At 61.9% G+C, this 54,567-nt stretch carries 60 protein-coding genes and 2 tRNA genes; 32 read left to right on the top strand and 30 right to left on the bottom strand.

The genetic code is table 11. From position 1 onward, the window contains the following. Positions 1 to 126 precede the first annotated feature (126 nt). The 3 genes from JO965_RS23100 (at position 127) to JO965_RS23090 (ending at position 1,712) form a co-directional block, all read left to right on the top strand. A complete protein-coding gene (locus tag JO965_RS23100; protein ID WP_246776657.1) occupies positions 127 to 864 on the top strand; it encodes a response regulator transcription factor in 738 nt (245 codons plus the stop codon). A gap of 112 nt (positions 865 to 976) precedes the next feature. Further along, on the top strand, positions 977 to 1,114 hold the full coding sequence (locus tag JO965_RS23095) for a hypothetical protein (protein WP_203441289.1): 138 nt from the start codon (positions 977 to 979) through the stop codon (positions 1,112 to 1,114). Between the two features lie 256 nt (positions 1,115 to 1,370). After that, positions 1,371 to 1,712: a hypothetical protein gene (locus JO965_RS23090; protein ID WP_203441288.1), complete on the top strand. Its 342-nt coding sequence runs from the start codon at positions 1,371 to 1,373 to the stop codon at positions 1,710 to 1,712. 393 nt (positions 1,713 to 2,105) lie between these two features. Here the strand turns inward: JO965_RS23090 and JO965_RS23085 are convergent, their stop codons facing one another. Then, positions 2,106 to 2,345 carry a hypothetical protein gene (locus tag JO965_RS23085; RefSeq protein WP_203441287.1) on the bottom strand — a complete coding sequence of 80 codons (240 nt, stop codon included), beginning with the start codon at positions 2,343 to 2,345 and terminating at the stop codon, positions 2,106 to 2,108. 330 nt (positions 2,346 to 2,675) lie between these two features. Between JO965_RS23085 and JO965_RS23080 the strand changes: the two genes are divergently transcribed. The 3 genes from JO965_RS23080 to JO965_RS23070 all read left to right on the top strand — a co-directional run bounded on the left by JO965_RS23080 (position 2,676) and on the right by JO965_RS23070 (position 5,104). After that, on the top strand, positions 2,676 to 3,464 hold the full coding sequence (locus tag JO965_RS23080) for a DUF4239 domain-containing protein (RefSeq protein ID WP_203441286.1): 789 nt from the start codon (positions 2,676 to 2,678) through the stop codon (positions 3,462 to 3,464). 504 nt (positions 3,465 to 3,968) lie between these two features. Beyond that, the gene (locus JO965_RS23075) at positions 3,969 to 4,235 is read left to right on the top strand and encodes a hypothetical protein (protein WP_203441285.1); all 267 of its coding nucleotides are present in this window, start codon (positions 3,969 to 3,971) and stop codon (positions 4,233 to 4,235) included. Between the two features lie 32 nt (positions 4,236 to 4,267). Further along, positions 4,268 to 5,104, top strand: coding sequence for an LssY C-terminal domain-containing protein (locus JO965_RS23070; RefSeq protein WP_203441284.1), 837 nt, complete (start codon positions 4,268 to 4,270; stop codon positions 5,102 to 5,104). Between the two features lie 345 nt (positions 5,105 to 5,449). On the opposite strand, the gene JO965_RS23065 is transcribed toward JO965_RS23070, so the two are convergent. Together JO965_RS23065 and JO965_RS23060 are read right to left on the bottom strand one after the other, a co-directional pair. Continuing rightward, positions 5,450 to 6,199, bottom strand: coding sequence for a hypothetical protein (locus tag JO965_RS23065; protein WP_203441283.1), 750 nt, complete (start codon positions 6,197 to 6,199; stop codon positions 5,450 to 5,452). Positions 6,200 to 6,356: 157 nt separating this feature from the next. Next, entirely contained in the window at positions 6,357 to 6,731 is a 375-nt protein-coding gene (locus tag JO965_RS23060; protein ID WP_203441282.1) for an Ig-like domain-containing protein, read from the bottom strand. 274 nt (positions 6,732 to 7,005) lie between these two features. On the opposite strand from JO965_RS23060, the gene JO965_RS23055 reads away from it, so the two are divergent. Then, positions 7,006 to 7,404 carry a hypothetical protein gene (locus JO965_RS23055; protein WP_246776656.1) on the top strand — a complete coding sequence of 133 codons (399 nt, stop codon included), beginning with the start codon at positions 7,006 to 7,008 and terminating at the stop codon, positions 7,402 to 7,404. Beyond that, positions 7,394 to 7,972, top strand: a complete 579-nt coding sequence (locus tag JO965_RS23050; RefSeq protein ID WP_203441281.1) for a hypothetical protein — start codon at positions 7,394 to 7,396, stop codon at positions 7,970 to 7,972. Before JO965_RS23055 ends, JO965_RS23050 begins: the two co-directional genes overlap by 11 nt. A gap of 203 nt (positions 7,973 to 8,175) precedes the next feature. Here the strand turns inward: JO965_RS23050 and JO965_RS23045 are convergent, their stop codons facing one another. Both JO965_RS23045 and JO965_RS23040 read right to left on the bottom strand, forming a co-directional pair. Next, positions 8,176 to 10,110: an acyltransferase family protein gene (locus JO965_RS23045; protein WP_203441280.1), complete on the bottom strand. Its 1,935-nt coding sequence runs from the start codon at positions 10,108 to 10,110 to the stop codon at positions 8,176 to 8,178. 613 nt (positions 10,111 to 10,723) lie between these two features. Beyond that, a tRNA-Ser gene (locus JO965_RS23040) sits at positions 10,724 to 10,813 on the bottom strand. Positions 10,814 to 11,078: 265 nt separating this feature from the next. On the opposite strand from JO965_RS23040, the gene rplU reads away from it, so the two are divergent. From rplU to JO965_RS22975, 13 genes are all read left to right on the top strand, one after another. Then, positions 11,079 to 11,471 (top strand): 50S ribosomal protein L21, encoded by a 393-nt coding sequence (rplU, locus tag JO965_RS23035; RefSeq protein WP_203441279.1) that lies wholly within the window; start codon positions 11,079 to 11,081, stop codon positions 11,469 to 11,471. Positions 11,472 to 11,506: 35 nt separating this feature from the next. Then, positions 11,507 to 11,773, top strand: coding sequence for a 50S ribosomal protein L27 (rpmA, locus tag JO965_RS23030; RefSeq protein ID WP_203441278.1), 267 nt, complete (start codon positions 11,507 to 11,509; stop codon positions 11,771 to 11,773). Positions 11,774 to 11,952: 179 nt separating this feature from the next. Then, a complete protein-coding gene (locus tag JO965_RS23025) occupies positions 11,953 to 12,603 on the top strand; it encodes a GNAT family N-acetyltransferase (RefSeq protein WP_203444322.1) in 651 nt (216 codons plus the stop codon). Between the two features lie 147 nt (positions 12,604 to 12,750). Then, a complete protein-coding gene (gene obgE / locus JO965_RS23020; protein ID WP_203441277.1) occupies positions 12,751 to 13,785 on the top strand; it encodes a GTPase ObgE in 1,035 nt (344 codons plus the stop codon). Then, positions 13,782 to 14,930, top strand: a complete 1,149-nt coding sequence (proB, locus tag JO965_RS23015) for a glutamate 5-kinase (RefSeq protein WP_203441276.1) — start codon at positions 13,782 to 13,784, stop codon at positions 14,928 to 14,930. The genes obgE and proB overlap by 4 nt, the downstream gene beginning before the upstream one ends. A gap of 12 nt (positions 14,931 to 14,942) precedes the next feature. Continuing rightward, entirely contained in the window at positions 14,943 to 16,229 is a 1,287-nt protein-coding gene (locus JO965_RS23010) for a glutamate-5-semialdehyde dehydrogenase (RefSeq protein WP_203441275.1), read from the top strand. Next, on the top strand, positions 16,226 to 16,882 hold the full coding sequence (locus JO965_RS23005; protein ID WP_203441274.1) for a nicotinate-nucleotide adenylyltransferase: 657 nt from the start codon (positions 16,226 to 16,228) through the stop codon (positions 16,880 to 16,882). Before JO965_RS23010 ends, JO965_RS23005 begins: the two co-directional genes overlap by 4 nt. 149 nt (positions 16,883 to 17,031) lie before the next feature. Then, positions 17,032 to 17,361 (top strand): ribosome silencing factor, encoded by a 330-nt coding sequence (gene rsfS, locus JO965_RS23000; RefSeq protein ID WP_371826897.1) that lies wholly within the window; start codon positions 17,032 to 17,034, stop codon positions 17,359 to 17,361. A 14-nt stretch (positions 17,362 to 17,375) separates the two neighbouring features. Continuing rightward, positions 17,376 to 17,870: a 23S rRNA (pseudouridine(1915)-N(3))-methyltransferase RlmH gene (rlmH, locus tag JO965_RS22995; protein WP_203441272.1), complete on the top strand. Its 495-nt coding sequence runs from the start codon at positions 17,376 to 17,378 to the stop codon at positions 17,868 to 17,870. A gap of 3 nt (positions 17,871 to 17,873) precedes the next feature. Beyond that, positions 17,874 to 19,226 (top strand): murein hydrolase activator EnvC, encoded by a 1,353-nt coding sequence (locus JO965_RS22990; protein WP_203441271.1) that lies wholly within the window; start codon positions 17,874 to 17,876, stop codon positions 19,224 to 19,226. Further along, complete coding sequence (locus JO965_RS22985) at positions 19,226 to 20,542, top strand: S41 family peptidase (RefSeq protein WP_203441270.1); 1,317 nt, start codon at positions 19,226 to 19,228, stop codon at positions 20,540 to 20,542. The genes JO965_RS22990 and JO965_RS22985 overlap by 1 nt, the downstream gene beginning before the upstream one ends. A gap of 223 nt (positions 20,543 to 20,765) precedes the next feature. Continuing rightward, positions 20,766 to 21,314 carry an RNA pyrophosphohydrolase gene (locus JO965_RS22980; protein WP_203441269.1) on the top strand — a complete coding sequence of 183 codons (549 nt, stop codon included), beginning with the start codon at positions 20,766 to 20,768 and terminating at the stop codon, positions 21,312 to 21,314. 224 nt (positions 21,315 to 21,538) lie between these two features. Beyond that, positions 21,539 to 22,219, top strand: a complete 681-nt coding sequence (locus tag JO965_RS22975; RefSeq protein WP_203441268.1) for a DUF1236 domain-containing protein — start codon at positions 21,539 to 21,541, stop codon at positions 22,217 to 22,219. 174 nt (positions 22,220 to 22,393) lie between these two features. On the opposite strand, the gene JO965_RS22970 is transcribed toward JO965_RS22975, so the two are convergent. Then, positions 22,394 to 22,588 carry a hypothetical protein gene (locus tag JO965_RS22970; RefSeq protein WP_203441267.1) on the bottom strand — a complete coding sequence of 65 codons (195 nt, stop codon included), beginning with the start codon at positions 22,586 to 22,588 and terminating at the stop codon, positions 22,394 to 22,396. 394 nt (positions 22,589 to 22,982) lie between these two features. Between JO965_RS22970 and JO965_RS22965 the strand changes: the two genes are divergently transcribed. Together JO965_RS22965 and JO965_RS22960 are read left to right on the top strand one after the other, a co-directional pair. Then, positions 22,983 to 23,300 carry a hypothetical protein gene (locus JO965_RS22965; RefSeq protein ID WP_203441266.1) on the top strand — a complete coding sequence of 106 codons (318 nt, stop codon included), beginning with the start codon at positions 22,983 to 22,985 and terminating at the stop codon, positions 23,298 to 23,300. A gap of 727 nt (positions 23,301 to 24,027) precedes the next feature. Further along, complete coding sequence (locus JO965_RS22960) at positions 24,028 to 24,678, top strand: hypothetical protein (protein ID WP_203441265.1); 651 nt, start codon at positions 24,028 to 24,030, stop codon at positions 24,676 to 24,678. A 486-nt stretch (positions 24,679 to 25,164) separates the two neighbouring features. Here JO965_RS22960 and JO965_RS22955 read toward each other — a convergent pair. Further along, positions 25,165 to 25,249: transfer RNA gene (locus JO965_RS22955), tRNA-Leu, on the bottom strand. A gap of 160 nt (positions 25,250 to 25,409) precedes the next feature. Here JO965_RS22955 and JO965_RS22950 point away from each other — a divergent pair. The 3 genes from JO965_RS22950 to JO965_RS22940 all read left to right on the top strand — a co-directional run bounded on the left by JO965_RS22950 (position 25,410) and on the right by JO965_RS22940 (position 27,755). Next, positions 25,410 to 25,991: a YqaA family protein gene (locus JO965_RS22950; RefSeq protein WP_203441264.1), complete on the top strand. Its 582-nt coding sequence runs from the start codon at positions 25,410 to 25,412 to the stop codon at positions 25,989 to 25,991. A gap of 13 nt (positions 25,992 to 26,004) precedes the next feature. After that, positions 26,005 to 26,505 (top strand): disulfide bond formation protein B, encoded by a 501-nt coding sequence (locus JO965_RS22945; RefSeq protein WP_203441263.1) that lies wholly within the window; start codon positions 26,005 to 26,007, stop codon positions 26,503 to 26,505. 167 nt (positions 26,506 to 26,672) lie between these two features. Beyond that, positions 26,673 to 27,755: a D-TA family PLP-dependent enzyme gene (locus JO965_RS22940; RefSeq protein ID WP_203441262.1), complete on the top strand. Its 1,083-nt coding sequence runs from the start codon at positions 26,673 to 26,675 to the stop codon at positions 27,753 to 27,755. A 28-nt stretch (positions 27,756 to 27,783) separates the two neighbouring features. Here the strand turns inward: JO965_RS22940 and JO965_RS22935 are convergent, their stop codons facing one another. After that, entirely contained in the window at positions 27,784 to 28,353 is a 570-nt protein-coding gene (locus tag JO965_RS22935) for an HNH endonuclease (protein ID WP_162299152.1), read from the bottom strand. A 180-nt stretch (positions 28,354 to 28,533) separates the two neighbouring features. Here JO965_RS22935 and JO965_RS22930 point away from each other — a divergent pair, with 180 nt between their 5' ends. Continuing rightward, positions 28,534 to 29,031 (top strand): DedA family protein, encoded by a 498-nt coding sequence (locus JO965_RS22930; RefSeq protein WP_203444321.1) that lies wholly within the window; start codon positions 28,534 to 28,536, stop codon positions 29,029 to 29,031. Positions 29,032 to 29,046: 15 nt separating this feature from the next. Here JO965_RS22930 and JO965_RS22925 read toward each other — a convergent pair whose 3' ends face one another. The 8 genes from JO965_RS22925 to JO965_RS22890 form a co-directional block, all read right to left on the bottom strand. After that, positions 29,047 to 29,928: a 3-hydroxybutyryl-CoA dehydrogenase gene (locus JO965_RS22925; RefSeq protein ID WP_203441261.1), complete on the bottom strand. Its 882-nt coding sequence runs from the start codon at positions 29,926 to 29,928 to the stop codon at positions 29,047 to 29,049. Positions 29,929 to 30,003: 75 nt separating this feature from the next. Next, positions 30,004 to 30,948, bottom strand: coding sequence for an electron transfer flavoprotein subunit alpha/FixB family protein (locus JO965_RS22920; RefSeq protein WP_203441260.1), 945 nt, complete (start codon positions 30,946 to 30,948; stop codon positions 30,004 to 30,006). A gap of 14 nt (positions 30,949 to 30,962) precedes the next feature. Further along, on the bottom strand, positions 30,963 to 31,712 hold the full coding sequence (locus tag JO965_RS22915; protein WP_203441259.1) for an electron transfer flavoprotein subunit beta/FixA family protein: 750 nt from the start codon (positions 31,710 to 31,712) through the stop codon (positions 30,963 to 30,965). Between the two features lie 153 nt (positions 31,713 to 31,865). After that, positions 31,866 to 32,573 carry a rhomboid family intramembrane serine protease gene (locus JO965_RS22910; RefSeq protein ID WP_203441258.1) on the bottom strand — a complete coding sequence of 236 codons (708 nt, stop codon included), beginning with the start codon at positions 32,571 to 32,573 and terminating at the stop codon, positions 31,866 to 31,868. Between the two features lie 11 nt (positions 32,574 to 32,584). After that, entirely contained in the window at positions 32,585 to 33,160 is a 576-nt protein-coding gene (locus tag JO965_RS22905) for a cob(I)yrinic acid a,c-diamide adenosyltransferase (RefSeq protein WP_203441257.1), read from the bottom strand. Positions 33,161 to 33,184: 24 nt separating this feature from the next. Further along, positions 33,185 to 33,637 (bottom strand): acyloxyacyl hydrolase, encoded by a 453-nt coding sequence (locus JO965_RS22900; RefSeq protein WP_246776654.1) that lies wholly within the window; start codon positions 33,635 to 33,637, stop codon positions 33,185 to 33,187. Between the two features lie 298 nt (positions 33,638 to 33,935). Continuing rightward, positions 33,936 to 34,127 (bottom strand): twin transmembrane helix small protein, encoded by a 192-nt coding sequence (locus JO965_RS22895; protein WP_203441255.1) that lies wholly within the window; start codon positions 34,125 to 34,127, stop codon positions 33,936 to 33,938. Between the two features lie 74 nt (positions 34,128 to 34,201). Next, complete coding sequence (locus tag JO965_RS22890) at positions 34,202 to 36,799, bottom strand: TIGR02302 family protein (protein WP_203441254.1); 2,598 nt, start codon at positions 36,797 to 36,799, stop codon at positions 34,202 to 34,204. A 251-nt stretch (positions 36,800 to 37,050) separates the two neighbouring features. On the opposite strand from JO965_RS22890, the gene JO965_RS22885 reads away from it, so the two are divergent. After that, positions 37,051 to 39,318 carry a M10 family metallopeptidase C-terminal domain-containing protein gene (locus JO965_RS22885; protein WP_203441253.1) on the top strand — a complete coding sequence of 756 codons (2,268 nt, stop codon included), beginning with the start codon at positions 37,051 to 37,053 and terminating at the stop codon, positions 39,316 to 39,318. A 90-nt stretch (positions 39,319 to 39,408) separates the two neighbouring features. Here JO965_RS22885 and lysA read toward each other — a convergent pair whose 3' ends face one another. Beyond that, positions 39,409 to 40,677, bottom strand: a complete 1,269-nt coding sequence (gene lysA / locus JO965_RS22880; RefSeq protein WP_203441252.1) for a diaminopimelate decarboxylase — start codon at positions 40,675 to 40,677, stop codon at positions 39,409 to 39,411. A 9-nt stretch (positions 40,678 to 40,686) separates the two neighbouring features. Further along, positions 40,687 to 40,935 carry a lipoprotein gene (locus JO965_RS22875; RefSeq protein ID WP_203441251.1) on the bottom strand — a complete coding sequence of 83 codons (249 nt, stop codon included), beginning with the start codon at positions 40,933 to 40,935 and terminating at the stop codon, positions 40,687 to 40,689. A 169-nt stretch (positions 40,936 to 41,104) separates the two neighbouring features. Here JO965_RS22875 and JO965_RS49215 point away from each other — a divergent pair, with 169 nt between their 5' ends. Then, entirely contained in the window at positions 41,105 to 41,752 is a 648-nt protein-coding gene (locus JO965_RS49215; RefSeq protein ID WP_305846559.1) for a TlpA disulfide reductase family protein, read from the top strand. On the opposite strand, the gene JO965_RS22865 is transcribed toward JO965_RS49215, so the two are convergent. The 8 genes from JO965_RS22865 to purC all read right to left on the bottom strand — a co-directional run bounded on the left by JO965_RS22865 (position 41,749) and on the right by purC (position 47,968). Continuing rightward, positions 41,749 to 42,066 (bottom strand): hypothetical protein, encoded by a 318-nt coding sequence (locus JO965_RS22865; protein ID WP_203441250.1) that lies wholly within the window; start codon positions 42,064 to 42,066, stop codon positions 41,749 to 41,751. The genes JO965_RS49215 and JO965_RS22865 overlap by 4 nt on opposite strands. Before the next feature lie 186 nt (positions 42,067 to 42,252). Beyond that, complete coding sequence (gene grxD, locus JO965_RS22860; protein ID WP_009763309.1) at positions 42,253 to 42,588, bottom strand: Grx4 family monothiol glutaredoxin; 336 nt, start codon at positions 42,586 to 42,588, stop codon at positions 42,253 to 42,255. Positions 42,589 to 42,632: 44 nt separating this feature from the next. Further along, positions 42,633 to 42,869, bottom strand: a complete 237-nt coding sequence (locus JO965_RS22855) for a BolA family protein (protein WP_203441249.1) — start codon at positions 42,867 to 42,869, stop codon at positions 42,633 to 42,635. Positions 42,870 to 42,881: 12 nt separating this feature from the next. After that, entirely contained in the window at positions 42,882 to 45,092 is a 2,211-nt protein-coding gene (gene purL / locus JO965_RS22850; RefSeq protein ID WP_203441248.1) for a phosphoribosylformylglycinamidine synthase subunit PurL, read from the bottom strand. 264 nt (positions 45,093 to 45,356) lie between these two features. Continuing rightward, on the bottom strand, positions 45,357 to 46,055 hold the full coding sequence (gene purQ, locus JO965_RS22845) for a phosphoribosylformylglycinamidine synthase subunit PurQ (RefSeq protein ID WP_203441247.1): 699 nt from the start codon (positions 46,053 to 46,055) through the stop codon (positions 45,357 to 45,359). Positions 46,056 to 46,062: 7 nt separating this feature from the next. Further along, positions 46,063 to 46,302 (bottom strand): phosphoribosylformylglycinamidine synthase subunit PurS, encoded by a 240-nt coding sequence (gene purS / locus JO965_RS22840; protein ID WP_203441246.1) that lies wholly within the window; start codon positions 46,300 to 46,302, stop codon positions 46,063 to 46,065. 229 nt (positions 46,303 to 46,531) lie between these two features. After that, positions 46,532 to 47,071: a hypothetical protein gene (locus JO965_RS22835; RefSeq protein WP_203441245.1), complete on the bottom strand. Its 540-nt coding sequence runs from the start codon at positions 47,069 to 47,071 to the stop codon at positions 46,532 to 46,534. Positions 47,072 to 47,173: 102 nt separating this feature from the next. Further along, positions 47,174 to 47,968: a phosphoribosylaminoimidazolesuccinocarboxamide synthase gene (gene purC / locus JO965_RS22830; RefSeq protein WP_203441244.1), complete on the bottom strand. Its 795-nt coding sequence runs from the start codon at positions 47,966 to 47,968 to the stop codon at positions 47,174 to 47,176. A gap of 240 nt (positions 47,969 to 48,208) precedes the next feature. On the opposite strand from purC, the gene JO965_RS22825 reads away from it, so the two are divergent. After that, the gene (locus JO965_RS22825) at positions 48,209 to 48,532 is read left to right on the top strand and encodes a DUF1476 domain-containing protein (protein ID WP_203441243.1); all 324 of its coding nucleotides are present in this window, start codon (positions 48,209 to 48,211) and stop codon (positions 48,530 to 48,532) included. A 63-nt stretch (positions 48,533 to 48,595) separates the two neighbouring features. After that, positions 48,596 to 49,366, top strand: a complete 771-nt coding sequence (locus JO965_RS22820; RefSeq protein ID WP_203441242.1) for an HpcH/HpaI aldolase/citrate lyase family protein — start codon at positions 48,596 to 48,598, stop codon at positions 49,364 to 49,366. Here the strand turns inward: JO965_RS22820 and JO965_RS22815 are convergent. Then, positions 49,363 to 50,046, bottom strand: a complete 684-nt coding sequence (locus JO965_RS22815) for an alpha/beta hydrolase (RefSeq protein WP_203441241.1) — start codon at positions 50,044 to 50,046, stop codon at positions 49,363 to 49,365. The genes JO965_RS22820 and JO965_RS22815 overlap by 4 nt on opposite strands. Beyond that, on the bottom strand, positions 50,043 to 50,687 hold the full coding sequence (locus JO965_RS22810) for a DNA-3-methyladenine glycosylase (RefSeq protein WP_203441240.1): 645 nt from the start codon (positions 50,685 to 50,687) through the stop codon (positions 50,043 to 50,045). The genes JO965_RS22815 and JO965_RS22810 overlap by 4 nt, the downstream gene beginning before the upstream one ends. 35 nt (positions 50,688 to 50,722) lie before the next feature. Between JO965_RS22810 and gluQRS the strand changes: the two genes are divergently transcribed. Further along, positions 50,723 to 51,616, top strand: coding sequence for a tRNA glutamyl-Q(34) synthetase GluQRS (gluQRS, locus tag JO965_RS22805; RefSeq protein ID WP_203441239.1), 894 nt, complete (start codon positions 50,723 to 50,725; stop codon positions 51,614 to 51,616). Here the strand turns inward: gluQRS and JO965_RS22800 are convergent. Together JO965_RS22800 and JO965_RS22795 are read right to left on the bottom strand one after the other, a co-directional pair. Next, complete coding sequence (locus tag JO965_RS22800; protein ID WP_203441238.1) at positions 51,595 to 52,512, bottom strand: AEC family transporter; 918 nt, start codon at positions 52,510 to 52,512, stop codon at positions 51,595 to 51,597. The genes gluQRS and JO965_RS22800 overlap by 22 nt on opposite strands. Before the next feature lie 5 nt (positions 52,513 to 52,517). After that, positions 52,518 to 54,551: a M23 family metallopeptidase gene (locus JO965_RS22795; protein ID WP_203441237.1), complete on the bottom strand. Its 2,034-nt coding sequence runs from the start codon at positions 54,549 to 54,551 to the stop codon at positions 52,518 to 52,520. Between the last annotated feature and the right edge of the window lie 16 nt (positions 54,552 to 54,567).

Genomic DNA, 54,567 nt, shown 5'->3' with positions numbered 1-54,567 from the left:
TATGGATCGGGAACACGCGGGTGCCTCCCTTGTTGATGCCACGCTGGTCCAGAGGACAGGACCTCGTTTTAAGAAACGATGCCTTCAGCGAGGGCATTCCGCTGTTGAGCATCGCAGGGGCCAAGCATGGATCACGACATCGTCTACAAAGAGCAGTCGCTGCCTCGCACCTATGATCCGCTTGATCATGTGACCACCTATCTGATCTGCCGGAACACGCTCTTGCGCACCGGCATCAGTCAGATCCTGGCGGGATCGCGGTTCATTCTCGCGGAGGAGATCGTCAACGACCTTTCCGATCTCCCGGCCATCGCTGGGCTGGCGCCGGCACTCGTTCTTCTGAGCGAGAGTCTCGACCGTAATACCTGCATGGCGACTCTCGAGAAGCTGAGGATCGCATGCCCATCCGTCCGTCTTGTCATGATGGCCGATGATCTGCCGATTCAGGAGGTCGTTCAGCTCTGCCAGGTCGGCCTCGGCGGCATCTGCCCGACCACCATGCCGCGGTCTTCGTTGCTCAAGGTATTGGAACTCGTGATGCTCGGTGGAACCTTCCTGCCCGGCTCCGTGAGCGTCAAGTTGCTCCAGCAGGTATCAGGTCGGCGCGTCCACGAGGGCAGCCCTGCTCCAGCAACCGGAGAAACCGGCAGGCTTACCGCGCGTGAGACCCAGATCCTGCGCTGTTTGACCCAAGGGGCCTCCAACAAGATCATCGCCCGCGAGCTTGATCTTTCCGAAGCGACGGTCAAGGTTCACATCAAGGCGATCCTGCGCAAGGTCAGAGCGGAAAACCGCACCCAGGCCGCCATATGGGCACAGGAACATATGGCCTTTGCACCCAGCACCGATGCTGCTGTCGCATAGAGATCTTGCCATCCCGGCACGTTCAGCACCTCTTCAAGGGCTCGTGAGCTGGACCCCACAAGCTCGCCAAACGGTAGCATCTCATAGTTGAATTGTTATGTTGGACAGATTGATGAATGCACACGATTCCGAAATTCATACGAAAATCAGAGATGTTGAAAATGAAATCGATCGCCTCGAAAGGATGGTGACGGCTGCTATTTTCGTGACAGCGCCGATCGCCTTGGCTACCTATGCAGCCGTTCTTTGAACGCGTTCCTGGCCCTATGCTGCCCCCAGGACGGGGTATAGCTCATTCGCGTGCTTGTCGTGGTCACGCAAGGAATTGATCGATTGCGGTCCCATTCTGTAAGAGCCTCGTGGGACAGATCTAAAATTCCCCCAAGCATCAACCAGAATTCGCCACAAAGCATCACGAACAATTGCTGCAACTGACGCCTGAGTTGCCGCATACGCATCTCGACCAAAGGGGCCTCGGCCTCTCCATGACCCCGTTGAGGGCAAGCATGCGCTTCTATTTCCATCTTGTCGGACCATCCGGTGCAATTCCAGATGACACGGGCTTCGAAGCTCGCAGCCTCGAAGCGGCTGAAGCGGAATCGCGGCAAGCCATTCAGGCAATCCGGGATGACGGTATGTTCGCGGGTGATGATCGGGAAGGCTGGCAATTGGAGATCACCGACGCGTCGCACCAAGTTCTCCTCACGATCCCTCTTGGTCAAAGCCAAGAGGACCATGGAATGAAGAGGTCGTGGCTTGCCGCGAGCAAGCGCGCCACATGGATCAACACCGTGCTTCTCGCGATGGGGTGCGGTATCGACTGGCAGAGCCCGTTCGCAATGCTCTAACCTCATGAAACGACAAGCCCTGTTGCTGTGGGCCACCGATCATGGATGCATCTCATGAGAATGCTGCTTGTACCACCTCGCAAGTAGATTGAGATTCGGCGCTGAGACCAAAGCCTCGCCTGACTTTCTTTACCGGGATGGGGCTGCTGGATATGTGCCGGGCAGCAGGCGCTCGTAGATGCGTCGGATCCGGTCATAGTACTCGCAGGCCGTCTCCTCAGGCCCTCTCGATCAGTCACGCTGATGCCGCCGCGGCTCTGCCGGATCAGCCCCGCCGTCTGGAAGGTGGGTGACCACACTGGCGGTGGAGCGTTGCACACCGAGTATCTCAGCGAGAAACACGTGCGTGAGGGATAAGGCGTCCTGATCGGCACGGTCATGCATGCTAAGGATCTAGCGGCAGCAGCGCGCCTCGACCAGATGAACGGCATTGCAGGAGACGGTTTGGAACGTCTGTGCCAGGAGGACCTCGCCGTAGTTCCGCATCAATTGGCGGATACCGGGACGGCCGTTGCGCGCCTCTTCAAAGCGTTCGACCGCAATGCGCGAGGCGGCGCCGACCATCTGCACGATATAGCGCCCAAAGGCCTTGTGACTGACCTGGCGCTGAGCAGGCTGCAGCCCCCTTCGCACGCGAACACCGCCACCTCGTTGGTGGCGCCATCACCAAAGACAACGCCGGTGAGGGCGCATCGTCCCAGCGCTTGTCCCAAAACGGCCTTCTACGAAATTTCTGCTCATGTACCTGAATGTTTCCTAATGGCACTTCTCGGAAGCAAGCCGAATGTCAGCTCTGGCAGGGAATACCGGACGCTCCTGAAGGGCAGGAGATCCTCCTGGCTCAACCCTCAGCGGTGATACAGACGTAGGCGGTTATCGCTGTTAAACTGGAAGACAGGAAAGCAGCCAGGCTTTCCTGTTACTCCCGTCGGTCCGCGGGACGGGATCGGAGCAGGGCGACACATGATCCTCCTGGACACCCAACCCCTCTGGCTGTCGGGCGCCCTTCTCATTGGCCTGGCCACCCTGCTGGCCATGGCCGCCCCCATCTTCGTTCGCAGGCGCGTGCCCTCAGAGCGGCTCCGGATCAACAATGAGGTGGCCGGCTTCACCTTTGCGACTGTCGGCGTGCTTTATGCAGTGCTGCTGGCCTTTGCCGTCATCATCGTCTGGGAGAAGTTCAGCGAAGCAGAGCATGCCGCGGCCCAGGAGGCTGGCGCGGCAGCAACCCTCTACCGCCTGGCCAACGGGATTGGAGAGGGTCCTGGCGAGGCTCTCCGCGACAGCTTGACCCGCTACGTCAGGGCCGCCGTCACGGAGGACTGGCCTGCGATGGCGCGGAGTGAGTCAAGCCACGCGGTCACCCGTGCCCTCGACACCACCTACGCGGCGCTGCTGACCTTCACCCCGGGCGACGGCCGCGGGACGGCTCTCTTGGATGAGGCGCTCCGCCAGCTTGATCTCCTGACCGAGGCCCGCCGCACACGGCTCATCCTGGCCTCCGGCGCGGTTCCCGGGGTGCTCTGGTTCGTGCTCGTCGGTGGTGCCTTTGTGACGGTCGGCTTCACGCTGTTCTTCGGCACCGAGAACCTGCGCGTTCAGGCCATGATGACCGGCATCCTATCTTTCCTGATCTTCTCGGGGCTGCTCGTGATCATCGCCATCAACCATCCGTTCGCGGGACCCGTGAGGGTGCATCCGGAGGCACTCTTAGAGGTGCTGGAGGATTTAGGAGCGAGAGCCCAGCCGTAGCCGTTGGTGGAACCTGGCGCTGCTGTTGCAGAGGAGCATGGCCCAGAGACAACTGCATATCTCGGAAGAAGACCGGACGTCTGCTTCAGCATGCGACGCCGGACGTTCCCGGAGAGTGGAGAGTATTGAATATCAGAGTCTGACCCCGTTTCAGTCCTTTCCAGTCCTTGCGACGGAGACGGCCCTCCAGAAACACCCGGCTCAGCGTCATACCTGCGGGCCGCCTCGGGCAGTTCGGCAAACGATCTGTCTGGAGGGCACATCCGCCGTTTTGGGCATCCCGCTCCCGGTTCCCGGCCGGACACTTGAGCAAGCCGTGGCAAGCATGCCTGTCCAAGGCAACAGGTAGATTCCACTCCTGAGGTTTCAGGGTCTGCCTTTGGCAGTTCCAGGGTTTCCCTAGGTGGCTCTGGCGGCCGAGAGGTATATCCTGCCTTGGGGCTTGGACTCACGGCCGACAGCGGTCCAGGACGGGGCTGGCATCCTCATTCGGGAGATATCTCGATGCGCCGTTCTCTTTGCCTCGTCACACTCGGTGTGTTGATTGCCACAGGTCCTGCTCTGGCGCAGCAAGGCAATCAACCCTTTACGCCCTCGGGAGAGATCCAAGTCCCGTCCGGACCGGCGATTGACCGGATGCTCGACAGCAACACCGTGCCATCGCCGGACAAGGAATTCTCGGCCAACGATGCGAAGGCCATCCAACAAATGGACCAAAGGGCCAAACGCATCGATCAGGAAGTCAAGAAAGGTATCTGCAACGGGTGCTGATCATTGCCGTTGATCGTGACGGAGCTGGGCTCGTGCGATTGCTGAACCGCCTCTTGCAACGCCTCGTCATCCTTGGGCTGGGGATCTTCTCCGTCTGGCTGATCGTCTTCGTGGTCTTTGAAACCGCCGACCGAAGGCTGCCATGGATCCTGGCCGTGGGCCTCACTTATGCAATCGGCGCCTATGTCATTCTCCCGCGGGTCATTCGCATGGGCCTCAAGCTTCTCCATCGGAAACGGGTACCCAGCTTCACGGCCACAGGCGACGGACTGCCGAGAGATCCCGTCAACGTGGCGCTGGTGGGCACCCTCGCACAGCTTCGTGCAGCCTTTGCAGCTCTTGGCTGGTCGGAGGCCGACCGCCTGGGCCTGGGTAGTTCCTGGGGCATGGTCCGGGCCTTCATGTTCAACTCGCCCTATCCGACCGCCCCGTTCAGCACGCTCTATCTGTTCGGGCGCGGCCAAGACATCGGGTTTCAGAAGGCGATCGACAACAGCCCCCGGAAACGCCATCACATCCGATTCTGGTCCTTGAGCCTCGTTCGAGCCGAGACCACATGGACAGGTGGATCCACAAGCTTCTGGCTCAACACCGAACGTCCAGCCGATGACGAACGCGTTCTCTGGGTCGGGGCGGGCACGAGAGATACGGGCCTATCCTTGACCCGCCTCTCATTTCAAATCACCCATGCCACGGACGCGGACACGAATGTCGAGCGCGACTTTATCATTGCCGCGCTGGAGAACATCGGGTCGATCGCGGAATTGAAAGTGTATCAGGCCGGCCAATGCCTCGCCACGGAGCACGTCAATCACTACACCTCCGATGGGCGGGTGACCTTGGCGAGCCTCGTGGTTCAGGCCAATTGATACGTGATCCCATCAACCCTGCTTGACCGGATGAGCCATCCGCGTGCCTGACTTGGTCATCCCTGCCGCTGTCCAGGGCGCCGACTGCAACAACGGTGGCGTTGCGCCAATTGCACCGCCGGCACCTTGCCGGAAGCGAGCCATGATGACGAGGATGCTGGGCTTCTGCTGCTGAACGATCGCCGACGCACGGTATGCCATTGGGGAGGCGAACAACGCAGCAAGGCCGATCCTTGGCTTTCCGCCAGCGTTCATGTTTCCAGGCCTCGACGGTCAATGGTTTGGATGGGCGAGACGGCCTCCCGCACACGCGCGGCGATTCACGCACCTCGGAACACACCCCGTTCAGTAGCACGGCCCATAGGGATAATAGCCGCACTGGCCGTCGTCGCCGTATCCAAGGCCGGGGTTCGCCGCCTCGGCCGCTCCCATGGCGGTCCCGGCGGCAATGCCGGCCGCCGTGGCGCCCGCCCCATACCAGGCACCACGATAGACGGGGGCATGCCAATAGCGGCCACCAGCCCACGCGCCGCGGTATCCGCCAAAGCGCGCGGCATCGAAGCCACCGGCGCGGAACCCGCCGCCGAAGGCGCCAAAGTGGTCGATGAACAGCGCCGCAGGTCCGCTCACTCCGTTCAAATTGCCTTCCAGCACCGTAACATCGAAGGTAAGATTGCCTCCCTCGAGCTTCGGCGATTTCAGCGTCACCACGGCGTCGCTGACCTTCGAGCCATCACCACTCAGAACGGACACGGTGGCGTTGTGCGGATCCTTGGCGAAGTTGTCCTTGCCCTCGTCCCACTGCATGATGAACTGCTCGGTGACCACGTGACCTGCCGCCCGCACGGGCTGATCGGCGAACACGATCGAGTTCGCCGACACACCGGTCAAGGTCAGCTTATTGCCCTCGAGTTTTGCGCCCGCCGAGTTGATGACGGCAAGCGATGGAACTGGACCCGTGGGCGTGACTCGACCGATGGCCTTCGTAAGGGGCATTTGCGACCTGCCGTCCGCGTCCTGCGCGATTGCTCCGCTTCCTGTCGCGCAGAGGCTACCGGTCATCAGGATAAGATAGGCGAATTGCTTGCTGAGCATGGCAAAAACTCCCTTTGGTATTGTCGGCTTTCGTAGGCCTCCCCACACCAACCCTTCGTCATCGATGCGAGCGTGTGACAAGGCGGTAGACCCCGAGAGCCTGCGACCTCGGCGCCTACCATCGGATCCGCACGAGTGGGCCGCGCAGCATTCGCCGCTACTTGACGTTGACCTTGTAGCTGTACACGGAGGTTCCAGGCTTCTGGTCGATGCTCTGCCCTTTCGCGGTGATCGCAAAGGCATCGGGGCCGCGGTAGCCCGCGGTGGGCTCATAGGTCCAGGTGTCCTTGTCGACCATCTTCAAGGTGCCATGCTGTGGCCGCTGGCTGACCTCGGAGCTGGCGAGCGAGCCTTGAGGGCGGAGGTCGGACATGCATCCCTGCCCGGCCTGGACGTCGAAGGCAGCCTCCATGTTGGCCCCCATGATGGGATGATTGCCTGCGACGACGCACATGGCGGGCGACTGCGCCAGGGTCGGGCCGACAAACAGGAAGCCCAACGGAAGTGCCAGGATCGACAACGACTTCGTCATGATGATCTCCTCTCGATAGTCCGCTGCGTGACACCTCATGTCCAAACGTCACAACACCAAGGGCCGAAGCACAACAGAGCGCTTCGTGTCTCTTCCATATTGGATGCTGCAATCACCTGCCTGACGCTCGCTCTCTCCAGTAGCGCGTAGCGTCTTCATTGAACTGGCTGCCATTTACAACGGTAGCAACAATGGTCGTATTGCCTTCTCGGTCCGAGATGCTGCCGAACGGGTGCGATGCTCCAAGAACACGGCGGCACGAGCATTCGCCGAGTTGACACAGAAGGGCTTTGTCGACCTGTGCTCCCGAGGCCATTTCGACCGCAAGACACCCCATGCAGCCGAGTATCGTCTGACGCTCCATGCCTGCGACCGTTCAGGCGAACCGGCCTCCAAGCGGTTCACGGGCTGGCATCCTGACCAGCCGAAATTTATAGCCGGTCCCACCAGAGGGGCAGCCGGTGTCACTACAGGGACAGTAATCGCCGCCACGAAAGAAAATTGCCGGGAACTGTCCCTCTCACGTGACCGCAAGCGCCGTTTGGAGCCCATTAGCGGTGTCACCACAGGTACACATATAATCTACCAGATGGGGTCTGGGGTGGATGGAGCGGATGAGCCGTCAGGAGTCGTGGTGACGCTGCAGCTGAAGGGGCGTCGTCATGCCTCGTGACCGGCAACGCCTCACCCTGGAGAGCGGCCCCAAGCTGGAACTCGCCAAACTCATTCCTGGTGGCGCTGGCAAACCCGGCAGCCATATCCAATGCGTGCTCACCTATGGCTCGGGCGAGACTATCATGGCTCTTTTCAAACTGTCGGACTATGGTGGTTTGCTGGATTTGTCCTTCCAAGGACGGCAGCAGTTCTTTTCTCTCGTGTCGGAGCCGAGACATTTCGGCGGACTGCAATGGTACGTCATCTGCCCAAGAACCGGGAGGCGCGTGCGGGTGTTATATCGGCCTCTCGGGGCCATGTCTTTCGCCAGTCGGCATGCCTGGGGCCGCAGGGCGGCCTATGCCTCTCAGTTCCTTGACCCCATCAGGCGGGCATGGCGCACGAAGTCGAAGGTAAAAGCGGCGCTGCTCGGCGACGAGGATCCGGATGAATGGGACCTGCCACCCAAGCCTAAGGGAATGCGCTGGGCGACCTATGAGCGGTGGGTCGCCCGCTATGATGCGGCGGAGGAGATGCTAGATGCGCAGCTCGTTCAGGCGGCGGCGCGACTGATGAAGCGGCTATAGAAGAAAGGTGAGGAGTGCCCGAGCTCTCAGCCTAGGCACTCCAGCACGAGCGTAGATGACGAGGATATTCTTGTCGAAGAGTGCGAGGCCCTTCTTCATCTGGGCAGACTCGACAGCCTGCCCATTGCTGGAACCATCGGTATCGTAGAACAGAACGCCGGTCTTGTGATAGTTGACTGTCAGGTGACCTACCCGGGGGACATCTATCGGGCAGCTCTGATGAGTTTCTCAGTCAATCCAGTGAGCTGAAAGAAAACTTCTGAACCCTCGTAAGATAGGTGCCCCTCGTCTCGGTAAAGGGGCTTACCATTCAACTCTGTCCTGCAAATTGTTTCGTTACACAGGAAGTCGTATGGAGAAATAACCTCAACGTTAGCCTCGGCAGATACCTGACTAAGCATCTGGAGGACCGGCGCTCGGAGCTTGCGCACTTCGGACGCCGGGATCTGGCAATCTTTGAACTTCCCGAGAATCAATCGTCCTTGGGCCTTCCGCTCAAGACATTCGCCAATATCGACCGCGAGATTTGGCATAGGGCCGACGACAACGACCTTCTTGCCTGCAGCTCGTACAGCTTCAACAAGCGTCTTTATTCCCCGGACGGCTAAATCAGTGGAGGTTTTCGCTTCCGTGAATGAGCCTCCATACTGCACAAGCATCAAGTTGTTGCTTGCAAGGGACGGATAGAACGGGCTCGAAATGGCAACTATCTTGATTTCCGGTTGCCTTTTGAGGATGTCAAGAACGCCCTCGTTAAAGCGAATGCAGTTCTCCGCGAAGCTTCGTGGATATCTCGGGGTCGCCCGTTTCTCAAATGGCGCCGCTCCGATAGCCGGGCCGCATGCGCTCATTGTGAGTTGCGCAACCCCATAGTCTCCTACTGTCTTGGCTATGCCAGGAACAATAGCCATGGCATAGGAGTCGCCCCAAACCAATAGCTGCGGCTTGTCAGCTGTCTTGCAGGTGGGTGGAATATCCTTGGGAGGGTACCCTGGCTTAAATGCACATGCATTTCCCAGGCCGAGGTTGGATCTGCGGACCCTTTTGAAATCAATGTTGCTTGCTGTTGCTGCGATAACAATCAATGGGGCCAAGCCTAAAATGACTGATGTTGCAACCAAGCCGGATGTCAAACGCTTGCGAGAACTGAATGAGCCGTCCCGGAAGGGCTCCTCCACCAATCGATAGAGCGCCCAACTTGCTCCAAGTGAGAACGCAAGAGTGCCGTAGATGGCTATCGCTGGGGGCTCCGTCAGCCAAGCGGCCCGTACATACACCAAAACAGGCCAGTGGATCAGATAAAGGGAGTAAGAAACGTCGCCAACCTTGGCTAGGCTCCAAACGACGATGTTGTCCTTGGTATGGGCCAGAAGAAGGGCAAGCGTCGCCAAACACACGAGAACGGCGTCAGTGCCGGGATGAGCACCGCCAACCGGCGAAGCTGGTGTAATTAGGAGAACTGCCAGTGCTGGTAAGCGCAGCCATGAGAAGCTTAACCGAAGCAGATAATAGCTCGGAAGCAGAGCTCCCACTGAGCCAATCGCCATCTCCCAAAACCGGGTTGGCAGAAGATAGAACGCAGCCGATGGCTCTCGGGACGCAAGATAAAGGCAGAGGGCCAAGCTGATGACAAGAAGCAAGCTCACACCACGAAGCCAGAGCCGTGACGGCGTCAGAAGCAGGAACGCTGGCAGCACCAAGTAGTACTGCTCTTCAATCGCTAGCGACCAAACGTGGAGGAGCGGCTTGGTTTCGGCGGCCTGCGCGAAGTAATCGGATTGTAGCCAGAGAGCGATATTGCCGGTGAAGGTGATTGCGCCGAGAACTTGGTATTTGAACTCTTGGAGGCCGAGGTCCGACAGAAAGAAAGGGGCCGCAATGGTGGTCAGAGCGATGACGATATATGCCGCTGGCAGCAGGCGCTTGGCTCGGCGGTAATAAAAGTCCCGAAAGCTGAATCGCCCTTGTTCAAGCTGATACTTAATAAGCCCAGTAATCAAGAAGCCTGAGATAACGAAGAAAATATCGACGCCTAGGTAACCTGCAGGAAACAGTCCGAGATTGGCGTGATAAATCACAACCAGTAGGACCGCAATGCCCCTTAAAGCTTGAACATCGACTCGAAATTCTCGTGACACGGCAGGCCTGGGATGTTTGTTGTTGAGAATATGCGGCGCGGGCAGTGGAGGGCGAATAGTTAAAGGTTGCTAGATTGTCCAGTGGATTTGGTACCGTTCTGTGGCTCTGCGCCGGACAGCAGGGCTCCAAAAGCTACGCCAGTAACGTGCTTCTAGGCGCACATGCCGGGATGTTGAGCCGAACTCTGTGCATTGTTAGACAAGGCTTTGGCAAAGAGATTTCGATTCCCAAAGCGAGCCTGTACTACTGGGCTCTTGATAGGCCTGTCTCGCACTCTGTGAGGTTGGGAGCCCTCGACCTGTCATAGTGGAAGAGGTCATCCTCGGCTCGATGGCGGATAATTCCGGCTGTGGTGCTTTGCGAGCTCATAAGCGTTGTCCCTGTTCTCTGGGTCAGGAGAACTTTAGGCCAAGTCTTTGAATTCCATGCTTATCATGCTGGTTTGGCTGAATTGGTTGAGCCGACCTAAAGCACAGCAGGACGGCGCATCGCTGAAAAGATGATAAGTGACGCTCGACAGCCAAGTTAGCGGCTAAAGTGGGGAAGAAGGTGGGGAAGGTTTGCGGCGCCTTCCATATTTGCCCATGATTTCAGGTGCTTAAAGACAAATAATGGCGGAGAGGGGGAGATTCGAACTCCCGATACGGTTGCCCGTATGCCGCATTTCGAGTGCGGTGCATTCAACCACTCTGCCACCTCTCCGGGGTGCGAAGGCCTTGAGGCCCGCTGGTTGAGGCCGGGTGGATATCATGGGCTTGGCGGGTCTTCAAGCGCCAAAAGCAAGGTTTTTGATTGACAAGGACAGGCTCCGTCCGTAGATAGGCCTCCTCTATGAGCGGATATGAGTGTCTGCTCATATCCATGCGGCAGTTTCAGACTGCCGTGAACCGAAGCCGGAAACTGCCAAAAAGCCAATCCGGTGGGGGCTTTCCCCCGCTGAGAATTGGGTTTGAACACGAGGATTAAGATGTTCGCAGTGATCAAGACCGGCGGCAAGCAGTATCGCGTTGCCGCCAACGACGTCATCACCGTCGCCACGCTCGCAGGCGAGCCTGGCACCGCCGTCACGTTCGACCAGGTTCTCATGGTCACGAACGACGGTTCGACCCAGGTGGGCGCCCCCCTCGTCGAGGGCGTGACCGTGGCGGGCGAGGTGGTGGAACACACCCGCGGCGAGAAGGTCATCTCCTTCAAGAAGCGCCGTCGCCAGAATTCGCGCCGCAAGCGCGGGCATCGCCAGGACTACACCGTGGTGCGGATCACCGAGATCCTCGCCGGTGGCGAAAAGCCCAAGAAGGCTGCGGCCAAGAAGACCACCAAGGCTGCGGCTGACGAGGCTGCGCCGGCCACCGCTGAATAAGCGTTCGGCAACTGACAGGAACACGGGAGTAACCCATGGCTCACAAAAAAGCAGGCGGTTCGTCTCGCAACGGTCGCGATTCCGACGGCCGTCGTCTGGGCGTCAAGAAATTCGGCGATCAGCAGGTCGTCGCCGGCAACATCATTATTCGTCAGCGCGGCACGAAATGGCATGCCGGCGCCAATGTCGGCATGGGCAAAGATCACACCCTCTTTGCCACGGCCAATGGCCGAGTCCGATTCCTTACGCGTCAAGGCCGAGCCTTTGTATCGGTCGTACCGGCCCAAGAGGCCGCAGAGTAAACGGCAAGAGCGAAACGAAGGAGCTCCTGCCGGCATCACACCGACCCGGCGGGTTAAGAGCTCCAAACAGGCCCTAAAAAGCCAAGCTCCAATCCGAAACTGACAGGGGAGGTGGGATGTCCACCTCCCCTTCGTCATTTCTCGGGCCCAAGGAGGGCCCAACGGATCGGAGCAAGACGATGTTTCCCGACCTCACCCGTGACGATGTTTTCCGCCTCGAGATCCGCGGCCTGTGGCTGCGCTGGGCCCGTCTCGCGGATGCCCAAGCCATCGTACGCCTTGCCGGTGAGAAATCGGTCGCGGAGATGACGGCTCGAATTCCGCATCCATATCATCCGGACGATGCCGAGCGATTTATCTTCATGTCCCGGCGGTCCAATGCGGACGGCCAGGGTCTGCAGCTCGCCATCACGCCCAAGGGCAAGCCTAACAACCTGATCGGCATGGTCGGCATCGGCCCCGATCCCGAGACGGGCAAGCCCAGCCTCGGCTACTGGCTCGGCACGCCCTATTGGGGCAAGGGCTACGCCACCGAGGCGGCTCGCGCGCTGATCGATGCCTTCTTCGCCTATGGCGAGAAGGACGAGCTCACCGCCTCGGCTCGGGTCATCAACCCGGCCTCCCGGCGGGTGCTGGAGAAGTGCGGCTTTGCCTATCAGGGCGCGGGCCTCGTCGAGCTGCCGGCCCGGGGCGGTCTCTATCCTGCCGACCATTTCCGCCTCGACCGGCGGGCCTGGGAGAGCCTGAAGAGCTGGAGCCATACCGGCCTCGTGCGTGAGCCCGTCTGCGTCGAGGTCGAGGTGGACCGCGAGATGTCCCTCGCAAGCTGAAAATAGGAAGCGCTTCCGAAATCTCGGGAGCGCTTCCCTTTTGTCTGCGTTGCTCCCGCACCACGACCGCGGACGGGGGCATTTTTTAACCGCAGGGCCTGATCGGCTTTTGCGAAAAATGCTCCAGTCCCGTAAAGGATCCGGGTTATGAAATTTCTCGACCAAGCCAAGATCTATATTCGCTCCGGCAATGGCGGCGGCGGCGCCGTGTCGTTCCGCCGTGAAAAGTTCATCGAGTTCGGCGGACCGGACGGTGGCGATGGCGGCCGCGGCGGCGATGTGTGGGCGGAATGCGTCGAGGGGCTGAACACCCTCATCGATTATCGCTATCAGCAGCATTTCAAGGCCAAGACCGGCGGCCACGGCATGGGCAAGAACCGGCACGGCGCCAAAGGCGCCGATGTGGTTCTCAAGGTGCCGGCCGGCACCGAGATTCTCGAAGAGGACGGCGAGACCGTCATTGCGGACATGACCCATGTGGGTCAGAAGGTGCTGCTGGCGAAAGGCGGCAATGGTGGCTTCGGCAATGCCTATTTCACCACCTCGACCAACCGCGCTCCGCGCCGGGCCAATCCGGGCCAGGAGGGGCAGGAGCAGACGCTCATCCTGCGCCTCAAGCTGATCGCGGATGCCGGCCTCGTCGGGCTCCCTAACGCGGGTAAGTCCACCTTTCTCGCCACCGTCACGGCGGCGAAGCCGAAGATCGCCGATTATCCCTTCACCACGCTTCATCCAGGCCTTGGTGTCGTACGTGCCTATGGCCGCGAATTCGTTCTCGCCGATATTCCGGGCCTGATCGAGGGCGCCTCCGAGGGCGTGGGCCTCGGCGACAAATTCCTGAGCCATGTGGAACGCTGCCGCGTGCTGCTGCATCTTGTCGAGGGCACGAGCGAGGACGCAGGCGAGGCGTACAAGACCGTCCGCCACGAGATCGAGGCCTATGGCCATGGGCTCGCCGACAAGCCCGAGATCGTGGCTCTCTCCAAGGCCGATGCCTTGGACGAGGACACGCTCAAGGAGCAGCTGAAGAAGCTGAAAAAAGCCTGCAAGCGGACGCCTTACGTGGTCTCCTCCGCGTCGGGCCAAGGCGTGCAGGAGGTGCTGCAGGCGCTCCTGACCGTGATCGATGAGGCCAAGGCCGAGGAAGAGCCTGCCCAGCCCCAGGAAGAGTGGCATCCGTGAGCCCCGAAGTCAGTCAATTCCGCCGCATTGTTTTGAAAGTCGGCTCCGCGCTGCTGGTCGATCGGGCCCGCGGCCGGCTGAACCATGCTTGGCTCGCGGCGCTCGCCGAGGATATCGCCGATCTTCATGCGAAAGGCGCCGACGTTCTCGTTGTTTCCTCCGGTGCGATTGCCATGGGGCGTACCGTGCTGGGCCTTCCATCAGGACCTCTGCGGTTAGAGGAAAGTCAGGCGGCGGCGGCCGTGGGCCAGATCGCGCTTGCGCGTACCTGGTCGGAAGTGCTGGCGCATCATGGCATCACGGCAGGACAGATCCTCGTGACGCTCTCCGACACGGAGGAGCGCCGGCGCTATCTCAACGCACGCGCGACGACGTTGAAGCTGCTCGAGATGCGCGCCGTGCCTGTCGTCAACGAGAACGACACGGTCGCAACCTCCGAGATCCGCTACGGCGACAACGATCGACTGGCTGCGCGTGTCGCCACCATGATCGGCGCCGATCTGCTGGTGCTGTTCTCCGATATCGACGGGCTTTACACGGCGCCACCCGCATCGGATCCGAATGCCGAGCACATTCCGGTGGTCGAGCGCATCACGCCGGCCATCGAGGCCATGGCGGGAGGCGCTGCCTCCGAGCTGTCGCGCGGCGGCATGCGCACGAAGGTCGAGGCAGGCAAGATCGCCACCGCCGGCGGCACGCATATGATCATCGCCGATGGCCGCACAAAGAATCCGCTGAAACGCGTTGCCGAAGGCGGGCGCTGTACCTGGTTCCTCACGCCGTCCAATCCCGCGACAGCGCGCAAGACCTGGATTGCCGGTGCGCTGGAGCCGCGCGGCACGCTCTACGTGGACGAGGGCGCGGCACGCGCGCTCCAGGGTGGCGCCAGTCTGTTGCCGGTGGGCGTGCGCCGGATCGAGGGCTCCTTTGCCCGGGGCGATGCGGTGGCAATCAGTGATGGGCAGCGCGTTCTGGGTCGGGGACTCGTGGCCTACGATGCGGAAGAAGCCTCCCGCATCATCGGTCGTCCTAGCCGCGAGATCGAAGCGGTGCTCGGTTATCCGGGACGCTCCGAGATGATTCATCGGGATGACATGGCCTTGGCCATCGTGACCACGAACAATGAAGCGCGCGCCGGAGCGTGAGGAAGCAGATTGATGGACGCTCTCAAGGTGATCGAAGGCGGCGATATCGAAGCACTGATGGCCGATCTCGGCCGCCGCGCACGCGGTGCGGCGCGGCGGGTGGCGCTGGCGAGCGCCGAGGAGAAGAACGCAGCCCTGCGTGCCATGTCATCCAGCATCCGTGCCAATAAGGACGCGATCCTGAGTGCCAATGCCGAGGATCTCGCCGAGGCGAAGGCCAAGGGGCAGAGTTCCGCTTTCATCGATCGTCTGACGCTCAATCCTGAACGACTGGAAGACATCGCGGCAGCCGTGGAGAGCATCGCGGCTCTGCCCGATCCGGTCGGGCGTCTGCTGGCGCGGTTCGAGCGTCCCAACGGGTTGCAGATCGAACGCGTGGCGACGCCGCTTGGCGTGATCGGCGTGATCTTCGAGAGTCGCCCGAACGTCACGGCCGATGCCGGTGCCTTGTGTCTCAAGGCTGGCAATGCGGCGATTCTGCGTACGGGGTCCGAGAGCTTCCGTACGTCGCTTGCCATCGCGGAGGCGATGAGCGAAGGCTTGGAGCAGGCGGGCCTGCCCGGCGATGCGATCCGCCTCGTACCGACCCGCGACCGGGCTGCCGTGGGCGCCATGCTCTCAGGTCTTGAGGGCAATCTCGATGTGATCGTGCCGCGCGGTGGCAAGAGCCTCGTCGCACGCGTACAGGAGGAGGCGAGGGTGCCTGTCTTCGCGCATCTCGAAGGGCTCAATCATGTCTATGTGCATGGTGCGGCCGATCTGGAGATGGCGAAAGCGATCGTGCTGAACGCCAAGATGCGCCGCACTGGCGTCTGCGGTGCGGCAGAGACCTTGCTGGTCGACCGAGCCTGCGCCGAGACGCATCTCAAGCCACTGATCTCCATGCTGCTCGATGCAGGTTGCGTCGTGCGCGGAGATGAGGCCGTGCAGGCGGTTGACGCTCGCGTTACGCCGGCCACGGAAGAGGATTGGCGCACCGAATATCTCGACGCCATCATATCGGCCCGGGTCGTCGACGGCCTCGATGCCGCGATCGCGCATATCGAGGCTTTTGGCTCGCACCACACCGATTCCATCGTCACAAATGATGAAGCGGCTGCCGAGCGCTTCCTGGCCGAGGTCGACTCTGCCATCGTCCTCCACAACGCCTCGACCCAGTTCGCCGATGGCGGCGAGTTCGGGTTCGGCGCCGAGATCGGCATCGCCACGGGGCGCATGCATGCCCGCGGACCGGTCGGGGTGGAGCAGCTGACCTCGTTCAAGTACCGCATCCGCGGCTCGGGCCAGACGCGTCCGTGAAGCCTGGCTCTTCCCGCTTCCGCATCAGGCCCTCCGGCCTGACCCGCCTGCCGCGGGCCGCCCCCGGCATGCGGATCGGGCTTTATGGCGGGTCCTTCAATCCGGCCCATGCCGGCCATCGCCATGTGAGCCTCATGGCCTTGAAGCGCCTTGGGCTCGACCGGGTCTGGTGGATCGTCACGCCGGGGAACCCCTTGAAGGACACCGGCGAGCTGGTGACGACCGCGAGGCGCGTGGAAGAGGCAGAACAAGTCTCCGACGATCCCCGGATCGATGTGACTGCCTTCGAGGAGGAAATCGGGGCCCGCTACACGGTGGATACTCTGACCTATCTCAAGCGGCGTTATCCGGGCGTTCGTTTCGTCTGGATCATGGGGGCGGATAATCTGGCGAGCTTCCACCGCTGGCGCGGCTGGCGGCGCATCGCCCGGATGATGCCGATGGCCGTGATCGACCGGCCCGGCTGGACCCTGAAAGCGATCCATTCAAGAAGCGCCACGGCGCTGTCGGCGAGCCGGATCAGCGAGAACGAAGCCCTTGCCTTGCCGGGGCTTGAACCTCCAGCCTGGGTCTTCCTGCACGGGCCGCGCTCCCATCTGTCATCCACCAAGCTGCGCCAAATGAGACGAACTTCTCCCACCGGGAGACATTGAAAAATGGGGCCTTCCCGCATTATCTTAAGGGTCGGCACCATCGAGTGCTGTTGAGAAAGGGTCTGAACCTGAACCGACTATCTTCCGTCGAAGCGGACAAGCATCCGCTTCCTCCTCCCTCCGGAGCGGAGGCTCCGCTAAGTGAGGACATCCGGGCTGCCGCCCTGGCTTCCCTCGAGGACATGAAGGCCGAAAACACGGTCGAGATCGACCTGGCTGGAAAAACCTCGCTTGCCGACACCATGATCGTGACATCGGGCCGCTCCGATCGCCATGTAGGCGCAATCGCCGACCGCGTGATCAAGGACCTCAAGGACAAGGGGTTCGGGAATGCGCGCGTCGAAGGCCTGCCTGCCTGCGACTGGGTGCTGATCGATGCCGGCGACGTGCTGATCCACGTTTTTCGTCCCGAGGTTCGTGGCTTCTACAACCTTGAGAAGATGTGGGGCGCCGACCGTCCGCAGGACCGCGCCAGCTAACCAAGGCTTTTATCGTGCGACTGAGCTTGCTGGCCGTGGGCCGTCTCAAAAGCGGCCCCGAGCGGGAGCTGGTCGAACGCTATAGGCAGCGGGTCGAAGGCATGGGCCGGGCTTTAGGTCTGGCCGGGCTCGACATCGTCGAATTGCCCGAGAGCCGGGCGCGCCGGGAGGACGACCGGCGCGCGGAAGAGGCTGCGGCCCTTCTGGAGAAGGCCGGCTCGTCTGTTCTGATCATCTTCGACGAGCGCGGCAAGAGCCCATCCAGCGAAGCTTTTTCCGAGCGGATCAGACAGTGGCGCGACGAGGGGCGGTCCGGGATCGCCTGTGTGATCGGCGGGCCCGACGGGCTGGATCCCAAGCTGAGGCAGCGTGCCGACCTCGTCGTTTCCTTCGGGGCGCTCACTATGCCGCACCAGATCGTACGGGCGCTCGTGGCTGAGCAGCTCTATAGGGCCCTGACAATCATAGCCGGTCACCCTTATCATCGCGCCGGCCACGATGATTCCTGACGGATGATCCGCTTCAAACCCTTAACTCCCCGCAAGGCCCTCGGCTTTGCCGCATGGATGGTTGCTGCCAGTCTGAGCCCCGCCGGGGCCCAGCAGCAGCCTGCCGCACCTACGGCACAGCCTGCACAAAGCGAAACGGTCGAGGAAAAAGCCCGACGCGAGCAGGATCTGAAGGTGCTGGAAGAGGCCATTACGGCCAATGCCGAGGCGCGCAGACGCCTCGAGACCGAGGTCGAGGAGATCAAGGCCGACCGGGCCAAGCTCAATGCCGCCCTGATCGACACGGCCGAGCGGGTCCGCGGCACCGAGGACCGCATCCGGGGTCTGGAACAGAGGCTCCAGACCCTCGGCTCCAGCGAAGCGGCCATTCGCCGCTCTCTTCAGAGCCGCCGCGGCGTCATCGTCGAGGTTTTCGCGGCCCTGCAGCGCATGGGTCGCCGTCCGCCCCCCGCCGTGCTGGTGAGGCCTGAGGACATGCTCGAAGCCGTCCGTGCCTCGATCATGCTGGGCGCGGTTCTGCCGGAGTTGCGGAACGAGGTCGAGATCCTGGCCGGCGACCTTGCCGAATTGGTGCGCCTGAAGGAAGCCATCACCAAGGATCGCGCGACCCTCAATGGGGAATTGACGGCCCTCAATCGGGAGCAGGTGCGCCTCGCAGCCCTGATGGAGGCTCGACAGAGCCGCATTGCCGAGGTTGAGCGCAATGTCGGTACCGAGAGGCAGAAGGCGGAGGAGCTTGCCCAGCGGGCAGGAACGCTGAAAGAACTGATCGACCGCATGGAAACGGAGATTGCGGGCGCTCAACGCGCTGCGGAGGAGGCTCGCAAGGCCGCCGAGGCGCAGGAACGCGAAACCCGGGAGAAATTCGCCCAGCTGGCCTTCCGGGATCCGGCCCGGTTGGCTCCGAAGGTCCCCTTTACCGAGGCGCGTGGACTTCTGCCGCGGCCGGTCAGCGGCGATACGACCCTGGAATTCGGCGCCCCCGATGGGTACGGCGGAACGACGCGTGGCATTTCGATCACGACGCGGCAGAAAGCGACTGTGGTATCACCGGCGGACGGTTGGGTCGCCTTTGCAGGGCCCTTTCGGTCCTATGGTCGACTCTTGATCATCAATGCGGGTGGGGGATACTATATTCTTCTGGCCGGTATGGACCACATCAATGTCGATGTCGGGCAGTTCGTGCTCGCAGGCGAACCCGTTGCAACCATGGGAGAAGCTCCTCTCATGAGTTTGATCGGCGCCGCCATAGAAAAGAACAATCCCGTCCTCTATGTTGAGTTCAGGAAAGACGGCGGTTCAATTGACCCAGGTCCCTGGTGGGCAAAATCGCAAAGCGAAAAGGTTCGCGGATAATGCGCAAACTATCCCTTTTGATTCTCGGTGCGGCGATCGGCGCAGGCAGCGCGACCATGGTGTCGCAGACCAGCCTCCTGTCGGGCATGAGCGCGGTTGCCGCCTCGGCTGACACGTACCGCCAGCTGAGCCTTTTCGGAGACGTTTTCGAAAAGGTCCGCACGGATTACGTAGAGAAGCCTGAAGAGTCGAAGCTCGTCGAGTCGGCCATCAACGGCATGCTGACTTCGCTCGATCCGCATTCGAGCTACATGGACGCCAAAAGCTTCCGCGACATGCAGGTGCAGACCCGCGGCGAGTTCGGCGGCCTCGGCATCGAGGTCACCATGGAAGATGGCCTCGTGAAGGTCGTGACGCCGATTGACGAGACGCCCGCCTCCAGGGCCGGCATCCTGGCCAACGACGTCATCACCCACATCAACGACGAGCCTGTCCAGGGCCTCAACCTGAATCAGGCCGTCGACAAGATGCGCGGCCCGGTCAATTCCTCCGTCACCCTCAAGATCCAGCGCAAGGAAGCCAAGGATCCGGTGGTGGTGAAGCTGACCCGCGAGACCATCAAGGTCCGTCCGGTTCGCGCCCGCGTCGAGGGCGACATCGGTGTTCTGCGCGTCACGCAGTTCAACGAGCAGACTTTCGAGGGACTGCGTGCGGGTATCGATAAGCTCACGTCCGATATCGGCGCTGACAAGCTGACCGGCTTCGTCATCGACCTGCGCAACAATCCAGGCGGCCTGCTCGATCAGGCGATCATGGTCTCCGATGCCTTCCTCGACCGCGGCGAGATCGTCTCGACCCGCAGCCGCAACGCCGAGGATACGCAGCGCTTCAGCGCCAAGACGGGCGACCTGACCAAGGGCAAGCCGCTGGTGGTGCTCGTGAATGGCGGCTCGGCTTCGGCCTCGGAAATCGTGGCCGGCGCCCTGCAGGATCACAAGCGCGCGACGGTGCTCGGGACCCGCTCCTTCGGCAAGGGCTCTGTGCAGACCATCATTCCGCTCGGCGGCAACGGGGCCGTGCGTTTGACGACAGCGCGCTACTACACCCCGTCTGGCCGTTCGATCCAAGCCAAGGGCATCGATCCGGACATCGAGGTGTTGCAGGACATCCCCGATGAGCTGAAGGGTAAGGACGAGACCAAGGGCGAGGCCGGTCTGCGCGGTCACCTGCAGAATGGCGGCGAAAAGGAAGAGCGCGGCGGTTCCTCCGCTTACGTTCCGCCGGATCCGACCAAGGACAAGCAGCTCACTGCCGCTTATGACCTGCTGCACGGCGTTCGCAAGGGCGCAGCCAACACGACTGCGACTCCCAACTGATCGCGGCTCGTCCTTTTGGCCGAGAAACAATGCTGCAAAAGGGCCTGACGGATGCATCCGTCAGGCCCTTTTCTGATTCAGGCGTCCACAGCTATCGCGAAAGGCTTGTGCGAAGGCTGTTGAAACGGCACTCTCTTTCCCTGCTTTGGAACCATGCGTCAGCGTCGGCAATAATCAAGAACCGGCCGCACCGTGGGTCCATCATCGAGGGAGTGAGTGTCGTATGAGGAGCGCAAGAGGATCTCAGGCCAGAAAGGATCTGCCTTATCGCTCCTGTGTCGGCGTGATGTTGATCAACAAAAACGGCTTGGTGTTTATCGGCCGGCGCCGGTCCGAGGCCGATGCGGCCGCCGATGGCTATTCCTGGCAGATGCCGCAGGGCGGCATCGATCCCGGTGAGGAGCCCTACCAGGCCGCCTTGCGCGAACTCTACGAGGAAACCAGCGTCCGCTCGGTGAGCCTCTTGGCCGAGGCTCCGGAATGGTATGCCTATGATCTTCCCTCCATGGTTGCGGGCCGCGCCTGGCGCGGGCGCTATCGCGGGCAGAACCAGAAATGGTTTGCCTTTCGCTTCGAGGGCGACGAGAGCGAGATCAACATCCATCAGCCCGGCGGTGGCGGCCACAGGCCCGAATTTGACGAATGGCGCTGGGAGGAGATGCATCGGCTCCCTGAGTTGATCATTCCATTCAAACGGCCGGTTTATGAGAAGGTCGTTGCGGCCTTCACACCGCTCACATCGCAAAATCTGCTGACCTCCGATCACACGTGATCGCGTCAAGGTTATTTCCTGGACATCGTAGCTTAACCTTTGCAGGCGATGTCTATTTTTGCCACAAAGTAAGTCAGCGTTGCAGTTAAAGTTGTTCATGAAGATGAACGAGAGCTGTACGCTTTATAACTCTAAAGAGAGTGGCGGAACCCTGCCTGGAACATCTCGTTGGATACGCATTGCTGAGGGCTTGCTTGGGCCCTCTATTCATGGGAGATCTTTCGATGCGTACAACTTTGATGGCTACGGTGGCTGCAGCGGCTCTTTCCCTGAGCGTGGCGGCCATGGCTCAGACCAGCGGTGGTGCGAGTGGCGGCGCGTCCGGTGGTGCCGCAGGCGGGGCTTCAGGCGGTTCCACAATCATGACACCCGGCGGCTCGTCGGGTTCTTCATCCGGATCCAGCATGGGGGGCGCGGGCTCCGCATCCGGCTCCACGAGCGGATCGGCGGCTGGCTCGGTCTCCGGCGACACGAAGGCCCCTTCGGGTAGCGCTTCGTCCGGCACATCCGGTGAAACCCGCGGAAACCCGGCCGGCACAGCCTCTGGTGCTCCGAGCGGGACGACCGGTAACGCTGCGGGCCGATCGGGCGGCACCGCTCCCAACACGACAGGCAGCACGACGTCGACCGGTTCCACGAGCGTCAACGTCACCTCCGAGCAGCGTACCCAGATCACCGATTCGTTCCGTAGCGTGAATGTGCAGCCGCTCACGAACGTAAACTTCACCGTCAGCGTCGGCTCGACCATTCCGACCACCGTGACGACCTTGTATGACTGCCCCGACACCGTCGAGCGCATCCTGACCGGCTTGCCTGAGTGTAAGTATGTGGTCGTGCGCGATCAGATCGTGATCGTGGAGCCGAGCTCCCGCCGGATCGTGACGGTCATCGAGCGTCGAGGCTGATCGGCTTCACTCTTCGCGAACTTGTATTGAAGCAAAAGCGCCCGCGGTCACTCGGCCGCGGGCGTTCGCGTTTGAAGCATTCTGTGGTTATCCTCGTAAGGCCCCGATTGTCTTAACGAGTCCTTCTGCGGCAAAGCACGATAAGGTGCCGGGGGGCGAGACAGCCGATCCGCCCTATGCGGCATAGGGAAAAATACAGATCTCCGCTTGGGGCATCTTCCGGTTGCGATGCTCTGCAAGCAATTCTAATGCTGTTTGTGCATAGAGACGAAACTGGTCTTTGACGATATCAGGTTCACGATCCCAAACCTGCGCATCATCCTCGGCAGTATAGAGAGCACGCGCAACGAATTCGATTTCGGCTTCCATCACAAGCCCCTCCTTGCGGCTTTGAAGGCAATCAATGATGTGTGCCGAAAATCCCCCATGGCGCAGGTTCGCGCCGCCCGATCATAAATCCGCATCGTTCTTCGGCCGCGGCCATTTGCTCGAAAGGCAATGTCATTCGCAAGTTTGAAGTTGGGGTAGCCCGAAAGCGCTAATCCGTCGGCGTTCACGCAAGAAACGATCCGACATCATGGCGAAGCTGCCGGCCGAGATTGCCGGTATATTCGACAGATCAGATCGATCGGTCGGGTACGAGGTGCTTGAAGAAGGCGGTGCCTCTGCTTACACCATCAGTGTCTCAATGCAGCACGGATAGCCTGAATCATGAAAGTTGCTGAGCGATAGGCGCAACGACACAAACTCTTGGGAGGTCGAGATGGCATTCATGACACCACAAGAGCGTGCTGAGAGCCTGCGTGAGACGATCCATATCTATATTGACTTGGTTGAAGGCGACGGGACTGGGCCATCCTGGCGGCTAACAGATAAGGGCTTTGCCAGGATCGCCTCCGTCATTCAGGAGGCCGAGAACGATGCCTTGGAGAGAGCTGCGGAGCTATGCGAGGCGGTGCACCTAGGGGGCCGGACGCGCTATAGCATCCTTCTTGGCCCGGATTATCTGGTGACGAGAAGTCTCTTATCGCGGGAGCTTGCTGCTGCGATCCGAGCGCTGAAGCATAAGGACGAGCGCTGACTCCTCATCTCAAATGCGGCCGCCCGCACCGAAGGGGATGCTCCGAGCAACCTACGAGCGATGATGGCCATGTCATGGTACTGCAGAGGAGATGCTCGACGCGTAACTCGTCTTTGCAGCGGCGCAGCTGTTGAAGGGGCTATGAGATTCGCTCGGCATTAGTCCAGCCACGGCTGAAGCAGCGGCTTGGCAAGCTGCAGTTGCCGCACAATTCCCTGGTGAGGAACGCCTCTCTGCTGAAGAAAGGCTTGGATCTGCTGCTTGGCATCTTCCCACGACAGACCCTGCCGATAGCAGCACTCCAAGTAACTCAAGGTTCGCTCACGGTTCAACTCAGGAACCGCCAGCGGAGCGAGTTCATCAATGAAGCATTGCGCAACCAGATCTTCGCACGTCATTGGAAGCCCCACAGGTCATTTCCGCCATTGGGCAGTGTAGCTGGTGCTTGCCTTCGGCACTATCTCAGAGACATAGCTGCGTCGTTGTCCAGGCGGCTGCGGGTAAGAGAATGTATCATCCAGAGCAGACTGCATGGGTGCTCGTCTGACAGGGTGAAGGATCCAGGAAGGCAGGGCGAACCGGCCTCTTCGACCGCTGAGCAACTAAGAACCAGCCTGAGCGTTATTTTTTCGACTGTGGCCATCTCGGCTGGGGACTCGTTACAACCAAGCAGCTTGGCCGTTGGCCGGGTTGGCGACATTCTTCCTGATCTCAGGAGGAAGGAGCCATGGTGCGAGTTTTTTCGTTAGCTGTCGCATGTGTTCTTGCTCTCTCCGCTGTAGCCGAGGGCGCAACATCCCGGAAACGTAATACTTCTGCTCAGGAACGGCCGGCGCCTCAGCAGGCGGCGCAGGAGCCGGACGAGTTCCGGTCGTGCGATGTGGCCGTCCGCGAGTTCGTCCAGGGGCGAAAAGAAGCCGCTGCGCTTCCCGTCACGGAGGTCAAGGTCGACAGCTTGCGGATGACGTTGAACTTCATCCATCCCTATGGTGAGAGCGGAGATACGCCGCCCAATCTCGCCTTCACACGGGGTGAGTCAATTGAAGAGCGCCGCAAGGCTTTGAACGAGGCAAAGCAACGAGCACGGTTACTGGCCGAAGCGGCTAGAACCGGAAATGTCTGGTACGTCATCACCACACGGACAGAGGTCAGCCCAGGTGAGGAGCGCCGCAGTTCAACAAGTGCCTTGACGAACCAAGGTCAGCAACCTTCTGCCAACGCTGTGGTGATGGCGAGCATTGAGGGGCGGTGCATAACTGTATCGCAGTATGAGGCCGTGCCTCTCAGCAGCCTAAGTGCGGATTTGCAGCAGGCTCTTGGCCAGCGGGCTCGGGAGGCGTCGCCTACCGAGAACCCGCCCCAGCCGCCACCATCATGAGCCTCAGGGCGATTGTGTGAGCCGAACCGTAGGTGCCACCGTGGACATCGCGTTAGGCGTGTAATCTAACAGCCATCGCAGCGTGCTCTGCAAAGGTTCAAGGCGCTTCCTGCGGCCTCGGTACTGAAAGCCAAGGTCACCCCCTTGCGTTACTTTCGATGGGCTCCCGCATATCGGAGGACGAGCCATGGATGTCTCAGTTAAGCTGGAAGACAAATCCAGACATACTTGGGCGGTCTACGTCAACGACACCTGCATTGCACGAGGACTGCCGCGAGCCGAGGCGAACAGGATCCGCCTGCAGATTGAGAACGGAGAGCTTAAGCCTCGCCTGGGCTAATTACAGTCGAGAGCCCGGGATAGCAGTCGCGCCAGAGGCGTCGAGTCGGAATAACTTCAGCCTTCATGCCGACGCGGTGCGACACGAGCCCTTGGAAGCAGAAACGACTCCAATCAATGGAGCCGGTTTTCTAGGCAATATCAATGTGGTGCCCCTGGCCGGGATCGAACCAGCACTCCTTGCGGAACTCGATTTTGAGTCGAGCGCGTCTACCAATTCCGCCACAGGGGCAAGGATCCGCGACGTAACACGGGCGGCAAAGGTTGGTCAATGCGAGAGATGTGAAGGGAAGCCGCAAGGCTTAACCCTCGCAATTCCGGGCGCCTTGTGCTCAAAGAGGCGCGGGGCGCGCGAATAGCCTCGATCCGGATCTGAACCTGTCGGAACCTTAATGCTGAGACGCCTCTACGACTGGACCCTGTCCCTCGCGGCCCGACCCTCTGCCCCTTACGCGCTGGCTCTGGTCTCCTTCTCGGAAAGCTCGTTCTTTCCGGTCCCGCCGGACGTGATGCTCGTGCCAATGATGCTGGCACGGCCTGACAAGGCTTGGTCCTATGCTCTGATCTGCACGGTCGCGTCCGTGCTGGGCGGCATTCTGGGATACTTCATCGGATTGGGACTCTACGACTCGATCGGAGCCTGGCTGTTCCAGCTCTATGGCCTCACCGAGGGGGCGGAAACGTTCCGGCATGCCTATGCCGAATACGGCCATTGGGTGATCCTGCTGAAGGGCCTGACCCCGATCCCCTATAAGCTCGTGACCATCACCTCGGGATTCGCAGGCTACCACCTGGGCTGGTTCATCGCGCTCTCGATCCTGACCCGCGGCGCCCGCTTCTTCCTCATCGCGCTCTTGATGAGCAAGTTCGGACCGCGGATCAAATCGATCATCGACAACAATTTCAATCTGGTGGCGGCGCTGGCCATCGCGGCCTTCATTGGCGGGTTCGTCGCCTTCCGCTATCTGTTCTAGACGGGAGGGATCGATGCAGATCAGCCTCACCATGCGGCAGGCCGCCTTGGCCGTGGCCCTGGGCGCTGCGGCCACGATCGGCGGCGCGCTCGTCTTCGAGCACGTACTCGGCTATGTGCCGTGCAAGCTCTGCCTGATCCAGCGCAATCCCTATTACATCGCCATTCCGCTGGGTCTCGTGGCCGCGCTCCTGCCGCCGCGTTATGCGCGGATCGGCCTTTGGCTTCTGGCCTTGGTCTTCATCGTGAGCGCCGGGCTCGGTGCCTATCATTCCGGCGTGGAATGGGGCTTCTTTGCTGGGCCGAGCGATTGCGGCGGCGGATCGGGCGCCGGTGCCGGCAATGTGGGCGATTTCCTGAATCAGTTGCAGAGCACCCGTGTCGTCAGCTGTACGGAAGCGGCTTGGCGCTTCCTGGGTCTGTCGCTGGCGGGATGGAACGTGCTGATCTCGCTGGCACTCGTCGGTCTCGCAGCCATGGCTGCTGCCCGTAAAGGCTTCTACCTCGGCAGGTAAGAGCTTGCCTTCGCCTAAGCGACCTCGCTAGAGCATCGGACCCAAAAGTGGACCCACTTTTGGGTCCGATGCTCCGCCCTTTGAAGCGCGCGTCGTTAGGCGCGGAAAACCGGATCCACTTTTCCGCACGATGCGCTAGCCTTGCTCAAACAGGACGGGGACATGGCATGAGTATCCAGGCTCTCAAGGACGAGGTCGCGCGGGAATTCGGAACGCCTGCGGTGGTGATTGATCTCGACGTGGTCGAGCGCAACATCGCCCGGGTGCAGGCCCTGTGCGATGCGGCTGGGATCGCCAATCGTCCGCATATCAAGACGCACAAGAGTCCGGTCATCGCCGCCATGCAGCGCGATGCCGGCGCACGCGGCATCACCTGCCAGAAGCTCGGCGAGGCCGAGGTCATGGCGGAAGCTGGCCTCGACGACATCCTGATTTCCTACAACATCCTCGGCGAGGAGAAGCTGGGCCGCCTCGGCCGATTGCTGTCGCGGGCGAAGGTCACCGTAGCAGCCGACAATCCGGTCGTCGTTGCAGGCTTGCCGCAGACCGCAGCCATCGCCGGACGCGATCTCGATGTGGTCGTGGAATGCGACACCGGGCGCAAGCGGGCCGGCGTCGAGACGGTGGCGGAGGCCGTTGCGCTCGCCAAGGATATCGCGTCCCGTCCCGGGCTCTCGTTCGCCGGCTTCATGCTCTATCCGCCGGAGAGCGCCACGGCAGGGATACAAGCCTTCCTCGATGCGGCGACCGCCGGTGTGCGGGAACTCGGGCTCGAACCGCGCATCGTGTCCACGGGCGGCACCCCCAATCTGGTCAATCTCGGCAAGATCAAGGGTGTGACCGAGTACCGGGCCGGAACCTCGGTGTTCAACGACCGCATGATGCTGGCGGCGGGCGTCGCGCAGCTCGAGGATTGCGCGCTTAACGTCTATGCGACGGTGGTGAGCCGGGCGGGGCCGGAGCGGGGAATCCTCGATTCCGGCTCGAAGACATTGACGTACGATACGGGCGGTCTCGAGGGACACGGCCTCATCCTCGAGCATCCGCAGGCCAAGATCGCCCGCTTCGCCGAGGAACACGGGTTTCTCGATCTCTCCGCCTGCAACGATCGTCCCAATATCGGTGATGTGGTGCGCATCGTACCGAACCATGTCTGCGTCGTGGTGAACATGGTGGACCGGTTGGTGACGGTACGGGGAGACAAGATCGTCGGGGAATTGCCTGTTGCGGCCCGGGGACGCCTGACCTGATGAGGTGAGGTTGGGCGGGAAGGGGGCTTTATGGCTCCAGCTCGCTGTCCCAGTAGAGATAGTCCATCCAGCTGTCGTGGAGATAGTTCGGCGGGAAGAGGCGGCCGTTGGAGTGGAGGTCGTGAACGGTTGGGGCGAAGGGGCTCTGCCGGGGCCACATCTCGACCTCGCGGGGCAGTTTGTCCCCTTTGCGGAGGTTGCAGGGCGCGCAGGCGGCGACGACGTTTTCCCAAGTGGTCTGCCCGCCCTTGGACCGGGGAACGACGTGATCGAAGGTAAGGTCCTCGCGGTCTCCGCAATATTGGCAACTGAAGCGGTCGCGCAGGAAGACGTTGAAGCGGGTGAAGGCCGGGTGACGTGACGGTTTGACGTAGGTTTTGAGCGATATGACCGAGGGAAGGCGGATCTCGAAGGTCGGACTTCGCACGACCTTGTCGTATTCCGAGACGATGTTGACCCTGTCCAGGAACACCGCCTTGATCGCATCCTGCCAGCACCAGATGGACAAGGGGTAATAGCTCAACGGCCGGTAATCGGCATTGAGAACGAGGGCCGGGCAGGCCTCCGGTCGCACAACAGGCTGGACGTGTATCGTCACCTCACCTCCTCTTCCATGAGAGAAGCGTCGTATCCCGTCGGATTAGACTATAGGCAGTATGACACTGTTGTGAAGATCCGGCTTTCGACGTTTGTGACGCACCCACAGGAAGTGCAATGTGGGCAAATCAGGCCGACCTCCGGAGACTTGGGTGTTTCGATGAGCTTTCTCCAGCAAGGCTTGGCCTGGGTCGAACCTGCCATCTCGACCTATGGCGTGTGGGCTCTTCTCGTCGTTCTTTACTTCGAGACGTTCGGGGCGCCTCTGCCCGGAGAGAGCGCGCTGATTGCGGCCTCACTTCTGGCCACGCGCGGCGATCTCGAGATCGGCCACATCTTTCTGGCGGCCTGGTTTGGCGCCGTGCTCGGCGACAGCACGGGTTATCTGATCGGCCGGTTCGGCGGGAGGCCTTTGCTGCACAGGTTCGGCTCCGCGGTGAGGCTGACACCGGAACGCTTATCGACCCTTGAGAAAACGGCGAAGACCAAGGGGTTCTTCATGGTCCTCACGGCGCGTTTCATCGTCGTGCTGCGGCAGTTGAACGGCTTCATCGCCGGATCGGTCGGAATGCCCTGGCATCATTTCGTCGTGGCGAATGCCCTTGGGGCCATGCTCTGGGCCGGCCTGTGGAGCTTCGGCCCCTACTTCTTCACGGATGCCTTCAAGCGGCTGATCTGAGGCCAGAACAGACCGTCAGCGGGTCGGAACCGGCTTCTCGCCGCGGTAATCATAGAAGCCGCGCTTCGTCTTCCGGCCGAGCCAGCCGGCTTCCACGTACTTCACGAGAAGCGGGCAGGGGCGGTATTTGGAATCGGCGAGGCCTTCGTGCAGCACCTGCATGATCGAGAGGCAGGTATCGAGACCGATAAAATCTGCCAGCTGGAGCGGCCCCATGGGATGGTTCGCGCCAAGCCGCATGGCCGTGTCAATGGCTTCCACCGAGCCTACTCCCTCATAGAGGGTGTAGATCGCCTCGTTGATCATCGGCAGCAGGATGCGGTTGACGATGAAGGCCGGGAAATCCTCGGAAACGGTCGAGGTCTTGCCGAGCTTGCCGATGAATTCCTTGGCGGATTCGTAAGTGTGATCCTCGGTGGCGATGCCACGGATCAGCTCGACGAGCTGCATCACCGGCACCGGGTTCATGAAGTGAATGCCGATGAACCGCTCCGGTCTGTCAGTAGAAGCGGCGAGACGCGTGATCGAGATCGACGACGTGTTGGTGGCGAGCAGTGCGTCCGGGCGAAGCGACGGGCTAAGGTTGCTGAAGATCTTGCGCTTCACTTCCTCGTTTTCGGTCGCAGCCTCGATGACGAGATCGCAGGTCGCCAGATCATCATAGGTACGGGCCGGCTTGATCCGCTCAAGCGCCGCCTGTCGATCGGCATCCGAGATGGCGCCCTTGGAGACCTGGCGCGCCATGTTGCCGTTGATCGTGGCAAGCCCGGCATTGATCCGATCTTCCGAGAGATCGTTGAGCCGGACGTTAAATCCAGCGAGCGAGCAGACATGGGCAATGCCGCTGCCCATCTGTCCGGCGCCGACAACGCCAACCGTTTTGATCTCTATGCCCATTGATCTGCTGCCTGCATCCCATCGTCAAAAGCGGCCGGGCAGGGAGACCTGCCCGGTCCGTCATTATTCCTGACCTTATTGACCGGCTTTGGTCAACTCCTCCTTGAGTTCAGGAAGGATTGTGAAGAGGTCGCCGACGAGGCCGTAATCCGCCACCTGGAAGATCGGGGCCTCCTCGTCCTTGTTGATCGCCACGATCACCTTGGAATCCTTCATGCCGGCCAGATGCTGAATGGCACCTGAAATCCCCACCGCGATGTAGAGATCGGGCGCCACCACCTTGCCGGTCTGGCCCACCTGCCAGTCATTCGGCGCATAGCCCGCATCGACCGCCGCGCGCGAAGCGCCCATCGCCGCGCCGAGCTTGTCGGCAATCGGCTCGATATATTTGGCGAAGTTCTCGGAGCTTCCGAGCGAGCGGCCGCCCGAGATGATGATCTTCGCCGAGGTCAGCTCGGGCCGGTCGCTCTGCACGATCTCTTCGCCCTTGAAGCTCGACACGCCCGGGTCTTCCGCCGCGTTCACCGTCTCGATGGCGGCGGAGCCGCCTTCGCCGGCCGCCGGGAAGGCGGCGGTGCGCACCGTGATCACTTTCTTGGCATCGGTCGCCTGCACGGTCTGGATCGCATTGCCGGCATAGATCGGCCGCTCGAAGGTGTCGGGTGCCACCACCTTGGTGATGTCGGACACCTGCATCACGTCGAGCAGGGCGGCGACGCGCGGCATCACGTTCTTGCCGGTGGTGGTGGCCGGCGCCACCAGGGCGTCATAGGAGGAGGCCAGCGACACGATCAAAGCCGCGGTCGGCTCGGCGAGCTGGTGCTCGTAAGCGGTCGCGTCCGCGAGCAGCACCTTCTCCACACCCTCCAGCTTGGCGGCGGCTTCCGCCGCGGCCTTGGCGTTCGCGCCGGCGACCAGCACGTGCACCGGAGCCCCGAGGGCTTTCGCGGCAGACAGGGCCTTGTGGGTGGCGTCCTTGAGATGAGCGTTGTCGTGCTCGGCCATCAGCAATGTGGTCATCGTCTTGGTCTCCCTTAGAGCACGCCGGCTTCGGTCTTCAGCTTCTGGACGAGTTCGGCCACCGAGCCGACCTTCACGCCCGCCTTGCGGCCGCCGGGCTCGGCGGTCTTGATCACCTTCAGACGCGGCGACACGTCGACACCGAGCGTCTCCGGCGAGGTTTCGTCGAGGGGCTTCTTCTTGGCCTTCATGATGTTGGGCAAGCTGGCATAGCGCGGCTCGTTGAGGCGCAGATCCGTGGTGACGATGGCCGGCAGCTTCAGGCCCACCGTCTGCAACCCGCCATCGACCTCGCGGGTGACGTCGATGGATCCTTCGCCCACATTCACCTTGAAGGCGAACGTGCCCTGCGGCCAGCCGAGCAGGGCGGCGAGCATCTGGCCGGTCTGGTTGGCATCGTCATCGATGGCCTGCTTGCCCAGGATGACGAGATCGGGCTTTTCCTGCTCGACCACCTTGGCCAGGATCTTGGCGACGGCGAGCGGCTCGATGGTGGCGTCGGTCTTGACCAGGATGCCGCGGTCGGCCCCCATGGCGAGCGCGGTGCGGATCGTTTCACCGGCTTGGCTTGGGCCGATGGAGACGGCGACGATCTCGGTGGCCTTGCCCTGCTCCTTCAGGCGCACGGCCTCCTCGACGGCGATCTCGTCGAAGGGGTTCATGGACATCTTGATATTGGCCAGTTCCACGCCCGACCCGTCCGGCTTCACCCGGATCTTCACGTTGAAGTCCACAACCCGCTTCACACACACAAGAAGCTTCATTCGTCCGTCCTCACCAAAAGATCAGATCCGGATATGGCCGAAAACCAGCCCTCCGGACATATAGGAAAAAGGCGGAGGGGAACCTAGAGCATCAGGCCCGAAAGTGAAATGCACTTTTGGCCCTTTGATGCGCTCAGCGGTCATGTCCGATTGTCAATGCGGCGTCCGCAGCTCCTGCGCCTGGACGCGGGCGAGCACAGGATCGTAGCGGCGGCGCATGAGGGGGATGAGAGCCGCGCCGACAGCAAAGCCGCCAAGATGGGCAAACCAGCCCACACTGTCATCGCCGCCGATGAAGGCCGAGGCGAACTGCAGGACGAACCAGAAGCCGATCGCCCAATACGCGGGCAGATGCAGTGGGATGCCTTTCAGAAACAGACCCCAGATCTTCACGCGCGGATAGAGGATGAGATAGGCCGCCACCACGCCCGACACGCTACCGGATGCGCCGATCAGCGGGCGGTGCGGCTCTGTGGTGATGAAGGCATGGGCGAGGCTTGCGGCCATCCCACAGAGTAGGAAGAACAGAATGAAGCGGAGATGCCCCATGGCATCCTCCACATTGTCGCCGAACACCCACAGGAACAGCATGTTGCCGACGAGATGGAACAGCGAGCCGTGCAGGAAGATGTTGGTGGCCAGTGTCAGTTCGACCGGAACGAAGGGATAGCCCTCGGGGAGCACTTCCGTACCGAACAGGACCGACGGAATGAGTCCGAGGCCGCCGACGACGGAATCCTCGCCGAGAGGGCCGTAGAAGGTGAAAAGATAGGCGATGACGCAAATACCGATCAGGAACCGCGTCGCGAACGGCGTCTTCATGTTCTTGAGCGGAACGCCATCATGAAGCGGCAAAAACATGGCCCGCTCCTTTAGCGGTTCTGGCCCGGCACCCAGAGGACGTCGAGCGCACCCTTATCATTGACGTAACGGGATGCGACGAAGAGAAAATCGGAGAGGCGGTTCAGGTATTTCACGGATTCTGGCGACACCTTTTCGTTCGGCCTCTCCATCAGCTCGACGACATGGCGCTCCGCGCGACGGCAAACCGTACGGGCGAGATGGAGTGCAGCAGCAGCAGGCGTGCCACCCGGGAGGACGAAGGAGCGTAACACGGACAGCTCCGCATTGAGCCGGTCGATCTCCTGCTCGAGACGGTCCACCTGTCCTTGTGTGATGCGCAGGGGCTCATAGGGCAGGGGCTTATCCGTCTCGACGGTGGCGAGATCGGCGCCGAGATCGAACAGATCGTTCTGGATGCGGCCGAGCATCGCATCGATCTCGAGACCTGTCGTGTGAAGGCGGACAAGCCCGATGCAGGCATTGGTTTCGTCCACCGTGCCGTAGGCCTCGATGCGAAGATCGTATTTCGGGCGCCGCCCGCCGGCGGCCAATGCCGTGGTGCCCTTATCGCCGGTGCGGGTGTAGATGCGGTTGAGGACGACCATGGCGGGCCTGAAGGTTGGATTCAGTTAAAATGAATACCCAACCCGTGCGCCAACATTCGTCAAGCCTCTATTCTCGTCCGAGCAGGTTCCGCCATCGGTCAGATGCTCGACGGTCGCCATCACGCTCCAATTGGCGGAGAGCCGCACGCCCACCGAGCCCGATTCGCGAAACAGCGGCGAGCAGCCGAGGACTTGGCGGTCGGAGAGGGGATGCGAGGAATCCTTGCCGTTATGGATCGCGCCGCCGAAGCTGCCTTCGACGAAGACATTGGGCGTAACGTCGATGGTCCAGGACAGGCCCGCATAGGCGAAACTCGTCCGGTTGTCGAAATTCAGGCTGCCGCCCACATGCGGTCGGGGAATGAAATAGCTGGTGAAAAGGTCCGAGGCGGTAAACGGCTTTGCAAAAAGAATTTCGCCAGTGAGATTGGCGGAGCCGTCGCGTCCTTCCGCACCCCAGGGATCCTGAGCAGACAAGCCAAAACGGAACTCTGACAGGAAATTTGGTTGGGATGGAGCTTGGAAGGAATTCGTTTGCCGCTTGAAGTCGGAGCCTAGGACACCTGTCGATCCCACGAATAGGACCAAAAGGCTCAAGCCTATGGCTGGACTGATGCGCATTAAGAGATCCGTAACTCAATAAAACTTTAGGCCATCAGGCTATGCCGTTATGGCTAACGTTCTCTTAATACAAACCGTGGCGAAAAAGTGTCAATAAGGAGATGCCCCGTGCGTCATGTGGACAAGTGGCGGCGTTTTCGCACATCTCCATACGTCACGCAGCACGCCACCAGATGACGCCCATGATGATGATGATCGCCACAAATTGAAGCAGAACACGCAGTCTCATGAGATGCTGCGACCGATTGGCATTGCCGCCGCGCAGCATGTTGATCAGGCCCAAAAGCAGCACGAAGGCGACGGCGACTACCGCAATCGGCACAAGTAAATCGACAAAATTCGTCATCTTGATTCCATCAAAAAGTTCGGGCGACCGTGGCCCGAACCCGACGGCGAGGCAAGAGGCCGTTTACCTTGGCCTCAGTTCCGGCGCAGCAGCCGCTCGAAATAATCGAGCTCTTCCTGCGGCCGGCTGGGGTCGCCCAGCTTGCGCCGCAATTCCTCCAAGATCCGTTGCGCGCGTTGGGCCGGGGATTGGTTGGCGCTCGGCACCTCCACGCGCCCATCGGAATAGTCCCGATTCCGTGTGGGCCGCCCCAGAGGATCTGTGTCGCGCTGTCCCGTCTGCTGATTGCCCTGCGGATTGCCTTGGCCCGGCTGGTCACCCGCCTGTTCGTTCCCCTGGCCGTCGCCCTGCTGCATCTGCTGCATTTGCTGCGCCATGCCCTGCATGCCGCGACGAAGGTTTTCCAGTGCTCTCCCTTGAGCATCAACGGCAGGTCCGTCCTGGCCTTGGCCGAGCGCGCCTTCGGCCTCGCGCATGGCCTGTTCGGCATCGCTGAGGCCCTGCTCGCCCTGCATGCCCATGCCCTGCATCCGCCGCTGCAACTCTTCCAGCCTTTCCCGCAGAGCCTGCTGCCGCTGCTTCAAGCCCAAGGGATCCTGATCTTGGCCTCCCTGGCCGTTTTCAGCCTGCTCCTGACCCTCGCCCTGCTGGCCTTGTTGGCCCTGTTGACGCTGCCCTTGTTGGCGCTGGCCCTGCTGCCTCTGGCCCTGGCGGGGGCGATCGCCCTGCTGCATGCGCCGGTTCTGGCCGTCGCGGAACGTCTCGTCGCGCAGGTTCTGCTGCTCGCGCGCCATGTCCTCCAGATCCTGCATGGCCTGGTTCATCTCGCGCCCGAGCGGATCGGTCATGCGGTTGTTGGGCTGAGCGGTCTGCAGGTTCTCGAGGATGTTGCGCAGCTGATCGAGAAGGCGCTGGGCCTCGGCCATGTCGCCGCGGCGCATGGCCTCCTCCATCTGGCGCAGCATGCGGTTGAGGTCGTCCTGCGAGATGATCCTGTCCGGAGGCGTGCGCTGGTTCTGATCCTGCGACTGTTGGTTCTGCTGCATGCGCTGGGCGAATTCGCGCAGGAACTTGTCCATCGCCTGCCGCAGCTCGTCCATCAGCCTCCGGATCTCGTCATCCGTCGCACCCCGGTCCATGGCTTCCTTCAGGCGCTCCTGAGCCGCACGCAACTCCCGCTCCGCATCGGACAGACCACCGTCCTCGATCTGGAGCGCCATGGCCCAGAGCCACTCAGCCACCTCGAGAAGGTCCTGGTCCGTCCTGGCGACGCGCAGGCGTTCCGCACCGGCCCGCAGGCCCATGAACACGCCCCATTGCGGCGTGTATTCCTCCGGCGCGATCAGCAGCGCGTCGAGCGCCACCTGCACGCGCTTGCGGTCGTCGGGGGCGAGCACGAGATTGCGCCGCTGCTCGACCAGGGTCTTGGCGAGGGGATTGGCGAAGGGACGCTGCGGCAGGGTGAAGGTAATCGTCTCGCTCAAGGCCTCCTGGCCTGCCTCGTCCTTGGCCTTGAGCCTGATCGTCACCGGAGCCCCGGCCCAGGCATGGTTCGTGAGATCGACCGGGGAGCGCGTGTCCGGAGCGTTCTCCTCATGGCTCGGAAGGGCGAGAGTTAGCTGGGGAGCGGGCACGAGGGAGCGCCCCTTGCTGTTGTCGGCCTTCTCGACGATGCCTTCGAGCGAGGCGATGCCATAATCGTCCTTGCCCTTGTAGCTCAAGGTGAAGGTGCCGCGCGCATTGACCTCGGGCGGCGTGGTGAAGGCGATCTCGGGCAATCGGTCGGGAATGGCCTCGATGGTGAGGGTGACGCTGTTGGCGAAGCCCGTGCTGACCGTCAATTCGCTGGAGCCGTCGAGCTTGTAGCGCTCCTCGCGCATGTCGGTGCGCTGATTGGCCTTGGGGGGCAGAGGGGTCAGGCCCCGGCCCGGCTTGACCTCGGCACTGCCTTCGCCTGCGATCCGGACGACGACCGTCGAGTGGATCGGCGCGCGTAAGTTTTGTCCGCGTGCGAGATCGATCATGAGGGGGGGCGTGCGGGTATAAAGGGGCGGATCGATCCAGCCATCGATGCGGAAGGACGGCGAGGCGGTCTCGATCTTGCGCCAGTCGAAGGCTGCGGCGAGCCGTGAGCCGATCTCGGGTCCCGCCACGAAGGCACTCGTTACAAGCGCGAGTAACCCTGCGGCCCGCAAGGCGTAACGGTCGCGCCTCGCCATGTTGGGCTGCGGCAGTCCGACGCGCATGCGGCTGACGGCTTCTTCCGCGCGCTTGCGATGAAGCGCCCAGAGCGCCTTCGTGCCGGGATCCGTGGCGCCGAGGGCGAGCGTATCGTCGAGAACGCGGGCCGGACCGTGACTCAGACCCGTCTCCCGGTCGAGCCGGTCGAGGGCGCGAGTCCGGCTGGGCATGCGCAGGCGGATAAGAGGCCAGAGCGAGAGTAGAAAGGCCGCCGTGAACAGGCCTAAGCCAATCGTGCGCCACAGGGGCGGAGTGTCGAGCCAGAGGCCGAGCCAGGACAGGGTGAAGAACAAGAGGACGATGGCGAAGGGCAGCCAGAGCCGGGGCCAGGCCTCCTCCCACCAGAGGGACCAGCGCGCATGAGCAACCAGGCGCCCGAACCGTTGGTTCAGCGGGCTGCGCCCAGGCGTCGGGTTCGGGCCGTCGCTCATGCCAAAACTCTCCCTCTGCACGATACGTGCAGATAACCCCCCTAACGGGAAGCTAGCACGGAAGGGTCCAGTGACCAGCGGTCAATTGCGCGCGGAGCTTCAAGAAGAGGTGAGGGGGCGCCAATGACCGATTTGGAGCTACCTTGGACCGCCATGCCGTTCAGGCAATCAATTTCCTTGACGTAAGGTACTTTATATCGATACATGGAATGAGAATTGCAACTTAATAACAATTTTTCGTTGGGGCAAATATGGCGACGATCACTCTTTCATCCAGCACGATCCCGGAAGATGCAGTTGCGGGCGACAATGTTGGGACCCTGAGCATCGACGGCGGTGCGGAGGGCGAGACATTTACTTTCACGCTGGACGATCCGCGCTTCGAGGTCGTCGATCAGGACGAGGATGGCGTCTACGAACTCGTCGTGAAGGCAGAAGCGGAGTTCGATTTCGAAGGCGGCCCAGGACAATACGCACTGACCATTCACTCGAGCGGCGATCAGGGAACATCCGTCACCCCACTTTCGGTAAATATTGTGGTTACCGATGTGAACGAAGCGCCTGAGGTGTTGTTCGAACCATTGGATGTTCCCGAGGGTGCAGGGGCGGATACGATCATCGGCACGCTGACGTCGTCCGATCCTGAATCGAACTTGGTTTCATATACTCTCCTGGGCAATAGCGCCGCTCTGTTCAACATCGATGCCAATGGCAATATTGTGGTCCGCGAGGGCGTGACGCTCGATCTCGACAATCCGTCGCATCTCAGCATCTCGGTCCAGATCTCCGATGGTACCAATACATTTTCCGATACCTTCGATCTCAACATTGTGGAGAATCAGGAGCCCGTAATCTCCTGGGATGCCATTGAACTCGGCAAGACTGTCGAGAGCGGCACAACCGTTGGCGCGTTGGTGATCACAGACGATGAGGGCGATGACATCATCTATACCCTGTTGGGCGACAGCGCGGCTCTGTTCCGTATCGATGCCAATGGCAATGTCATCGTCAGAGATGGCGTGACACTGAACTACGACGATCCCAATCACCGCGGTTTCACCGTTTCGGTTTTCGACGGGGTCAATACGGTGGAGGAGACCTGCGACCTTTCCTTCGAAAACGAACCGCCGACCGTGACCTTCGAGGCTAGGGACGTTGTCGAGGGTGCAAGGGGCGGCACTGTGGTTGCCACCTTCACGGCGACCGATGCTGAAGGCGGTGATATTGACTTCACTTTGTCATCCGAAAGCGCGGATGTGTTCGAAATCGTGAAGATCGATGACGACACCTGGAACGTCGTAGTCAAGGAAGGTGTCGTTCTCGATTATGACAATGAGAAGCACCACAGCTTCGCGGTCACAATCTCCGATGGCTCCAATACGGAGACTGCGGAATACGACCTGGCAATCGAGGACAATCAACCTCCGATATTCGACGTGACTGCCCGTCCCGTCCGGGAAAATGCACCGGCAGGAGCCATCGTCGGCACGATCCTCGCAATGGATTCGGAGGGCGACGAGATCGGCTATAGACTGGCGGGTGCCAGTGCGCATCTGTTTCGGCTCGTTCAGGACGCAAGCACCGGCCACACGAACATCGTGCTGCGTGAGGGTGCCGTCCTCAACTATGAGAACAACGGCCACCATTCTCTCGAAGTGTTCGTGTCCGACGAGTTCAACGAAGATCCGGTGCCTGAAGTCCTCCAGCTCGAGATCATCGATGTCAATGAGCCTCCGGCTGTAACCTTTACTCTCGCGAGAGTAACCGAGGGTGCCGGCGGTGGGACAGTCGTCGGCAGGCTTACGGGGACGGACGACGATGGCGATGATATCACCTACACCCTGGCGGATGAGAGTACGGAAATATTCGATCTCGTCGCCGATGGCAGAGGCGGCTACAACGTCATTGTCGTCGAAGGCGTGACGCTCGATTACGAGAATGGCTCCCATCGCTTCCCGCGCGTGATGGTGTCCGACGGCACTAATGAATTCTCCAAGAGCCTCGCGATCGATCTGATTGATCTCGTCGATACGGTCACGGGGACGAAGCGCAACGACAATCTGAAGGGCGCATCCGGGAGTGACATCGTGAAGGGACTGGCCGGCAACGATCGGTTGTCCGGCGGGGCAGGCGACGACTGGCTCTATGGCGGTTCAGGCAGGGACGTCCTGAAAGGCGAGGCCGGACGGGACATCTTCGTCTTCGACTCCAAGCCGAACAAGAAGACCAACCTCGACGCCGTCTGGGATTACAACGTGAACGACGACTCGATCTGGCTGGAGAACAAGGTGCTCACGAAACTCGGCAAGTCCGGTTCTGCGACTTCGCCTGCCGCGCTCAAAAAGTCGTTCTTCCGGGTGGGTGACAAGGCCAAGGACAAGGACGACTACCTGATCTACAACAAGAAGACCGGCTATCTCTCTTACGATGTCGACGGTTCAGGCTCGAAGGCGGCTGTCGAAATCGCCCTGCTGAAGAAGGGCCTTGTCATGAAGTCCACCGAGTTCTTCGTGATCTAGATAGAAATCGCCGCAAACGGAAAAACCCGGCGGATACAACGCCGGGTTTTTCGTTTGTGCAGCAGGTGTATCTGGTGATCGGATCTGCCTTCAGCCCAACCAACCCGGAATCTTATCGAGCCCAATGAGCTCATCGTAGCTCGGGCGCGGGCGCACCACCGCATGATCGTCGCCACGCACGAGCACTTCGGGCACGAGCAGGCGCGTGTTGTAAGTGTTGGCCTGGACGGCGCCATAGGCACCGGCCGTCATGATGGCGATGAGGTCGCCGACTTTGACCTCCGGCATGTCACGGGAGAGGGCGAGGTAATCGCCGGTCTCGCAGACGGGACCGACCACGTCGGCGACGATGCGCGGCGTGTCGGGAGACGCCGCGACGACCGGCTTGATGTCGTGATGGGCCTCGTAGAGTGTCGGGCGGATGAGATCGTTCATCGCAGCATCGACGATCACGAAGGGTTTGTCGGCGCCCTGCTTCACATAGATCACCCGGGCGATGAGCACGCCGGCATTACCGGCGATCATGCGGCCCATCTCGAACACGAGCTTGAGGCCCAGATCCTTGGTGTGGCGCTTGATGATCGCCGCATAGGCCTGCGGATCGGGCGGGGGCTCGTTGTCCTCGCGATAGGGCACGCCAAGGCCGCCGCCGAGATCGATGTGATGCAGCTTGTGCCCGTCGGCCATCAGGTCGCGGGCGAGCTCGGCGAGAAGCGCGGTCGCATTGTCGTAAGGAGCAAGATCCGTGATCTGGCTGCCGATATGCATGTCGACGCCGGTAACCTCAATGCCCTTGAGCGCGGCAGCATGCGCATAGACCTCGCGGGCGCGGGCGATGGGAATGCCGAACTTGTTCTCGGACTTGCCGGTCGAGATCTTGGCATGGGTCTTGGCGTCCACATCCGGATTGATGCGGATCGAGATGGGAGCGCGCACGCCCTTGGAGAGGGCGACCTCCGAGAGCGCCTCGAGCTCGGGCTCCGATTCCACGTTGAAGCAGAGGATGCCGCTCTCGAGCGCGAAGGCCATCTCGGCCTTCGTCTTGCCGACACCGGAGAAGACGATGCGCTTGCCGGGAACGCCGGCCGCCAGCGCGCGGCGCAGCTCGCCCTCGGACACGATGTCCATGCCGGCCCCGAGGCGTCCGAGCGTCTTGAGCACCGCCTGATTGGAATTCGCCTTCATGGCGTAGCAGACGAGGGCGTCCGTGTAGGCGAAGGCCTCGGAGAAGACTTTGTAATGCCGTTCCAGCGTGGCTGACGAATAGCAATAGAACGGGGTGCCGACCTCATCGGCGAGGCGGCGCAGATCGACGCCCTCCGCGTGGAGGATGCCGTCACGATAAGCGAAATGGTGCATCGAAAAAGCCTAAAGCAACGGATCGAGAATAAAGGGCTTGTTCGGAATCGTGTAGCCCTGGCTAGGCCTGGAGCGGGGCGTGCCGACCGGGGAGGGTAGGGTCGAGTCGCTCGTCGGGGTCTGCGTCTGGGTCTCGGCCGCCTGCGCCGATGCATCCGGCGGCGGTTCGAGCGCGCCGCGACGGCCGCAGGCGCTCAGACCGAGAACGAGAAGGCCCGCCACGAGGACTGCGCGGGGGAAAGTCAGGCTGGACGACATTACAAGCTCCGAAACGTGGCCGCACCATAGCGAGAAGAGGCGACGGAGGCGAGAGGCAAGGTGTGGATTGCAACAGGCTCCGCTTCCAACGCTTTCGTGATGGGGCGGACGGCCGCGCTTCCGTATTCAGGGCTTGAGGCTTAAGCCGAAAAGCGCCACATCACGGGCCATGTCGAACGCAGTGAAATCCCGGAAAAGCTGGCTGGTTGGCCTCGCGGCCATTGTTCTCGTGGGGGCCGGTGCGGCCTGGTACGGCCTCGCGCCTCGCGATCCCATGGCCGCTGGTGTTGCGGAGTGCCGTGCCTCGAAGCCTACAGCCGAGCGCCTGAAGCCGCTGGCCAAGGGCGAGGTGGCCGCCGTTGGGGTGAGCAGCACTCCGAAGCCGCCTCCGGTGATTTCATTCGCGGGTCCTGAGGGCCAGCCAATGAATCTCACCGACTTCAAGGGCAAGACGATCCTGGTCAATCTCTGGGCGACTTGGTGCGTGCCGTGCCGGGAGGAGATGCCAGCCCTCGACAAGCTCCAGGCGGAGCTGGGCGGCTCCGATTTCCAGGTCGTCGCGATCAATGTCGATACTCGCAATCGCGAGAAGCCCAAGGCTTGGTTGCAGGAGAACGGCATCAGGAATCTGGCCTATCACGCGGATCCGGAGGGCAAGCTGCTGCAGGTGCTGCAGAAGTCCGGTCATGTGGTGGGCCTGCCGACCACCTTCGTGGTCGATGCCTCGGGCTGCGAGATCGCCCTGCTGAAGGGGCCAGCGGAATGGGCCTCGCCCGACGCCGTCACCTTCATGAAAGCGGCTTTGGGCCGGTCCTAAGCCGGAAACGCTCCGCCGCCGTCCGGGACGCCGATCGTTCCGCTGAAAGCCGGCTTCGAGAGCCGCCAGGGCCGGTCCATGGCCTGACGGGCTTCACCACGCTGAAACCGGCGCGGAGTGCCGTCGGCCAGGATCTCCTCGATCACCAGGAACCCCAGCGCCTGCAGCATCACGGCCGCCATCTTGGTGGCTCGGTCATCCGCCCGGATGGAGAGCGAGCCGGCGGCATAGATCCGCTCCATGAGGCTCTTGGGATGATGCGTCACGGCCTTACGTGGCTTGAAGGCGACGACGTTGGTTTCCGGTTCGATCATGGGACAGCCCCTTCTCACCGCTCCTTATTATTCTGTGGTGAGCGGCTCTTCTGTTGTGTTCAGCACACTTCATTGTGCCGGAAACTGAGCCGTTTAAGGAATGCGACATAAGACGCCCCTGTAGCGGAGGCTCAAATGGAAAAGGCGGGGCATAGGCCCCGCCTCAATCTCGCCAGTCCGAAGCTCTCAGGCGCTCTGCTGAACCTGGATGCCCTTGTCGGCGAAGAGCTGCTGCAACTCGCCGGCCTGGAACATCTCGCGGGTGATGTCGCAGCCGCCGACGAACTCGCCCTTCACGTAGAGCTGGGGAATGGTCGGCCAGTTGGAATAGTCCTTGATGCCCTGGCGGATGGTCTCGTCCTCGAGCACGTTGACGCCCTTGTAGGGCACGCCGAGGTAGTTGAGGATCTGGACCACCTGGCCCGAGAACCCGCACATGGGGAATTGCGGCGTGCCCTTCATGAACAGCACGACGTCGTTGGACTTCACTTCGTTGTCGATGATCTGGTTGGCATCAGCCATGGAATTCTCCTTCATCCCGACGGTCAAGGCGCCGGGTTTGTGTCTCAATTGTCGGGTGCCAGAGTCGTTAATGCAAGGGCATGAAGCACGCCACCCATGCGTCCTTGCAGCGCTGCATAGACCATCTGGTGCTGCTGAACCCGTGATTTCCCCTTGAAGGCCGAGGAGGTGACGGTGGCGGCATAATGATCGCCGTCGCCGGCCAGATCCTTGATCTCGACCACTGCATCTGGCAGCGCGGCTTTGATCATGCTCTCAATATCGTGCGCATTCATTGGCATGAATCAAACTCCTCAGGACTTGCCGGTCATGTAGTCCGGCAGCCAGGCTTCGTGCGCTGCCTTCAATTGCTTCACGGATATGGCCTGCCGACCCGGCAGAATCAACGCATCGCCCCCGGTCAGCCCGAGCGTCACGGCCGGAATGCCGATGGCGCCCGCCTCGTAGAGGATGTCGGCGGCCACGTCCTCGTCGACGGCGATGAGGTAACGGGCCTGATCCTCGCCGAAGAGGAAGGCATGGAGCGGCAGGCTCTCAGGGAAAGCCGTGATCTCGGCGCCCACATTGCCGGCCATGGCCATCTCGGCGAGAGCCAGCGCGATGCCGCCGTCCGAGAGGTCGTGCACGGTGTCCACCTGTCCCGAGCGGATGAGCTGGCGCACGAAATCGCCGTTGCGCTTTTCTTGCGTCAGATCGACCGGCGGCGGAGCGCCTTCCTCACGGCCGCAGACATCGCGCAGATAGATCGACTGGCCGAGCCAGCCTTCCGTCGCGCCGATGAGGATGATCGCATCGCCCTCGCGCTTGAAGGCGATGGAGGCGTTGACCGTTACGTCGTCGATCAGGCCGACGCCGCCGATGGCGGGGGTCGGCAGGATGCCCTGGCCGTTGGTCTCGTTGTAGAGCGAGACGTTGCCGGACACGACGGGGAAGTCGAGCACCTTGCAGGCCTCACCGATGCCCTTCACGCAGCCGACGAACTGGCCCATGGATTCAGGCCGCTCGGGGCTGGCGAAGTTGAGGTTGTCGGTAATCGCCAGCGGCAGGCCGCCCACGGCAGTGATGTTGCGCCAAGCCTCCGCCACCGCCTGCTTGCCGCCCTCGAAGGGATCGGCCTCGCAATAGCGCGGCGTCACGTCGGTGGTGAGCGCGAGGCCCTTGGGCCCATCCTCGATGCGCACGATGGCAGCGTCGCCGCCCGGTGTCTGGACCGTGTTGCCGAGGATCAGGTGATCATACTGCTCCCAGACCCAGCGCTTGGAGCTCTGGTCCGGCGAGCCGACGAGCTTCAGGAGCGCCTCGGCTTCGGACATGGGAGCCTTCACGCCGTCCGGTGCGATCACGGGCTGCCTGGGGCTTTCCACCCAGGGACGGTCATAGAGAGGAGCTTCGTCGCCCAGTTCCTTGATCGGCAGATCCGCTTTTACCTCACCCCCGTGCTTGATCACGAAGCGCAGGGTATCAGTGGTCTTGCCGATGACGGCGAAATCCAGGCCCCATTTGTGGAAGATGGCCTCGGCCTCCTTCTCCATGCCGGGCTTGAGCACCATGAGCATGCGCTCCTGGCTCTCGGACAGCATCATCTCGTAGGCCGTCATGCCCTCCTCGCGGCAGGGCACCTTGTCGAGGTCGAGCTCGATGCCGAGATTGCCCTTCGCGCCCATCTCGACTGCGGAGCTGGTGAGGCCGGCCGCTCCCATGTCCTGGATCGCGATCACCGCGCCCGACTTCATGAGTTCGAGGCAGGCTTCCAGCAGCAGCTTCTCGGCGAAGGGGTCGCCGACCTGCACGGTAGGGCGCTTCTCCTCGGACGCATCGTCGAACTCGGCTGAGGCCATGGTCGCGCCATGGATGCCGTCGCGGCCGGTCTTGGAGCCGAGATAGACGATCGGGTTCCCGACCCCGGTGGCCTTCGCGTAGAAAATCTCATTCGTGCGGGCGAGACCCACCGCCATGGCGTTGACGAGGATGTTGCCGTTGTAGCGCTTGTCGAAGCCGACGCTGCCGCCGACGGTGGGCACGCCGAAGGAATTGCCATAGCCGCCGATGCCTGCGACCACGCCCGAGACGAGGTGAGGGGTTTTGGGATGATCCGGCTCGCCGAAGCGCAGGAAATTCAGCGACGCGATGGGACGTGCGCCCATGGTGAACACGTCGCGCAGGATTCCGCCAACGCCTGTCGCCGCGCCCTGATAGGGCTCGATGAAGGACGGATGGTTATGGCTTTCCATCTTGAAGATGCAGGCGAGCCCATCGCCGATATCGATCGCGCCTGCATTCTCGCCCGGTCCCTGGATCACCCAGGGCGCCTTGGTCGGCAGACCGCGCAGATGGATGCGGGAGGATTTGTACGAGCAATGCTCGTTCCACATGGCCGAGACGATGCCGAGCTCGGTGATGGTCGGCTCGCGGCCGATCAGGTTCACGAAGCGCTCGTATTCATCGGGTTTCAGCCCGTGCTCCTTGACCAGCTCCGGGGTGATGGCGACGTCGTTGCGGATCATCGGTGTCTCGCATTGTTACCCTCTCCCGTTTGGGAGAGAACGGACAATCAAGTGTCCTCAGTATCTGGCCGGAAAAGCGCCGGCAGCCCTCCTCCCCCTTGTGGGGAGGAGTTGGAGATGGGGGTGTGAGCACCACGCTGGTCCAGTTCAGCGCCGACACCCCCACCCTAACCCTCCCCACAAGGGGGAGGGGAAACTCGTGCCATATTCTTCCGTCAGGCCCTCGGAATGAGGGCTGCGGGGCGTCTCGTACCGCTTTGGATATCAGGCTGCTTTCGGAAAACTCGACACGAGGCTCTCAAACAGGCCGCGCCCATCGGTGCCGCCCACGAGGTTCTCGACCAGGTTTTCCGGATGAGGCATCATGCCGAGCACGTTGAGCTTGTCGGAATAGATGCCCGCAATCGCGTTCATGGAGCCGTTGCGGTTGGAATCCTGCGTAATGTGGCCTTGCGCGTCGGAATAGCGGAAAGCCACCAGCCCTTCGCCTTCGAGCCGCTTCAGCGTCTCTTCATCGGCCGTGTAATTGCCCTCGCCATGCGCTACGCAGACATCGATGGCCTGGCCCTTGGCGTAGTTCCGCGTGAACGCGGTGTCGTTGCGCTCGACCCGCAGGAACTGGCGATGGCAGATGAATTTCAGGTTGGCGTTGCGCATCAGGATGCCGGGAAGGAGGCCTGCCTCGCACAGGATCTGGAAGCCGTTGCAGACGCCGAGCACGAGGCCGCCCCGCGCCGCATGAGCGCGAACTGCATCCATGATCGTCGCGCGGCCGGCAATCGCACCGCAGCGCAGATAGTCGCCATAGGAGAAGCCTCCGGGCAGGACCACGAGGTCGGTGCCCTTTGGCAGTTCGGTTTCGGCGTGCCACACCTTCTGGGCGTCGGAGCCGGCCAGCTTGAGAGCCCGCACCATATCGCCTTCGCGATTGGAGCCGGGGAAGACGATGACGGCGGATTTCATGGAAGCCTCACGCGATCTCGACGCGGTAATTCTCGATGACGGTGTTCGCGAGGAGCTTCTCGCAGGCGGCCTTGAGGGCGGCTTCGGCCTTGGCCTTGTCGGCGGTTCCGAGCTCGATGTCGAAAACCTTGCCTTGGCGCACACCGTCGATGCCCTCGACGCCGAGCGACTTGAGGGCGCCTTCGATGGCCTTGCCTTGGGGGTCGAGAACGCCGTTCTTGAGGGTCACGGTGACACGCGCTTTCATGGGGGCCTCGGGCTGTTAAGATGTGCCCAACGCCATAAAGCCATTAAGCGCAAGAGACAACGGCCAGAGCATCGGACCCAAAAGTGATTTTGCACTTTTGGGTCCGATGCTCAATCCTTTAGGCAGCGCATTGTTTGAGCGGAAAACCGGGGCCACTTTTCCGCAGATGCGCTGAGAGCACGATCCGGTGAAGTGGAGGCCGGTTCACCGCAAGATCGTGCGGCAGGCATTATGTGCCCAATTCGCGGGCAGTGACCTGACGGGCGGTGTCCTTCACAACATCCGCGTTTTCACCGATCGCAAGAACGACTGTCAGTGCTTCTCCTTCGCGCTTGCCGAAGGCGGCGCCATAGGCCGGGCGCTTGCTGCCGTCCGCCGGGGCGAGATCGATGGCGAAACCCGGATAGGGGCCTGCCCGTAGGCGCTCGACCGTGATGAGGGTCTTCACCGGCCTCTCGCGGCCCGCGGGCGAGCGCAGGGCGCGAGCGAGGCGCTCCGGATCCTTCAGAAGGGCATCCGTGATCTCCGCATCCTTGCCCGTCAGACGAATGACGCTCACCGCGAGGCCCGGACCGCATACGGGCGGGGCGCAGAAGGACAGGGCGACCGGGTCGGACCGGTCCTCGGCCAGCCATTTGCGTAAGGGTAAGGCGTCCCAGGACGTGTCTGCCGGGAGGCCCGCGACCTGCCGGGGAATGTAGCCGCAGCTGGCAACGGACAGGGTGAGGGCCAGGATCAGAAAGCTGATACACAACGGGCGGACGGGCATGGGGCCAATCTATGCAGGAAACCGAGGGGAGGGGAATAGGCGCCCGTTCCAAAGAAAAGCCCGGCACGGGGCCGGGCTTTCATATCGTTAAAGCGCAGGGCCTTACTGCACGAGGCGCGGGCCGCCCGTGACCGGATTCTCGTTCTCGGACAGGATGCCAAGGCGGCGGGCAACCTCGGTGTAGGCCTCGACCAGCCCACCCATATCCCGGCGGAACCGGTCCTTGTCGAGCTTGTCCTTGGACTTGATGTCCCAGAGACGGCAGGAATCCGGGGAGATCTCGTCGGCGACAACGATGCGCATCATCTCACCCTCCCAGAGACGGCCCGTCTCCAGCTTGAAGTCGACGAGGCGGATGCCGACGCCGAGGAAGAGGCCGGAGAGGAAGTCGTTGACCCGGATGGCGAGCGCCATGATGTCGTCGATCTCCTGGGGCGAGGCCCAGCCGAAGGCGGTGATGTGCTCCTCCGACACCATCGGGTCGTTCAGGGCATCATTCTTGTAATAGAATTCGATGATCGAGCGGGGCAGTTGCGTGCCTTCCTCGATGCCCAGACGGGTGGCGAGGGACCCCGCCGCCACGTTCCGTACCACCACCTCGAGCGGAATGATCTCCACCTCGCGAATCAGCTGCTCGCGCATGTTCAGGCGGCGGATGAAGTGGGTCGGGATGCCGATCTCGTTCAGATGCTGGAAGAGGTATTCGGAGATCCGATTGTTGAGCACGCCCTTGCCGTCAATCACTTCATGCTTCTTGGCATTGAAGGCGGTCGCGTCGTCCTTGAAGTGCTGGATGAGCGTACCGGGTTCCGGGCCCTCATAGAGGACCTTCGCCTTGCCCTCATAGATGCGACGGCGACGATTCATAGGCGTGTACCGTGGTTTGAGAAAATCCATTTGCCGTGGCTCCTGGGGATGTTCATTTTTTAGATCCGCGGCTGGCGTTAAGCGCGGCTTTTCACCGGCGCTCCGCTTGAAGGGGCAACCTATCCGATCCCTCGGGCAAGCACAACGCGGGTAGAGGGCTGCAGGCCTGCGGCCTAGTGAAAGCACCGATTCAAAGATGGGGAGTGTCTAGCGGCGGCGCGAGTGCGCCCTTATATCGCATGAAGAACCAAGCTTAAGGAGAAAGATCAGATGACCGCTTTCGACGACCGCAGGAATGCCTTCGAGAAGCAGTTCGCCCATGATGAGGATCTGCGCTTCAAGGCGACGGCCCGTCGCAACAAGCTGTTCGGGCTCTGGGTTGCCGAGCGTCTGGGCAAGACCGGGGAGGACGCGGAGAGCTATGCCAAGAGCGTCGTTCTGGCTGATTTCGAAGAAGCGGGTGATGCCGACGTTCTCCGCAAGGTCAGCAAGGACCTCGAGGCCGCCGGCCAATCGGCAGGCGAGACCGAGCTGACCGCCAAGCTCGTCCAGTTGACCGAGCGCGCGATCGAGGAAGTTAAAGCGGGCCGTTAACGGCCCGCCTTCAGCGGCCGCACACCTCCAGGGTAAATTCAGAAAGCCTGCCGAAAGGGCATCATGCCGACCCATCCATCCTTTCCCGAGCGGCTGAAAGCCGGTTCTCCTCTGCTGACAGCCTGGTGCGGCATGCCGGATCCCACCGTGCCAGGGATCCTGGCCCGTGAGGCATTCGATGCCGTCGTGCTGGACATGCAGCACGGCTCGATCGACTATGCCGCCGCGCTGCAGGCGGTGCCGTTGGTCGCCGCCGCGGGAAAGCCGGCCCTGGTTCGTATTCCCGTGGGGGATTTCGCTTCCGCCTCGCGCTTCCTCGATGCCGGCGTCTCGGGCGTGATCGCTCCCATGATCAATACCATCGAGGACGCCAGGCGCTTCGCCGGGTTCATGAAGTTCCCGCCCGTCGGCGAGCGCAGCTGGGGTGCCTATGGGGCGCTTTCTCTTTCCGGGATGGGGCCGGACGAGTATCTGCAGCAGGCCAACAAGCTGACGGTCTCCTTCGCCATGGTGGAGACCCGCGAGGCTCTCGCCATCATCGACGACATCCTGGCCGTGCCGGGGATCGATGGAATCTTCATCGGTCCCTCGGATCTTTCGATCGCCCTCTCGGGCGGAAAAGGCCTCAATCCCACCGGCGCCGAGGTTGAGAAGGCTCTGGATCATGCGCTCGCCCGGGCGAAGGCCGCGGGCAAGGTCGCGGCCATCTATGCGGTGTCAGGAGCACGGGCTTCTGAACTCGTCCGGACGGGCTTCCACATGGTTTCCATCGGCAGCGACATCTCGATGCTCAGAGCCGGAGCTCACGCTGCCCTGGCGGCCGCACGGGCCTAGATGGCGCCGCGGCAGGGGAGACCGAAGGCCTGAGCCAGAAACAGGCCTCCCTGCCTGAGGCCCTCTTCGTCGATCCCATGGCCGAGGCCGATCGAGAGGTGCCATTGGAAGGGGATCTCAGCCGCGCTCAAAGCCTTTTTTCGAAAGAAGAACATCTCGACCGGGACCACGTCGTCCCGGTCCCCATGGACCAAGAGGATCGGGGGCTTCGATCGTGTCTCCTTAAGGCTCTCCGGCCCCTGCCCGTCCTCCAGCACCAGCAGGCCCGAATAGCCGACGATGGCCGCCGGGGCGGTCTGCCGGCGCAGGCCGACATGGAATGCCATCATGGCGCCCTGGCTGAAGCCGACGAGAGCAAGCTTCGATGCCGGTAGGGAATGCCGGGTAAGTTCCCGATCCAGAAAGGCGTCGAGTTGAGGGGCTGCATAGGTCACGCCGCGCCAGAATTCGCGCGGATCGGTCAGGGAGAGCGGAAACCATTCGCGCCCCATGGGCACATTGCTGCAGGGATCGGGCGCATGAGGTGCCACGAAGGTGGCATCCGGCAGCCAGTCACGCCATTGCTCGCCAAGCTCGATCAGATCGTTCCCGTCCGCTCCCAGGCCGTGAAGAAGAACGACGAGCTGCTTGGCCGTCCCGGATTTCGGAGCAAGGCGCGGGCTATCGATGGAAGCCGTCATACAGGTGCGCCCTCCCGCGATTTGATCACACGGTAATAGGCCCAGAGCATCTTGGCGGCCACGCCTCGCCAGGGGCGCCAGTTCTCAGCCAGAGCATTCAAGGCCTTGGCGTCCGGTCGCTGCTCCAGCCCATAGGCAAGGCGGGCCGCCTCCTGTACGGCTAGGTCACCACTCGGAAAGGCATCCGGATGGCCGAGGCAGAACAGCAGGTAGACGTCGGCCGTCCAGGGACCAATCCCCTTTACCCGTGTGAGGAGATCGTGGGCCTCTTCGGCGCCATGATTCCGCAGTTCGTCGAGGGGAAGCCTGCCTTCGACGATCTCCGTCGCCACGGCCCGCAGGGTCCTGACCTTCCCGGCGGAAAGCCCGGCCAACCGAAGGTCCTCGTCGGAGAGCCGGAGAAGGACATCCGGCGTCGGAGGTTCGAGGATCTGCCGCAGGCGGTTCCAGATGGCGGTCGCGCTGGCGGTGGAAACCTGCTGGCCGATGACGATCCAGGCCAGGCCCTCGAAGCCCGGGGGGCGCCTGCGCAGCTGCGGCGTGACCCCGCTCGCGACCAAGTTCGCCATCACGGGATCGGCCAGCGCCAACTCGCTCAGGCCCCTCTTGAGAACCGCATCCGTTTCGAGGAGGGTGGCCATTCCTTCACGTTCCTTTTGTCTCGCAGGCTCCCGTGATGAAGCCGGTTTTTCGATTCGCTCCCAGCCCCAATGGGCGGCTCCATCTGGGCCATGCCTATTCTGCCCTGCTCAACGCCGATTTCGCGCTCCGCCTCCAGGGGCGCTTCCTCCTGCGTATCGAGGACATCGATACCACACGGTGCCGGCCGGAATTCGAGACCGCCATCTATGACGACCTCGCCTGGCTCGGCCTGCACTGGGAAGTACCGGTGCGGCGGCAATCGGAACACTTCGCGGATTATCACGCCGCCTTCCTGAGACTGAAGGGGAGGGGAGTGGTTTATCCATGTTTCTGCACACGCAAGGACATCGCAGAGGCCATTGCCTGCCGGGAGACGGAGAGCGGTCAGGAATGGCCCCGCGATCCCGACGGCGCACCGCTCTATCCCGGCATCTGCCGGACCATGCCCAATGAGGAAGCTAGTCACCGGATCGTTGCTGGCGAGCCGTATGCCTGGCGTCTCGACATGGTGGCTCTGAAAAAGCTTGCGCCGGGGCCCTATCGTTTCCGGCGGTTCGACCGCGAAGGCCGAGAGGAAGCCGTCAATGCGGATCCCTGGCGCTGGGGTGATGCGGTGATCGTGCGCAAGGAAACGCCGACCAGCTATCACCTCTCCGTTGTGGTGGACGATGCCCTCCAGGGTGTCACCCATGTGGTCCGCGGCCAGGATCTCGAAGCTGCGACCGATCTTCACGTGTTGCTCCAGGCCCTGCTGGACCTGCCGACACCTCGCTATCACCACCATGGGCTCGTGCTCGATCCGGCGGGCGACAAGCTGGCGAAGAGCCGTCAGTCACGATCCCTGACCGAGTTGCGCGCGGAGGGTGCGACGCCTCAGGCGATTTGGCGGAGGCTCGGGTTTGGGCCTCAGCCGACGCCCAGCACGTAGAGCCAGACCAGGGTCGTGCCCAAGGCGAGGAAGGTCGACAGGGTGATGGCGCTGGAGGCGAGAGCCACGCCCTCCCCATAGCGCTCGGCGAAGAGATAGGCGTTGATGCCCGACGGGCAGGAGGCGAAGAGCACCGCGACTCCGGCCCAGACCGGCGGCATATCGAAGACATGGGTCGCCAACAGCAGCACGATCAGGGGATGCAGTACGAGCTTGAGGAACGAGATCACAGTCGGCAGCTTCCAGCCCATCTGCAGGCCGTAGCGGCGCAGAGCAATGCCCATGGAGATGAGAGCACAGGGCACGGCAGCGCTCGCCAGCAGGTCCATCACCTGCCAAGCCGGGGTTGGCACGTAAGATGCGATCGGGCGGCAGGCGGATCCGGCCAGGATTCCGACGACGATGGGATGGGTGAAGAGACGGCGCAGGACGACGAGCGGCGAGGCCTGGCGCCCTTCGGCCAGGATCGTCGCGAGGGTCATCGTGATGGGAAGATGGACCGCGATCAGAAGAAAGAGCGGGACGGCCCCCTCGTTCCCGTAGGCCTTGAGGATCATCGGGACGCCGACGAAGACCGTGTTCGCCTGACCCGCCGAGAAGCCGGCGACGACACCGGAAATGCCCTTGATTCCGAAGAAGCGCCGGCCGATCACCATGGCTAGAAGCCAGACCACGGCCACGCCGATAAAGTAGGAGATCCAGTAGCCCCAGGGCTGGACGTCCGGGATCTCGGCGCGCACCAGGGTGCGGAAGATCAGGCAGGGCAGAGACAGGGTGAAGACGAATTCGGACAGACCCTCTCCGGCTCTCTCGGAAATGAGGCCCGTCTGGCGCGCGACATAGCCGATGCCGATCAAGCCGAAGACCGGCAGCACAATCGCGAAAAGCTCAAGCATATGCTCTATCGCAACTCCGCGCGCTGGGAGAGAGCAGCGGAGGCGACGCTGTGAGACATCAGCTCGTCGACCTGCTCGCGCTGGCGCTTGAAATCGACCAATCCGCGGCCCTCGAGCTCTTTTCCGCGCGGCAGGCGGATCTTGAGAGGATCGACGAAGCTGCCATTGATGATCACCTCGTAATGGAGGTGAGGTCCGGTCGAGAGGCCGGAATTGCCCACATAGCCGATGACCTGGCCCTGCTGGATTCGTTTGCCGGGGCCGATGCCCTTGGCAAAGCTGGACATGTGGGAATAGGCCGTCACATAGCCGTTCGTATGCTGAAGTTCGACTCTGCGGCCATAGCCGGAATCCCACTCGGCCTTGATCACCGTGCCATTGCCGGCGGCGATGATGGGGGTGCCGACCCTGTTGGCCCAATCGACGCCGGTATGGGGCCGTGAATAGCCCAGGATCGGGTGGAAGCGCGAGCCGAAGCCCGAGCGCAGGATGCCGTCGGCGATGGGCTTGCGGATCAGGAATTTCTTGAGGGAACGGCCCGATTCATCGAAGAAATCGACCGCGCCATCCTCGCCCTGGTAGCGGTAGACGCGCCGCGCCTCTCCGCCCACCGTCAGTGAGGCATAGAGAACCTCCGGCGCACCATTCTCGTCATCCGAGCCATAGAAGATCTCGAAGGAATCGCCTTGGCTGACGCGGCGCTGGAAGTCTACATCGTAGCCGAAGATGCGCACCAGCTCGAACACGGTCTGGCGGGGCAGCTCGTTCTTGAGGGCCGTCTCGTAGAGGCTCTCATAGAGCCTCACACCGCCACGGCCGTCGTCTTCCTCCTCTTCAGAGGTTTCGGCCACCTGCCGGTTCGTCTCATCGGCGGGCGGCGTGACGGACACGAAGACGCCGCGGTCGTTTGTGGCTGCTATACCTTCGATACCCCGCTCTCCGAACGTGATTACACGCACAATCTGCCGAGGATCTCCGAGGCGGGGGCCGGGGGCTATGAGAATGCGGAGCCTCTGGCCTTCGGTCAGGCCCTCGACCTTGATGCGGGCGGCCAAAGCCGATGTGATCGCGGCGATCTGCTCGGGCGTGCCCCCATAGCTGCGTAAGGTCGTCTCAAGGGTTTCCCCCTTTTTGAGAACGACATCGCGCTCTTCGACGAGGGGCGCCATGGCCTTCTGCTCGACCTTGGGAAGATCGGTCACGTTCTCGGGCACGACTCGAACCTCGATCGTGCTGAAGGGCGCATCGACGACGCGGGCATAGCCCAGAGCATCACCCAACCCTTCCGGCTGCCGCAGGGTCCGCGACAGCATCTGCTGGGCCGGGATCGGCACGGAGGTTCGGCGCCCCGCCTCGTTGAAGACCCGCCGCTCCTCCTCCAGGATCGCGACCACATCACTATCCGTCAGGGAGGGAGCGGTCGCCGCGATGGCCACCATGGCAAGGTCGCGCCGGAGGACGGACACGTCCGCATCGGCGATCTCCGGCGTCGGCTCGACCCGCTGCTCGTCCATTCCCTCGGCGAACAGGCGCAGGGGGTTGAAGGGCGGAATATCGGCCGCATAGGTGCCGGCGGTCAGGGAGAGGTTCGTGGCGACGCGCACGAAATTGCGAACCTTGATGGCCTCGCGCTCGCCGCTGCGGATCGTCATCGGCGCCTTGAAACTCTGGCGCGCGGAGGACGTGTGCTCCGTCATGTTGAGCCGGTCGGCCTTGCGGGCCACGTTCGAACTGCGCTCCTCGTCGGTTCCTGAAGGAGCCCTGCCATTGAGAGCCGCCCGCTCCGGGGGGAGGGCAGATGTCGTCGCGCCTTCAAGGGCGATATAGATGGAAGCGCCGATCAGGGCCGCGCCCGTGACGCCGGTCAAGACGCTGGCGCCGAGCCAGCGCAGGTTCACCTCCCATTTGTCGACCTCCGGGGCCGCACCGCCATTGGTGTTGAGCGGCGGCTCGTGTCCGAGATCGATGCCGGACGACAGATGCGAGGCCGCCTTTCGGGAACCTCTGGCATGGCTGTCATCGGAAGGAGGGTGGCTCATGATCTCTGTCTGGTGT

This window comes from Microvirga sp. VF16, from assembly GCF_016864375.1.
Classification (GTDB): domain Bacteria; phylum Pseudomonadota; class Alphaproteobacteria; order Rhizobiales; family Beijerinckiaceae; genus Microvirga.
The sequence above is the reverse complement of the archived record's forward strand: the minus strand, read 5'-3'. Positions and strand labels throughout refer to the sequence as shown.

Excerpts from the sequence above, each read along its gene's own strand:
- JO965_RS23100 (WP_246776657.1), top strand. The coding sequence starts at position 127 with ATGGATCACGACATCGTCTACAAAGAGCAGTCGCTGCCTCGCACCTAT.
- JO965_RS23095 (WP_203441289.1), top strand. The coding sequence starts at position 977 with ATGAATGCACACGATTCCGAAATTCATACGAAAATCAGAGATGTTGAA.
- JO965_RS23090 (WP_203441288.1), top strand. The coding sequence starts at position 1,371 with ATGCGCTTCTATTTCCATCTTGTCGGACCATCCGGTGCAATTCCAGAT.
- JO965_RS23080 (WP_203441286.1), top strand. The coding sequence starts at position 2,676 with ATGATCCTCCTGGACACCCAACCCCTCTGGCTGTCGGGCGCCCTTCTC.
- JO965_RS23075 (WP_203441285.1), top strand. The coding sequence starts at position 3,969 with ATGCGCCGTTCTCTTTGCCTCGTCACACTCGGTGTGTTGATTGCCACA.
- JO965_RS23065 (WP_203441283.1), bottom strand. The coding sequence starts at position 6,199 with ATGCTCAGCAAGCAATTCGCCTATCTTATCCTGATGACCGGTAGCCTC.
- JO965_RS23060 (WP_203441282.1), bottom strand. The coding sequence starts at position 6,731 with ATGACGAAGTCGTTGTCGATCCTGGCACTTCCGTTGGGCTTCCTGTTT.
- JO965_RS23050 (WP_203441281.1), top strand. The coding sequence starts at position 7,394 with ATGCCTCGTGACCGGCAACGCCTCACCCTGGAGAGCGGCCCCAAGCTG.
- rplU (WP_203441279.1), top strand. The coding sequence starts at position 11,079 with ATGTTCGCAGTGATCAAGACCGGCGGCAAGCAGTATCGCGTTGCCGCC.
- rpmA (WP_203441278.1), top strand. The coding sequence starts at position 11,507 with ATGGCTCACAAAAAAGCAGGCGGTTCGTCTCGCAACGGTCGCGATTCC.
- JO965_RS23025 (WP_203444322.1), top strand. The coding sequence starts at position 11,953 with ATGTTTCCCGACCTCACCCGTGACGATGTTTTCCGCCTCGAGATCCGC.
- obgE (WP_203441277.1), top strand. The coding sequence starts at position 12,751 with ATGAAATTTCTCGACCAAGCCAAGATCTATATTCGCTCCGGCAATGGC.
- JO965_RS23010 (WP_203441275.1), top strand. The coding sequence starts at position 14,943 with ATGGACGCTCTCAAGGTGATCGAAGGCGGCGATATCGAAGCACTGATG.
- JO965_RS22990 (WP_203441271.1), top strand. The coding sequence starts at position 17,874 with ATGATCCGCTTCAAACCCTTAACTCCCCGCAAGGCCCTCGGCTTTGCC.
- JO965_RS22985 (WP_203441270.1), top strand. The coding sequence starts at position 19,226 with ATGCGCAAACTATCCCTTTTGATTCTCGGTGCGGCGATCGGCGCAGGC.
- JO965_RS22980 (WP_203441269.1), top strand. The coding sequence starts at position 20,766 with ATGAGGAGCGCAAGAGGATCTCAGGCCAGAAAGGATCTGCCTTATCGC.
- JO965_RS22975 (WP_203441268.1), top strand. The coding sequence starts at position 21,539 with ATGCGTACAACTTTGATGGCTACGGTGGCTGCAGCGGCTCTTTCCCTG.
- JO965_RS22970 (WP_203441267.1), bottom strand. The coding sequence starts at position 22,588 with ATGGAAGCCGAAATCGAATTCGTTGCGCGTGCTCTCTATACTGCCGAG.
- JO965_RS22965 (WP_203441266.1), top strand. The coding sequence starts at position 22,983 with ATGGCATTCATGACACCACAAGAGCGTGCTGAGAGCCTGCGTGAGACG.
- JO965_RS22960 (WP_203441265.1), top strand. The coding sequence starts at position 24,028 with ATGGTGCGAGTTTTTTCGTTAGCTGTCGCATGTGTTCTTGCTCTCTCC.
- JO965_RS22950 (WP_203441264.1), top strand. The coding sequence starts at position 25,410 with ATGCTGAGACGCCTCTACGACTGGACCCTGTCCCTCGCGGCCCGACCC.
- JO965_RS22945 (WP_203441263.1), top strand. The coding sequence starts at position 26,005 with ATGCAGATCAGCCTCACCATGCGGCAGGCCGCCTTGGCCGTGGCCCTG.
- JO965_RS22940 (WP_203441262.1), top strand. The coding sequence starts at position 26,673 with ATGAGTATCCAGGCTCTCAAGGACGAGGTCGCGCGGGAATTCGGAACG.
- JO965_RS22925 (WP_203441261.1), bottom strand. The coding sequence starts at position 29,928 with ATGGGCATAGAGATCAAAACGGTTGGCGTTGTCGGCGCCGGACAGATG.
- JO965_RS22920 (WP_203441260.1), bottom strand. The coding sequence starts at position 30,948 with ATGACCACATTGCTGATGGCCGAGCACGACAACGCTCATCTCAAGGAC.
- JO965_RS22915 (WP_203441259.1), bottom strand. The coding sequence starts at position 31,712 with ATGAAGCTTCTTGTGTGTGTGAAGCGGGTTGTGGACTTCAACGTGAAG.
- JO965_RS22910 (WP_203441258.1), bottom strand. The coding sequence starts at position 32,573 with ATGTTTTTGCCGCTTCATGATGGCGTTCCGCTCAAGAACATGAAGACG.
- JO965_RS22905 (WP_203441257.1), bottom strand. The coding sequence starts at position 33,160 with ATGGTCGTCCTCAACCGCATCTACACCCGCACCGGCGATAAGGGCACC.
- JO965_RS22895 (WP_203441255.1), bottom strand. The coding sequence starts at position 34,127 with ATGACGAATTTTGTCGATTTACTTGTGCCGATTGCGGTAGTCGCCGTC.
- JO965_RS22890 (WP_203441254.1), bottom strand. The coding sequence starts at position 36,799 with ATGAGCGACGGCCCGAACCCGACGCCTGGGCGCAGCCCGCTGAACCAA.
- JO965_RS22885 (WP_203441253.1), top strand. The coding sequence starts at position 37,051 with ATGGCGACGATCACTCTTTCATCCAGCACGATCCCGGAAGATGCAGTT.
- lysA (WP_203441252.1), bottom strand. The coding sequence starts at position 40,677 with ATGCACCATTTCGCTTATCGTGACGGCATCCTCCACGCGGAGGGCGTC.
- JO965_RS22875 (WP_203441251.1), bottom strand. The coding sequence starts at position 40,935 with ATGTCGTCCAGCCTGACTTTCCCCCGCGCAGTCCTCGTGGCGGGCCTT.
- JO965_RS49215 (WP_305846559.1), top strand. The coding sequence starts at position 41,105 with ATGTCGAACGCAGTGAAATCCCGGAAAAGCTGGCTGGTTGGCCTCGCG.
- JO965_RS22865 (WP_203441250.1), bottom strand. The coding sequence starts at position 42,066 with ATGATCGAACCGGAAACCAACGTCGTCGCCTTCAAGCCACGTAAGGCC.
- grxD (WP_009763309.1), bottom strand. The coding sequence starts at position 42,588 with ATGGCTGATGCCAACCAGATCATCGACAACGAAGTGAAGTCCAACGAC.
- JO965_RS22855 (WP_203441249.1), bottom strand. The coding sequence starts at position 42,869 with ATGCCAATGAATGCGCACGATATTGAGAGCATGATCAAAGCCGCGCTG.
- purL (WP_203441248.1), bottom strand. The coding sequence starts at position 45,092 with ATGATCCGCAACGACGTCGCCATCACCCCGGAGCTGGTCAAGGAGCAC.
- purQ (WP_203441247.1), bottom strand. The coding sequence starts at position 46,055 with ATGAAATCCGCCGTCATCGTCTTCCCCGGCTCCAATCGCGAAGGCGAT.
- purS (WP_203441246.1), bottom strand. The coding sequence starts at position 46,302 with ATGAAAGCGCGTGTCACCGTGACCCTCAAGAACGGCGTTCTCGACCCC.
- JO965_RS22835 (WP_203441245.1), bottom strand. The coding sequence starts at position 47,071 with ATGCCCGTCCGCCCGTTGTGTATCAGCTTTCTGATCCTGGCCCTCACC.
- purC (WP_203441244.1), bottom strand. The coding sequence starts at position 47,968 with ATGGATTTTCTCAAACCACGGTACACGCCTATGAATCGTCGCCGTCGC.
- JO965_RS22825 (WP_203441243.1), top strand. The coding sequence starts at position 48,209 with ATGACCGCTTTCGACGACCGCAGGAATGCCTTCGAGAAGCAGTTCGCC.
- JO965_RS22820 (WP_203441242.1), top strand. The coding sequence starts at position 48,596 with ATGCCGACCCATCCATCCTTTCCCGAGCGGCTGAAAGCCGGTTCTCCT.
- JO965_RS22815 (WP_203441241.1), bottom strand. The coding sequence starts at position 50,046 with ATGACGGCTTCCATCGATAGCCCGCGCCTTGCTCCGAAATCCGGGACG.
- JO965_RS22810 (WP_203441240.1), bottom strand. The coding sequence starts at position 50,687 with ATGGCCACCCTCCTCGAAACGGATGCGGTTCTCAAGAGGGGCCTGAGC.
- gluQRS (WP_203441239.1), top strand. The coding sequence starts at position 50,723 with ATGAAGCCGGTTTTTCGATTCGCTCCCAGCCCCAATGGGCGGCTCCAT.
- JO965_RS22800 (WP_203441238.1), bottom strand. The coding sequence starts at position 52,512 with ATGCTTGAGCTTTTCGCGATTGTGCTGCCGGTCTTCGGCTTGATCGGC.
- JO965_RS22795 (WP_203441237.1), bottom strand. The coding sequence starts at position 54,551 with ATGAGCCACCCTCCTTCCGATGACAGCCATGCCAGAGGTTCCCGAAAG.